Here is a 57671-nt window from a genome sequence, read left to right on the forward strand (position 1 = left end):
AAAGGTAACATCATATATATACATTCCCATACAAGGTCCCATTTCAGCACACTGACCAACAATACTGATGTTGAATATATGTGATCTTAGAACATTAGCAACCATTGATCGAAATCCAGATGATCCTGATAACCGATCACGTAATTCGATAGCAAGAAAAACAAATAGGATAGAACAAGCAGTGAACAAAAAAAAAACGGAACTAAAACAAAAGAGAGAAGACGCATCTGCCATCCCAACCCAAGCAGAAGTGGAAGCTTTAGCCTCCAGATCATATTGTTTGGATATGCTAAAAAGCCCCGGCCGAAACCAGGGCTTTCCTTTTGTTCTCACAATAGAATTAAATGGAATCGATGATCCCATTCAAGGTCGCACTAGGTCTCATGGCATGGGATCTCAACTCCTCGTCTGGAGCGTAGTATCCTTTGAGATCCACAGCTTTGCCCTGAGCATCTAACAACTCATTGGCGATCTTCTCTTCATTTTCCATCAAAGCTTTAGCTACAGGTTCAAAAATTGCTTTTAATTCGCTATCTTTCTCCTGATCGGCCAGAGCCTGAGCCCAATACATTGCCAGATAAAAATGAGATCCTCTGTTATCGATCTCATTCACTTTTCGGGAAGGAGATCTTCCGTTATCCAGAACCAGCTCTGTCGCTTTATCCAGTGTTTCTGCTAGAACCAGAGCTTTCGGATTATCATAACTGTTGCCCAGATGCTCCAGAGAAGCAGCTAAGGCTAGGAATTCTCCCAGGGAGTCCCAACGCAGGTGACCTTCCGATTCAAATTGCTGTACATGTTTGGGTGCCGAACCGCCAGCGCCTGTCTCGAAAAGTCCACCACCATTCATAAGAGGAACGATCGATAGCATTTTCGCACTGGTTCCCAATTCCAGAATGGGGAAGAGATCTGTCAGATAATCTCTCAAAACATTTCCAGTCACAGAGATCGTATCTTTGCCCTCGATAATTCTCTCCAATGAGAAACGGGTCGCTTCAACAGGGGATTTGATCAATAGTTCCAGACCATCAGTATCGTGATCTTTCAAGTATTTGTTCACTTTTTTAATGAGCTGTAAGTCGTGAGCCCTGTTCTCATCGAGCCAGAAGACTGCTGGATCACCTGTGGCTTTGGCTCGCTTGACAGCCAGCTTGATCCAGTCCTGAACAGGTGCATCTTTCACCTGACACATGCGGAAGATATCCCCTTCCTCTACCGGCTGTTCAATGAGTACACTATCGTTGTCATCGATAACCTGAACCTTTCCTGCACCAGTCATCTCAAAGGTCTTGTCATGTGAACCATATTCTTCAGCTTTTTGCGCCATAAGCCCCACATTGGAAACGCTTCCCATTTTTGATGGATCAAAAGCACCGTGTTTTTGACAGAACTCAATAGTTTCCTGATACACTCCCGAATAAGAGCGGTCTGGAATTATGGCTTTCATATCTTTCAGTTTACCGTCTGGTCCCCACATGCCGCCGGATGAGCGGATCGCTGCAGGCATGGAAGCGTCGACGATAACATCACTGGGAACATGGAGATTGGTAATTCCCTTATCGGAGTTGACCATAGCCAATGCCGGTCTTTTGGCATACACAGCTTCTATATCTGCTTTGATCTCAGCCTGTTTGTCTTCAGGCAGATCCTGGATCTTTGTATAGAGATCCCCCAGTCCGTTGTTGGGATCTACACCCAATTCTGAAAGCAGATCACCATATTTATCAAATATATCTTTAAAGAAGACCTTAACCACATGACCGAAGATAATAGGGTCGGAAACTTTCATCATTGTCGCTTTCAAATGAACCGAGAATAAGACATCCTTAGCTTTGGCATCTTCTATCTGTTCAGCCAGAAATGCCTGAAGCGCTTTTTTGTTCATAACAGATGCATCAATGATCTCTCCGGCCTGAAGAGGAGCTTTGTCTTTTAATAGTGTCTTATTACCAGCGTCATCTGTAAAGAGAATTCTGTAATTGGTAGCCTCTTCAATTTCAACAGATCTCTCACTACCGTAAAAATCTCCGCTGGTCATGCTGGCTACATGGGATCTGGAATCGGACTTCCATTCACCCATGGAATGAGGATGTTTTTTCGCATAATTCTTTACAGCTTTAGGAGCTCTGCGGTCAGAATTCCCTTCTCTGAGTACTGGGTTAACAGCACTGCCCTTGACAATATCGAATTTTGCTTTTATCGCCTTTTCTTCATCATTAGAAGGATCTTCGGGATAATCGGGCAGATCATACCCTTTAGCCTGGAGTTCTGCGACTGTCGCTTTGATCTGAGGAACTGAAGCGCTGATATTGGGTAGTTTGATAATGTTAGCTTCCGGAGTTAAGACCATCTCTCCCAATTCGGAAAGGGCATCAGAGATCTTCTGGTCCCCTGTCAGTCTTTCGGGAAACTGGGCAATGATCCTTCCCGCCAGGGAGATATCCTTCGTTTCCATAGTGATCCCGGCGTTTTTCACATAAGCCTGTACTATAGGCAGGAACGAACTGGTTGCCAAAGCCGGAGCTTCATCGGTTTTAGTGTAAATGATCGTAGATTTCTGTGACATGTTGATCCCTTTATCTGTAAATTAATATTGCTCAAAATCAATACGCATTTTAACAAATTGTAATTTGGCAGTCAGGGACTACTCAATCACCCTTGATCACTGCTGCTGATTTTGTCAAATTTCAACCTTCTGATAATTTTATATTATAAAATGCAAGCTAAGTACAAATTGCTTTATTGACGACAGCATCATATATATGTCATACCCAAAATGGAAACATAGGGCTAAAGTTACTCCAAAAGAGGATCAGGCATTTCCGAAAAGACCACTGAACTTTGCCAGGTCCAAAAGCCTTAGAAGGGTCACAACGACAACGAAAGTGAAACCAATTATCACAAGCACAAGAACAATAGCCCTTTGCAGAGAGACATCAGTATAGAGCAACATTGCAGAAGCAATGGATATAATGATCATCTGACCCAGTAATGACAGCAGACTAAGCCATACTGCCTTTTTCTTCAAAAAAAGACTCACATTCATAACTGGTATTGATGTTAAGGCAATTTATAGATATTTATCCATTATTGTGAACTTTCCATCCAATACCGGACATCTCTTGATCACGATATAAAAAAGGATGACGGAGGTCCTCTATCATTTCAACCAGCTTTTTCACAGTATATAGAGCAAGTAATGAGAAGAAAGCCAGATTGAGTGTCATGACTTTGATCCTGATAGGAGACACGTCATCAAATACAAGAGAGTTGAATGCAAAGAAGATCATGAAAAATTGCCCAAACAGGGACACATAGTAGCGCCTTACATCTCTATGTTCCAAAAATAACTCAGGATGCATATAATACAAATATACATTATAAGTATTTATAAATTACCACATAATTATTTTTATAATTTTTAACAGTAGAATTTTAGATAATAATAACATATGAAAGAACATGACACAAAGTTTCCCTATTACCGATGAACACATGCACATAGACCCAAGGGCCAAGGGTCTCAAAGCTGTAAAAGAATTCCAGAATAATGGCGGCACACACATATTCCTTGTGATGAAACCAAGCTGGACCCTTGGAATAAAGGTCACAAGACCTGAAGACCAGATCGCAGTCTTTGATGAAACGGTAGATATCTCACGTCAGATAAACGAAACAGGTGTAACATCCTTCCCTGTACTGGGAGTACATCCGGCTGAGATCACAAAGCTCACCGAATACATGGAACTTGAAAAAGCAGTGGAGACAATGAAAGGCGGTCTTGACATCGCAGCAGGATATGTGGAAAGAGGACTTGCAGTTGGCCTAAAGAGTGGAAGACCACACTACCCAGTTACCCCGGAAGTCTGGGATGCTTCCAACGAGATAATGGAATACGGATTCACGCTTGCCTCTGACCTTGATTGCGCAATACAGCTCCATACAGAGAGCGTAGGGGAGCCTGAACTTATAGATATAACTGAACGTGCCAAAAAGACAGGCATTAAACTCCACAGAGTTGTGAAGCATTATGCACCTCCACTGGTAGACGTATGTGAGCGTCTTGGAATATTCCCAGGCGTCCTGGCAGGAAAAGGAGCTATTGAAGAAGCACTTGAGCAGGGAACCCGTTTCATGATGGAGACCGACTACATCGATGACCCTGACAGACCCGGTGCCGTACTTGGTCCAAAGACCATACCCCGCAGAACCCTCAAACTTGCAGAGGAGTTCGGTGAAGAACCATTCTGGAAGATCCACAAAGAAAATCCCGAATATGTCTACGATGTGGATATAGAGATCTAAGTACGAAGACTGGAAAGCATACCTAGAAGCGGTCGACCAGAACTATGTAGATATCCATTACATTGGTCCCCGTTGGACCGGTCACTATAAGGTCCCCCGTTTCCTCGAAAAAGTAATGGGAATTATTGGCATATAGCTCCCGCCTCGCATCCAGTTGGAGGTCCTTTCCGCGTTGAAGTGTCATACCGTCGGCAAATGCTCCTGCACTGTCAGTGGTCCCGTCATTACCATCGGTCCCTGCGGCCAGCATAAGAACACCTTCAAGATCAGATACCTCGATGCCAAAGGACAAAGCCATTTCCTGGCATCTGCCACCATTGCCTTTTCCTTTCATTGTAACAGTTATCTCGCCACCCGCCAGGATACATGCCGGAAGAGGCAAAGGATCCTCCCTTAATCTTTCCTCACGTGCAATTGAAGCAAATACCTTCGCAACCTCCTTTGCCTCACCTATTACGGAAGAACTGAGAAGCATTGTATTATACCCTAGCTCACATGCTTTTGTTCTGGCCTCCTGAAGAGCCAGAGCATTATTCCCAACAAGATAATGGGAAGCCTTTTCAAATACAGGAGCACCAGCTTTTGGAGTCTCCTCTATAACACCCTCCAGACCATCCTCAAGTAATCCGGCAATTGCAGGGGACAAAGTAATATTGTACCTTGCAACGATCTCACTGAAATCAGAATAAGTGGAAGTGTCAGGTACGGTTGGCCCCGATGCGATCACATCAAGAGGATCACCTACAACATCCGAAAGGATAAGGCTTACAGATGCTGAAGGATAGGCCATCTTTGCAAGCCCACCTCCTTTAATAGAACAAATATGTTTTCTCACGGTGTTGAGCTCATCGATCGTGGCACCCCCGCGTATCAGACCATCTGTCAGTTTTACGACATCTGCTATCGATACACCCTTACGAGGAAGTGACACAAGTGCAGACCCACCGCCGGATATCAGGAAAAAAATAAGGTCATTCTCACCTGTACCCTCAAGGAAGTCATGTACGATCCTGCCGGCAGCCATACTACTTTCATCAGGAATAGGATGACCTGATTCATAGACCTCCATCTTACGAAGAGGGCTTCCAAATCCATGTTTTGTGATCGCAATACCTTTTGTCAAAGAGTCACCAAGGATATCCTCAACGGCCTTTGACATCGACACCGCAGCTTTCCCAAAGGCTATGCAATAGATATTATCATAATTAGAAAGATCATAGAATGTGTCGTTTATGACAACATTCCCATCCTCTTTTCTCATAGCCCTGTAAACACACAAAGAAGGATCTACAGCAGAGATAGCCTCAGACATTATTGCATACGCATCATTTCTCATATTACCGGCCATATGAACCACACATATAAAGGGAGAATTACCAGAGCTTTATGAACGACTGTAAAGACCCACCAGTTCACCATATGCCACTACATGTCCATCCATGGCATCTTCCACCAGGGACCGCTCAGAACCACTTTCAATATCGATCTCAGTATCGAGAGCATAGAATTTAAAGAAATACCTGTGAGTACCGGACGGAGGGCATGGACCTGTATATGATGCCTTACCCGCACCATTAGCACCCTCAACACCTGGAACGCTGTCCTCATCTATCTGCTCATCAGGACGTATGTTCCAGACGACCCAATGCGTGAATGTACCCATTGGAGCATCAGGATCATCCATTATCAACAACAATGAACCCACCCCATCAGGAATGTCAGATACTTCCAGTGCAGGATTGATATTCTCACTATCACAAGTATATAGTTCCGGTATCGTACTTCCATTTTCAAAAGCAGAGCTTGTTACCTTTAACTCAGCAACATGGGCATCATTGATCAACTCCTGAGGGACAGAAGGTTCATCCGGAGTAATGTTCACATCGTATGGATCAGGCACATCATCCGGTTCTTCAACAGCAGGTTCAACGCACCCCGACATAGGCAGCATGAAAAGAAATAGAATGATAACAGCAGTTATCCCAATAGAACTTTGAATGGACACGATGTTCTTTAACAGATGTGTCCCTGGACTATTGACCCCGGACATATTTCCCACAAGTAATACACTAATTGCACGCTATTTATTTTTTGTGGAGTGAAGGATCAGCAATAAGAAAAGATAGTGATAATAATTTATAGATAAGAAGTTACGGAAAGGTATTGAATACCTATTCCTCAGGGATAACGATCCATGCGATAAGATACACAAGAAGACCGGTACCCAGACTGAAAACAGTCCCAACCGCCCAGATCAGCCTGATAACTACCGGGTCAATATCAAGATAATTACCAAGACCGCTACAAACACCTGCGACCATCCTGTCGCCCATTGGACGTCTTAATTGTTTATCCATGCTTACCTCAATATATGATACATAGCTATTGGATAAAAATATTGAAGTTAACATATATGGCATTTACGAGACACAGTAAATACATGAGCAATTACAACTCACAGGTCTTGCAGTTGGTCCCGCCACAATCAGGGTTCTCGAACTGCCACTTAAGACCCCATTGCTTGATGTTCTGGAGAACGTGAAGGAATTCCTCGCCACTTTCAGTAAGAGTATATTCTGATCTGATAGGGAAGACCGAATCGTCAATGTTCTTGTCGACAAGACCATGCTCTTCCAATTCTTTCAGCCTGGTAGAAAGGGTCTTAGGGGTTACATCCTGTAGTTTATTCTTAAGCTCATTGAATCTCTTCTGCCTGTTCTCACCTTTGTACAGCTCATGAAGGATACACAGGGACCATTTTTTCCCAATGATATCCACCGTTTTATAGATAGTACAATCTTTCATAGTATCTTATAAGAAACCACCCAATATATAAGTGAGTATCCATAATATACCATTGTCCAGAAGAGAATTTTGGAAGAAGGAGTGAACAATAATGGCAAAAGATCTACTTGAAAAGGGAGCGATACTGCAGAGAGACCAGGAAACATACGCAATTGCACCACATTTGCCTGGTGGGGTTGTCTCAGCAGAACAGCTACGCAAGATCGCAGATGTCGCTGCAAAGTATGAGGCTGCAACATTGAAAGTAACCTCATCCCAGAGAGTTGCTATCGTAGGATTGAAAGAAGAGGATATCGATAAGGCCTGGGAAGACCTTGGAATTAAACCAGGTGCTGCCATTGGACTTTGTGTAAGAAGTATTAAGATATGTCCAGGTACCACATTCTGTAAGCGTGGACAGCAGGACGCCGTTGGTCTTGGGCTCAAGCTCGATGAGAAATATCACGGAATGCCACTTCCATCAAAGTTCAAGATGGCAGTTTCAGGATGTATGAACTCATGCTCAGAGCCAGCTATCAAAGATGTAGGCATCATGGGAACACCAAAGGGCTACACGGTCATGGTTGGTGGAAATGCAGCTATCAAACCAAGGCTTGCTGACATCATTGCAGACGAACTTTCAGAGGACGAAGTTCTCGAGCTTGTAGAAAAGATCGTTAGCTTCACCAAGACAAATGGTTCAAAGCACCGTCTTGGAAGAGTTATCGACGAGATAGGACTTGACAAGTTCAAGGCAGAGATCGGACTATAAGTTAAGATCAGAGGATCTTTCTTCAGGGGATGATACCCCTGTTTTTTCTTATTTTCAACATTCATTAAAAAACGGAGCTGGTATTATCGTAGATGTTGAACCTGTAACAAAGGTCGCAGTGATCAGATGCGACATAGTCTCGGAGGCATGCCCGGGCGTGGGATGTTTTATGGCATTCAATAAAAGGAGCATGCACTTCAAAGATTATGATGAGAACACTGAGATGGTTGCTTTTTTCACATGCGGAGGATGCTCAGGCCGCAGAATATACCGTCTGTTGAAGTCATTGAAGAAACGAGGTGTGGATGTTATTCACCTTAGCTCCTGTATGCAGATGGAGAACTATCCGAAATGTCCTCACATAGACGAGATCAAGAAAACAGTTGAAGATGCAGGAATTAAACTTGTAGAAGGAACACATCATTAATACACAGAACAAACAGGAGACGAAAGAATGGGCAAGAGACTGATAGTTAAGATCGATGAAGAAAAGTGTACAGGATGTGGAAAATGTGTTTCACCCTGTGCTGAAGGTGCCATACAGATAATCAATGGGAAAGCAAAGGTAGTCGCAGAAGAACTCTGTGACGGAATGGGATTCTGTATCGGAGTCTGTCCTGAAGATGCTATCACCATAGAGGAAAGGGAAGCTGTACCCTTTGACCTTAGAAAGGCCGAGGCACAGAAAAAGAAGACAGATGTTTCTATCCAGTGTTTCAGCTGTGGCTGTGGAGAACAGGGCAACTACCTGATGCCAGTCAGACATAATATGGAAAGCCTCTGGGTCTGCACAAGATGCCTGCCAAAACTTATCCACGGATGAGATAATGACCATCGAGATCGAGCTTGTCAAAGAGGTAGACCACCTCTGCGACTACACTTTCAATTTCCATTGGCATAATGAGGAACTTGATCCTGATTCAACGATACCAGACCAGAATGGTACTGAGTTCACTTACAGGGACCTTGTCAATGAACTGAAAGCTGACGGTGAGATCTACATAACAGGTGATGCAGGAAAGAACTTTGCCTACAGCATGGGTGCTGACATCAAGCACTTCGGAGGAAGCGGAGAGGCAGAGAGGACAGGAAGGATATTCATCACAGGGAATGTCGGAGCTGAGACCGGAATGGGCATGGTGGCCGGGACCCTGTATATCAAAGGCAATATCGAACAGCCTTTTGGCAACATCGTAGAACTTGTGTCTGATGCCGAAGGATTCCGGAAATTCCGTTCGACCACAGATATCCTGTGCAATGGTATCGGAAAGGATGAGCTCATAGATAATGAGTTCGACAAAGAACAGAACACACTTGTCCTTAAAGACAACATTCCCAGAGGAACGGTTGCTGCAAGATGCACCTGTGATGCAAAGGTGATCATCGAAGGTGATGCCTACAACGGAACCGGGCTGCTTGCAAAGAAGGCTACCATCATAGTGAATGGGAATGCAGGAATGAACACCGGTTCACACCTTAATGGAGGGACCGTTATCGTCCATGGTGATGTAGGCGAGTTTGCCGGTGCATACATGAAAGATGGAAAGCTCGTATTCATGAACGCCAAAGGATTCATCGGGGCGGAAATGGAAGGAGGAGCGATCTATTCCAGGAGCAGATCGAAGACAGGCCCACCTGCTGAAAAGTTCAGAATGAGCAGGGATGACAGCGTATTTATCAGAAAAGCCATGGATACGGGCAGGGTTGAATCAATGCTCTACAACAAATATGAAAAGGGCGAAGAAAAGCAGAAATATGCGGAGGTCAAAATGCGTGACGGGTCGATTGTCATGCGAAAGATAGACTGAACCTATGCTTTTTTGAGCATCACCCAGAATACAGAACCAGATCCTGACGGATTATCCTCGATACCAAGAGAACCATTGTGGATCTCAACTATCCTTTTTGCGATAGCAAGACCAAGACCACTGCCCTTGATACCCTTTTTATCAGCCCTTTTGAATCTCTCGAAAACATGTGGTTTGATGCCGTCAGGTATTCCATCACCCTCGTCAGTTACCATTATTTTCCAGGAATCACCTTCATCAAGAACTTCTATTTTGACAGTACTGCCCCGTGGACTGTATTTCAGAGCATTGGATATGAGATTAGAGAATACATCCTCGATTATATTGTTGACATGTGAAGGATATTCACCACATGACCTAAAGTCGAGTTTCATATCTTTTTCAGCAAATGCCAGGGAAAAACTATCAGCAACCATCCAGAGTATATTCCCAATATCCTGCACCTCGAATTCCACATCTGTATTAGATTCAAGCTTTGCAAGCTTTGAAGCAGAACCTATCATTGCTATCAAGTGATCGGTCTGCTCAATTATTATCTTCAGGGATTCTTTTTTCTCGATATCTGTTTCTTTTGAATATAATACATCACTGAATCCTTTAATGACATGGACCGGATTCATCAGATCATGCCTCATGATATCTGTGAAAAGGTCCTTGAGATCGTTCGATTCCTCAAGTCGTGCCTTTTTAGCTTTTTCCAGCTTCAGCCTTGAGTGCACTTCTACAATAACAAATAGCATGATTACAAGAACTAAGATATACCAGTACTGAACGAGCAACTGCGCAGGAGGTACTTTTCCATAATCGACATACAGACTGACCCTGAGATCTTTCATCAGATTGTCTGCGGGACTATAACTTGCCGGAACTGACCATCCAGTTGAATCAAGGGCAATAGCAGCATTACTATCAGGAGGCATGCTTAAAAGAGCTATAGATACTTTATTGGAGATAGTCTCAGGAGTTGAAGCAACCTTTCCAAACATCCAGTCAGGATAAAGGTCTGTGCTGACAAGTAGAGGATAGTCCACATACTCATTCTGATCAAGGACCTTGATATCTTTAATATCTATACTACCCTCAAGAACCATTTTTTCCAGAGCACCTGTTCTGACCGATCCTGCATCCACATCTCCATTGATCACAGAAAGGACCACTTTGTCATGGGTCTGGCCAAATGTCAGCTCACCGAGATCTTTTTTGTGATCAATGCCACTGTTCTTTAATTCACCCATTGGAACAAGGAATCCACCGAATGAATTTTCGCTGACAGCCATGAATGATGCCCCTTTGAGATCCTGCAAAGAATTTATATCATCCCGGTCAGACCTTGTGAAGATCACGCCACCAAGACCAGTATAAGAAGAATTGTTCCACGTTGGCTGAAAAGTTGCGATCCTGCCTGCTCCATGGAGCCGCGCCATTTCAACGTATACCATAGGATTCACATAGAAGAACTCGATATCTTCATTGGCTATAGCAAGAGTGACCTCATCATAATCAAGAGGAATTACTTCAAATGTAGTATTTGGAATATTGGTTGAGAGATATTCCGCAGTGGGGAGCCATTGATTCATAGTATCGTTCTTTTCGCCGTGGACAGAAAGGACACCTATTCTGTAAACGTCCGGTGCACAATCTGCCACTGGTAAAAAAATAGAATTAAAGATGATAAGAAATAGAACTAACCTTATAGGCGAGTACCCAAACCACATGTATTAAAGCCTCATGCAATACATGCAAATGTTACGTGTATGCAAATATTGCACAAATACTATCACATACACAATATAAAAAAGTTCCTAAAACATTCTCCTCATTTCACCTCTATGAACTTCAAAAGATTTGTACCACCTGGTTTACCATGGCCTGATACCTGACCCTGGGTCAATATCAGAAGGTCCCCTGACTCTATCATATTAGAAGTTTCAAGGAGATCCATTGTCATTTCTTCCCAGTCATCCACCTTTTCACTGGCCAGGACCGGATGAACAGCATATTGCATTGCCAGTTGTTCACATGTCAGCGGATAACGGCTGAATGCAAGTACCCAAACATCGGGTCTGAACCTTGAGATATGCCGGGGCGTCTCACCCGATACAGTAGGCGTTATCACAAAATGGACAGGGAGACTTCGAAGAGCATCATTGACCTGTATGGATATCATATCCTCCACAGTAGGATGCATCCGTTGGATAGCCTTCTTCATCATCTCAAGACCGATCGTGGTGTGGTCCCTCCACTTTTCAGTAGAATGAGCTATCATGGCCATCATCTGAACAGTCTCAACAGGGTATTTTCCCACCGCAGTCTCTGCTGACAACATTACTGCATCGGTCCCATCGATTATCGCATTTGCAACATCTGTTGCCTCTGCCCTTGTGGGTCTGATATTACCTGTCATCGACTCGAGCATCTGGGTAGCTGTTATAACCGGTGTGCTCATGAGGTTGGCCTTGTGTATGATATCTTTCTGTACTATCGGAACGTGCTGTATAGGTATCTCCACACCGAGATCACCCCTCGCGATCATTATAGCATCACTTTCCTTGAGGATCTCGTTGATGTTCTTCACAGCATTATCCCTTTCGATCTTTGAAACTATGAACACGTCCTTTCCCTGACTTGCTGCATAGTTACGTACCTGTATGACATCTTCCCGGGATTCGATAAATGAAAGACAGAATATACTAAGGCCTTCCTGAAGTCCGAAATCAACGATCTCCAGATCCCTCCCGGTTATTGGATTGACAAGTATCTTTGAGCCTGGCAGGTTGAGACCTTTCTTGGAAAATAGAGGCCCTCCAACAACAACATCACAATGGATATCTTCATCCACAACTGATTTGCAATCAAGCTGGATGAAGCCATCATTCAGATAGATAGGACTCCCTTCTGTAACACTCTCTGTTATCTGTTTATACTGAACTGGAATTACAGAGTCCGCGCCCTTAACATCCCGAGTGGTCAATACGACATGGGAACCCCTCTCAAGCATCATTGGTTCATTCTCAATTATTCCCACCCTGATCTTAGGTCCTGGAAGATCTGCCATGATAGCTACAACCTTGTTGAGCTCTTTCGCTATTTTCCTTATCCTTTTGATCATAATACGATGATCATCAAGATCCCCATGAGAGAAGTTAAGCCGGGCAACATCCATACCCGCCAGAATAAGTCTGCGCAACACATCCTCTGAGGATGAAGCAGGTCCGATAGTGCATACGATCTTTGTTTTGTGATCTGGTAGATCCATAATTGTTTCCCACCTATAATAATCAATGACAATTGGTCCTTAATAATCTATGGAACTGATTAAATTAAGACTTATTCAGAAGTATTCAAGTCAATATATATAGGATACATAGTTAAAAATATTTAAACTAATAAGATCCATTTACAATGGGGTTTACTATGACAGCATCAAAGTATGAACTAACTGAACAACAAAAGAAAGAACTCTCCGGGATATTCGGGAGAGGTGTCAATTTCAAGGATAAAGAAAGACACTTTTACACACATGATGTGGGAGCATTACCATCAATGATCAAAACGATGGTAGGCAAAACAAAACCTGCCGCCATTGTAAAGGTAAGGAACGAAGAAAAAGCTGTCGAACTCATCAATTTTGCACGTAAATATAAGATACCTGTCGTACCAAGAGCAGGAGCTTCTTCGGGATATGGAGGCATCATTCCGACAAAGGGAGGTATCGTTGCCGATGTAACTCCTATGAGAGATATTATCAGCCTGGATAAGGACGATCTCAGAGTTACTGTCGGCGCAGGTGCTGTCTGGCATGACCTCGAGGCAAAGCTCAATGAGGAAGAGCTTGCTGTTCAGGCAGTTCCATCAAGCGCAATGTCCGCAACTGTTGGCGGATGGCTTGCGCAGAACGGAGTTGGTTATGGAAGTTATGAATACGGCTGGTCACAGGACACAATGGGATCAGCAAGAGTGGTACTGCCGAATGGAGAGGTAAAGGAGTTCTCCGGCGACGAACTTGGAAAGATAATCGGAACCATGGGTACCACCGGAATTATCACTCAGGTCACACTGAAGCTGAGAAAATACGAGAAGAACGCAGCCATCTCAGCAAAGTTCCCTGATGCTGCCAGCATGAAGGAAGCTATCAAGAAGGTTGGTGAAAAGAAGATCCCTATATGGGCGATCTCTTTCCTGAATCCGCAGTGGGCCGAGATGAAGAACAAGTCGCCGTATAAGACACATTACGGAGAAACGGTCGATGAACACAGACCGGAACTACCACTTTCCTACATATGCAACTTCGCCTATCCTGAATCAAGAGATGTAAGTGGCCTTGAAGAAGTGATCAAGGAAGCTGGTGGAGAGATCCTGCCAGATGAGATCGCCGAGCATGAGACACAGGAATGGTTCAGATCAATGAAGGTCAAAAGACTTGGTCCTTCATTCATCCCGGCAGAGGTTGTTGTGCCTGTGGATAAGATCGATGTCATGTTCAATGAGATCGAGAAGAAGATCGGACTTCCTGTCCTTGTAGAGGGTATGGTGACAAAGGGTGACGAAGCGATCATGCTCTGTTTCATGCCACACTCGGAAAGGTCATTCAAGTATAATCTTGCATTCCCTCTTGCGCTGAGCATTGTGAAGATAGCAGAGGAGAATGGAGGAAGGATATATGCTTCAGGTCTCTACTTCGCGAGCCAGGCAGAGAAAGTGTATAAAGACCGCTTTAAATCCATTCAGAGTTTTAAGAAGCAGGTAGACCCTGATGACATAATGAACCCTGAGACAATGACAGGAAAGTCAATGATCAATACAGGGCTTTCCCTTGCAAAGACATTCGAGCCAATGGCACGTATGGTGGGTAATATGTCAGGTGTTGGCAACCAGGAGTTCAAAGATGAGAAGAACATCCCAGGAGACATCATATCACATGCTTACACCTGCGCACAGTGTGGCTACTGTGTCAATGAGTGTGACCAGTACTACGGTCGTGGCTGGGAATCACAGTCACCACGTGGCAAGTGGTTCTTCATAAAGGAGTACCTTGCCGGGAAGATGCCTCTTGACCAGGAACAGGTGGATACTTTCCTTGCATGTACCACATGTGAGATGTGTGACCACAACTGCCAGCTTGACCTGCCGATCGAGCGTTCATGGATGACACTCAGGGAGAACTTCGTCCAGAAGAGAGGCATGATGACAATTCCTCCGTTCGAGATCATGGCACAGAGCCTGGACAACCAGAGGAATATCTGGGCCAGCTATCGTGAGGACAGGGACAAGTGGCTGCCTGATGACCTCAGGGCAAAGATAAAGGACAAGGCAGAGATCGCATACTTTGCCGGTTGTACCGCATCCTTTGTGGAAAAGGATGTTGCCATAGGAACCGCACGTCTGCTGGATGATGCGGGAATTGAGTTCACATACCTTGGCGACAAGGAAGCATGTTGTGGAATACCAATGCTTGTTGCAGGAAAATGGGATGTTTTCGAGAGGATCTTGAAAATGAACATTGCCAACATGCAGAAGGCAGGCGCCAAGACCGTTGTCACTTCATGTCCTGCATGTCTGCTTATGTGGAGAACGATATATCCACAGTGGGCTGAGAAACTGGGAATGAGCTTTGACATCGAGGCAAAGCACTATTCTGAAGTGCTCATGGATAAGCTGGATGTGCTTAAGCCTAAGTTCAAGGTACCTTTGAACAAGACCATTGCATGGCATGACTCATGTCACCTCGGCAGAGCCGGTGCAGGTGTCTATGAGCCTCCACGAGAACTGCTGAAAGCGATCCCAGGTGTCAAGTTCAAAGAGATGGAGCATAATCGTGAAAATGCTCTTTGCTGTGGTTCTGTTGTGACACTTATCGATGAGCCGAAAGTTGCCAGTAAGATCGGAAATGTCCGTCTGCAGGAAGCTGTGGACCAGGATGCTGATATCATGGCTGCACTCTGCCCATGCTGTATGGTGCAGTTCAGGATAGCTGCTAAAGAGAACAATGTGAACATGGAGATACAGGACCTTGGAGCTCTTGCAGCCCGCAGTCTTGGATATGATATCCCAGATTCCACGAATGAAGCACTTGTTGCATGGTCAACCTTCGACAAGATGATCGAACTCATGGAACCTGAGAACATGACAGAGATGATGGTCGAGCTACTGCCTGATATGATCGGAGCCATGCCTTCATACCTACAAGCTATGATGAAGATGGTAAAGTACGTACCCGGCATGGATGTAGCCATGAAACCAATGATGCCGGTAATGATGCCACTGCTTATGCCATCCCTTATGCCAAAGGTCATGCCAAAGATGCTCAAGGCGGTCGAGAAGAGAGTACCGATGCCAGATCACATGAAGGAACAAATGCCTGACCTCATGCCTGCTGCAATGGGTAATCTTCTGCCTAACATGCTTCCGCAGATCATACCTCTGCTGACACCGAAGATGATAGCGTACATTAAGGCGCACTGAAGAATTAGAGTTGTTTGACATTGCTTTAGAGCAGTGTCAATTTTTCATTTTATTATCTTTTTTGTAATTGGCTCAAAGTGCGATTCTCAGGTTTTGGCTTTTTGAGTATTGTCAATTTGCTGGCACAATAGGAAAAACTTCCTTCGCCTTCGCAAGATGTTAGTAAAATTGAGATTGTATATTATAAAAAAGAGCTGTTTGGAAAGTTATTGGAAACTTTTCCATTATATGGTGTTTAGGCAGATTCTATAATAGCTACCATCAAAAGAAATAACAATGCAGCGACTAAAACCAGACCACCAAGAGATATTTTTGTCCAATTGTAATCAGACTTTAACGATTCAATATATGATTCCGGATTTTCGTCAAGACAATCAGGTTTTTCAGCATCCTTTATCATATATTGCAAGGTCACATATTTACTACCAATAATTCCAAAAGCGCCACCTACGATAATACCGCCAAAAAAAAGAAGACCTGCTTCAGCATCAATCATGTTTTTATCACAATACTATGACATTTTTAATAGGTGTTACTTTGTTTTGATGCTTTTTAAAGGTGTCTATTGTTCCATCTTTTGTGGATAAACTTCCTTTTATTGGCGAAATTGGAAGTAAAATCAATCAAAATCCCGCACTCCTATGTAACTATTAAAGAAGTTTTAGATAAAACCAGAAATTCAAATATGAACAAAACATACATATCTTAATAAATTGAACTATAGCAAAGTAAATATATAAAGTAGAGGAGTGGGTTAATATCAAAAAATTATTGATACATGTTGTGTTAATAGTCTGTTTACTCTTTTCAGGCTGCATTAGTTACGAAGATGGTAATACATCAGAAGCATCATATTCTTCGGAAACAGACTCAGGATCTATTCAGATCCCTGATATAATAGTTGATCAGGACGATATACCAGGACGTACTTTAAACAGTTATTTCTTCTATGCAGTCCCTGAAAATGATATTTACACCAGGGAACTAGATAACGTGAGTAAATATACAGACGCTTTACCGTTGGGTGCTCGCAATGTTGGAGAAAAATCCTATTGGATGGACGTATCAGGGCAGCGTGCAGTAGCTGTTGAGATCGAAAGATATGATTCTGACGAAGGAATGGAATACATATTCAATAACTGGCAAGAATGGACAGAAATTCTCAAAGAGGCAGAACAGCATGATGCAAACTTGCCGTGGGAAGAATATGAAACTGATACTTGCGACTTTGGTACCAATGGATATTATGAATCAGAGTCCCCGTTAAATGATCCGGATATCTCACATACCACCCTAATATTCATGACCTCCAATAATGAATTGGTAACTATACATGTCAGAGATGAAAGAGGAAATGATCTGGATGAAGCCATGAGAATTGCAGAAATGGTCGAAGACAGGCTCTGAAGCAAACAAAATTAATTTAAAAATTAGGAAAACAGAGAAGGAGATGGATCATAAAGACCCATCCCTGATTCATTTTAATTAAAAACTTACTTTTGAATTGGCTTGTCAGGCGTTACGCCATAGTATTCTGTTCTTGCCTTGCCCCATGGACAACCATTCTTGCCGAATATCTTGAGTTCAAGGTTCTGAATAGCCTTGAAAAATCCATTTCCGGCACGTGCGCCTTTGCATACAAGACAGTAGTTCTCACAGAATACTGGAGCCTTCTTTTGGTCTGCCACTAATTATCCCCTCCGTTTGTTTCTCAATGTTCGAATATTTATTCGTTTTTTCAGATAAAGATAAGCTGGACAGGTAATTATAATTTAGCCTGGATTTCCTTTGCGAATTCCTTTGCCTTCTGGACACGGGATTCATCAGGCTGTCCCTTTGTTGCCGGACCCATCTCACCGAATGCTTTCATCTGTGGGTCATCTGCCTGGAGAAGCATGTCGATAACTGGCTGTGCGAGTTCCCCCTGACAGTCGAATGAACCGAGGAAGTTTGCACCTGATGCTGCTTCCTTGCATGAGCCTGTCCATGAGTGGATCGCCTCAAAGCCTTCAGGAACAGCGTGGGTCATGAATACAGCAATGTTCTTGCCTGCGGTCTTGTCGGTTATGAATGACTTTACCTTTGGAGGAATGTCGAACTGCATAACAGGGAAGCCGATGAAAGCAAGGTCATAGCCTTCAAGGTCTGCAACGTCATTAATTGGTTTAATGTCTTTTTCGCCTTCAAGTTCACCATAAATGGCTTCAGCGATCTTCTGTGTGTTTCCGGTCTGGGTCAGGTATGTTACAAGTGTTTTCATTTTAGATACCTCTATATTTGAATAAAGAGTGTATCTGCTATAGATTTATATAGATAAGCGTCAGGAAACTGTAGTGAAATTGATACACAAAAATAACCTTCATCAATACTTTCACACCGCTCACATCACCAATATATACCCGGAATACAATCATAGTATCCAATGACAGAGTTCGAGAAGAAAGTAAAAATGATGACCCTTCTCAGAAGCATTCAGAAAAAGAATGCATCGGAAAGGGAAAAAGCAAAACGGCAAACTCTTTTTTAAACGCTTGCAGTTCACCGCAAACTATACCTATTAGCCACCTCAAGAGAATAAACAATGTCTTTGAGCAGCATCAGGATAAAAGGTGCTAAGGAGCACAACCTCAAGAATATTGACCTCACCCTTCCCCGTGACAAGCTTATAGTCATCACCGGGCTTAGCGGGTCAGGTAAATCATCACTTGCTTTTGACACCATCTATGCCGAAGGACAGCGCAGGTATGTGGAATCACTATCCGCATATGCCAGACAGTTCCTTGGTCTTATGGAAAAGCCGGATGTGGAGTACATCGAAGGGCTGTCCCCTGCCATATCCATCGAGCAGAAGACCACAAGCAAGAATCCTCGTTCCACCGTAGGTACCGTTACTGAAGTTTATGACTACCTCAGACTGCTCTTTGCCCGCATAGGCATCAGGCACTGTCCTGACTGTGGAAGGATAATCGAGACCCAGAGCGTCGACCAGATAGTTGACAGCATCATGAACCTCCAGGAAGGCACAAAGATACACGTACTCGCCCCTCTTGTAAGAGAAAGAAAAGGAGAGTACAAGAAGCTCCTGCTGGACCTGCGCACAGAAGGATTCACACGTGTGCGCGTGGATGGAGAGGTACACTCACTTGATGAAGCCGAGGATATCGAACTGGGACGTTACTTCAAACATAATATTGACATCGTAGTGGACAGGCTCGTTATCAAAGAGGGTATCGGGGAAAGACTTTCCGACTCCGTGGAAACAGCACTTGAGAAGAGCGGAGGTACGCTCACGGTCCAGGTGCTTGACGGAGAAGAACTTACATTCAGCGAGAAGCTAGCATGTCCCGAATGTGGGATCGGGTTCGAGGAAATGGAACCTGCAGCATTCTCATTCAATAGCCCACAAGGTGCATGTCCCGAATGCCACGGACTTGGGACCACAATGGAATTCGACCCTGAACTGATAGTTCCCGACAGGACGCTCTCCCTGAACCAGGGAGCTGTAGAACCCTGGTATAGCAAGAAAGCTGACGGATACTACATGCAGTCACTTCAATCACTTGCGAACTATAAAGGATTCTCAATGGATACACCTTTTGAGGAACTGGACCCCGAAGTACAACATGTCATATTCCATGGTAGCGAAGAACTCATTCCTTTCGTGCATGTAGGAAAGAATGGTGGAATGTGGAAACACAAAGGACGCTTCAAGGGAGTTATCGCTAACCTCTCAAGGATATACGAAGGCACTGAATCCGAGAACAGCAAGGAAAGGATGAGCAGGTACATCAGTACAAAGCCATGTCTCACATGCCACGGAAAAAGGCTCAAACCTGTAACACTTGCAGTTACCATCGACGGAAGGAACATCATTGATGCAACCGAGATGTCCGTGGAGGAAGCACTCGGATTCTTCAAGGAACTTGAACCAAAGCTCAACGACAGGGAATATACCATCGCACGCCTGATACTCAAAGAGATCAAAGCAAGGCTTGGTTTCCTTGTAGATGTGGGACTGGACTATCTGACACTTAGCAGGTCTGCTGCCACACTTTCAGGAGGAGAGGCACAGCGTATCAGACTTGCAACCCAGATAGGATCAAGTCTTATGGGTGTGCTCTACATTCTTGACGAACCAAGTATCGGACTTCACCAGAGAGATAATCTCAGGCTTATCACGACCTTGAAACACCTCAAGGATATCGGCAACACAGTAATTGTAGTGGAGCATGATGAAGAGACCATCTCCAACGCAGACTATGTTGTGGATATGGGACCGGGGGCAGGCATCCATGGAGGAGAGATAGTTGCCGAAGGTACCCCGAAGGAGATAATGAAGAACAAGAGTTCCACAACAGGAAAATACCTCAGTGGAAAGCTCAGTATAGAGATCCCGGAAACAAGAAGGGAACCTACGGGCACCATAAAACTCTATGGCGCAAGCCAGAACAACCTGAAGTCTGTTGATGTTGAATTCCCATTGGGCATACTTGTATGTGTGACCGGGGTCTCCGGATCAGGAAAAAGTACACTCATCAATGAGACCCTCAATAAAGTGCTTGCAAAAGAACTGAACAGGGCAAGGGAAAGACCCGGTAAATTCAAGTCGATCGATGGTCTGGACAATGTGGACAAGGTCATAACCATAGACCAGTCACCCATAGGACGTACCCCCAGGTCCAATCCTGCAACTTACACTAACCTATTCACCCCCATCAGGGAACTCTTCGCGCAGACAAAGATGGCACGTGCAAGAGGCTACAAACCCGGACGTTTCAGCTTCAATGTCCGTGGCGGGAGATGTGAAGCATGCTCAGGTGACGGTATAATCACTATAGAGATGCATTTCCTCCCTGATGTCTATGTGCCCTGTGAAGTATGCCATGGAAAACGCTACAACAGGGAAACACTGGAAGTTAATTACAAGGACAAGAATATCGCTGAAGTCCTTGACATGACCGTGGAAGAAGCACTTGATTTCTTCGAGAACGTGCCAAAGATCAGCCGCAAGCTCCAGACACTCAATGATGTCGGACTTGGTTACATAAAATTAGGGCAGTCATCTACCACACTTTCGGGAGGAGAGGCACAGAGAGTAAAGCTTGCAACCGAACTTAGTAAGCGCTCCACCGGCAAGACCGTGTATATACTTGATGAACCTACCACCGGCCTTCACTTCGACGATGTGAAGAAGCTCCTGGAAGTACTACAAAGACTGGTCGATGCCGGAAACACAGTCATAGTCATCGAGCACAACCTTGATGTGATAAAGACCGCTGACTGGCTCATTGACCTTGGACCTGAAGGCGGAGACCGTGGTGGAGAGATAATTGCACAGGGAACTCCCGAGGAAGTTGCAAAGAGCGACATCTCCTATACCGGAAAGTTCCTCAAAAAGATGCTTGGATAATGTGATATTAACACATATCCACCATTGTTAGATCCATACATTCTTTTTTGAAATATTGTGTCACAGATACACCTATTTACAGAAGTATTATATACTACATTAGTATATTTATTTATCAGATGTTGTTTTTGTCAAACCTGTGCAAATGTTGACTCACAATTGACACAGGAAAGTCAAGATCAATTCTATTGGATAGGGTACATTGTGTAGAAGAATAGAGACCGACCGCTCAGAAAGGTACGTGAGAGTATCTAAATTCTGAAATAAAGTGTGGGCATCTAGAGAAATTGATCATTCAGCACAATTAATGTTGAGATGCTGGCCGTAAGAAGAAATGAATATGTACCTGAACTATTATTCTCTCCCGTTAGCAATTATGCTATTGATCATGAGTGTACTCATACTTCAGATCAGGAAACATAAAGATGCAGTAGGCACCACCTGCTTCACCTTTTTGCTGGGCGCAGCTATAATCTATTCATTCTTTTACGCGCTTGAGATATCTTCAACAACAATGAAAACAGCCCTGATATTCTATAAACTGGAATACATAGGCATTCCATTCATACCTACTTTTTTTCTTACATTCGCGATCAAATATTCAGGAAAGAAACACTGGCTTACTACACCCTCGATAATAGGATTATTTACTATTCCATTTGTCACCATGATACTGGTGTTCACAACCGAACAGCATACACTCTACCATAAGGAGATATTACTTAGCACAGGGACAATTTTTCCCTCATTGATATTCAAACCCGGCATATGGTATGCTGTCCAGGAATTCTATAATGTCCTCTGCATGATGTTCGGCATAATGCTCCTTCTTAATATGTGGATGGAGATCGCACCTGTATTCCGTAAACAGGTAAGCATTGTAACAATTGGCGCACTTATACCGTTCCTCACATTGCTTCTGTACATAGCCGACATATTCCCTGAAGGGCTTGACCCGATCCCATATTCCATCCCATTATGTGCCTTAGTGATCTACATAGGGATCACCCGCTTCAAATTGCTGGATGTTGCACCAATGGCACGTAGTCTTCTTTTTGAGAAACTGCCAGATGGAGTAATAGTTCTGGATGGAACAAAAAGAATAGTTGACTATAATACATCAGCAGCCAGCTACCTTGGAATAACATCAGACCTCATAGGAAAGAATGCATCAGAGCTCATGAACAGCTGGCCTGAGCTAGTTACCTGTGAACTTGAGAAAAAGAAAAGCAACAACCTTGAGGTTAAGAAGGACATTAATGGAACTACTTACTGGTTGAAAATAACTTTCCAGCCACTTTTCAATGAGAACCAAAGCCTGATAGGAGAAATGATAGTTATCAGGGACATCACTGAGAGCAAAGAGGCAGAAGAGATGTTGCTTAGAACTAACAGGCATCTCGAAGAAGCAACTGCCAAAGCACAATACATGACAGCCCAGGCAGAGATGGCAAACCGTGCAAAGAGCGAGTTCATTGCCAACATGAGCCATGAGATCCGCACACCACTTAACGGAATAATCGGTTTCTCTGATATCCTGATGGGAACTAAAATGACCGACCAACAGTCCCATTATATGAGAACGGTACATACATCGGCAAATACATTGCTTGACCTTATCAACGACATACTCGATTATTCAAAAATGGAAACCGGAAAGCTGGAACTGGACCCTGAAATGATCGACCTCTCACATATGATAGAGCATATCATTGATATCGTTGAGCCCAATGCACACGAAAAAGGACTGGATCTCAAGTTGAATATAATAGGAAATATTCCTGAATGGACCATCGTTGACCAGTCAAGATTAAGACAGGTATTGATGAACCTTCTAAGTAACGCTATCAAATTCACTGAAGATGGAGAGATAGAACTAAAAATAGAAATGTCTGAGATCCAGGATGAAACACACAAGACGGGATTCAGATTCTCGGTCATTGATACAGGGATAGGTATTGCAGAAGAGGACATGGAACGGATATTCGATCTGTTCTCACAGGCAGACGGTTCGATCACCCGCAAATATGGAGGTACCGGACTGGGACTTACAATATCCAGCAGGCTTCTGGAAATGATGGACTCCAGACTGGAGCTTGAAAGTGAAGTTGGAAAAGGAAGCATCTTTTACTTCATACTCCGGCTTCCTACAGCAAATTAAGTATATTCAAAAGAACAGGACTTAAAATGTTGAATATGCCAGGATATTAATAATGCAGAAAAAAGACCATACAAATGGTCAAAATAAATAAAATTAAAAATGAAGGGAACCTCAGTTCCTCTTCAGTTTAGCAACTACCATATCGACCTGTTCAACGGCTGTGCCGATGTACTTGTCAGGGTCAACAAGGTTGCTTACATCATCTTCGCTCAGGTAGTTCGCAACATCAGGATTTGCCAGCAGGACATCCTTGAAGTGTGCACCTGTCTCATGAGCTTCCATTGCACTGGAACGTACAAGTTCGTGAGCTTCCTGACGACCGACACCACGCATTGCAAGTTCTATCATCACTGCTTCACCCATATTCAGACCTTTGAGAAGGTCAAGGTTGCGGCGGATGTTCTCAGGGTAGAACCTGAGGTTCTCGATAACGCCTATTGCCAGCTTTATAATATGATCTGTGAGCACACATGCCTCAGGGAAAACAACCCTTTCACATGAGGAGTTGGTAAGGTCCCTTTCATCCCAGAGCGTGTTGTTCTGAAGTTCAGGTTCGATCATTGCACGAACGATCCTTGCAAGACCACATATCTGTTCGGACTTGATAGGGTTACGCTTGTGTGGCATTGTAGAAGATCCGACCTGCTTTTTCCTGAAGCTCTCTTCCACTTCAGCGATCTCGCTTCTCTGAAGGGAACGGATCTCAACAGCTACCTTATCAAGAGTGGTTACGGTATTTGCCATCCACATGACGAACTCCGCATGCCGGTCTCTCTGGATGATCTGATTTGAAACATCAACTGAACCGATCTCAAGATACTTCATAACACGTTTCTGGATCTCGATACCATCCTTACCGAATGCAGCCTGGGTACCTACGGCACCTGTCATCTGACCTACGATAAGACGTGGTTTTAGCTGTTCAAGACGCTCGATATGTCTTGCGACCTCGGACGCCCAGATAGCGAACCTGAGACCATAGGTAGTAGGAACACCGATCTGCCCGTGTGTCCTGCCGGCACACACAAGGTTCTTGTGAGTATCTGCCTGAACAAGAAGTACATCAAGCAACTTGTGAATTTTCTCTTCAAGGATCAGAACAGCTTCCTTTAACTGAAGACCTGTTGCAGTGTCAAGCATATCATTGGATGTTGCACCGAAGTGGACCCACTTGTCTGCATTCTCCTCACACTTCTCTGAAATGGCAAGTACTACTGCCATCATGTCGTGGTGGATCTCATCTTCTATTGCCTTTACCCTTTCAAGCTCTACAGAACCGATACTGTTCTCTATGATATCTGCAGCTTCCTTAGGGATAAGTCCTATATCTGCCTCGGCCCTGGCAAGTGCAGCCTCAGCTTTCATTATCTTTTCCAGGCGGTTTGCCTCGCTCCAGACAAACTTCATTTCGTCTGTTCCATAACGGTATTCTATAGGATGGATTGCCATTTATTGAATCTCCATGATCTTGATCTCGGTAGATATAATATATCACTATATTATAGAGATCATTCAAATTAACGATATGCCTCTGGTATAGTTGATCTACCAATAAATAGGCTTTGTATGGACTAAAAAAGAGAATAGAGAAGTATCAGTTCTTCTCATCCTTAAAGCCGATCTCAATATGAGAACCATCACAAAAAGGTTTGTTCTTTGATGAGCCGCACCTGCAGAGCGCTATAGAAGGCTGTACTTCCAGCTTTTCACCTTTTGAGTTCACAAGAACATTCAGACCATTTACAATGTAAGGTCCGTCTTTACTTACTTCAATAGAGCATTCTTTATCTGTCATGATCTAACCCCAGACATATTATGTTTTTTTAGTAAATAAACATGACTGAGTTCTACCAAAGATATAATTGGCAGACAAAAGCAAAAGTATTAAATAATACCACATAGGAACAGAGAAGGACACTGCAGACATCCGATTAATATTATATAAAATAGGTGGAACTATGGAAAATATTATCGAATTAGATCGAATAGGAAGGGTGATGTAAATGCCTCTCGACACAGGAGATACAGCATTTATTATCATCTGTACCGCCCTTGTCATGTTAATGACACCCGGAGTCGGGCTTTTTTACGGCGGAATGGTACGTAGCAAAAATGTAATTTCAATGATCGCAATGGCATTCATATCATTTGCCATTGTAAGTATACAGTGGGTCACAGTAGGTTATACCCTCTCCTTTGGATCAGATATATCAGGATTTATTGGTGGACTTGATTATCTTTGCCTTACCGGAGTAGGTCTTGATGGTGACGGTATCCCTGATATGCTGTTCATGGTATTCCAGCTTGTTTTCGCAGGGATCACACTGGCGATCCTCACATCAGGAGTGGCTGGACGTATAAAGTTGAGCTCATTCATGGTCTTTGGAGTTATCTGGACAACGATCGTCTACGACCCACTTGCTCACTGGGCATGGGGAGGCGGCTGGGCTGGTGAACTGGGAGCACTTGATTTTGCAGGTGGTACCGTAGTACACATCAGTTCAGGGTTCGGTGCACTGGCACTGGCACTTGTGATCGGCAACCGTTCAGGATTTGGCAAATACAGCATGGAAGCTGAGAACATCACTATGACACTGCTTGGTGGAGCACTCCTCTGGTTCGGATGGTTCGGTTTCAATGCAGGAAGCGCACTTGCAGCAGACGGACTTGCTGTCAATGCCCTTGTGGTCACCAACATCTCAGCAGCAGCCGGAGCCCTGACATGGATGGCAGCATCATGGATAAAGGGAAAACCAAGTTCCCTGGGTCTTATCAGTGGAGCTGTTGCAGGTCTTGTGGCTATCACCCCAGCATCTGGTTTTGTCGGACCTATGTCCGCAATAGTCATTGGAGGATTCGCCGGTATACTCTGTTATAGTGCCCTTCTCTTCCGTGTACGCAAAGGACTTGATGAGAGTCTTGATGCCTGGGCTGTACATGGAATGGGGGGATTCTGGGGAGCTATCGCAACCGGGATCTTCGCAAGTGCTGCTGTTGGTGGGGTCGATGGACTTATCTACGGAAACACACACCAGTTCCTTGTACAATTGATCGACGCATCTGCTGCGATGATCTACGCATTCGTAATGACATACGTACTTGCCACTGTCATCGACAAGGTAATGGGATTGCGTGTGACAGACGAAGAGGAATATGTTGGACTTGATATCTCCCAGCATGGAGAATCTACAACAGCCTGAGGTGATATGAATGAAGACAGTAAAAGCAGTTATTCGCCCGGAAAAGCTGGAAGATGTAAAGGCAGCACTGGAAGAGAAAGGATATTTTGCTATGACAGTGACCCAGGTCAAAGGCCGTGGCGCACAGAAAGGTATCTGCCTCCAGTACAGAGGTACACAGATCAAAGTAGATATGATCCCTAAGACAGAGATCGAGATGGTTGTCGGAGATGAGGATGTAAGACCTATAATCGAGATAATCAGAACAAGTGCCAGAACCGGTAAGTTCGGTGACGGAAAGATCTTCGTGTCCCCGGTAGAGATCATAGCCGCTATCAGGAATGATGACGAGATAGTATCCGAATGATGTGGGGAACTTCCCCATATCCTATTTCTTTTTTAAAATTATCCTATCAGCTATTTCTTACTATATAGTAAGGTAGAACAATATACTTTATGTAGATTAATTATATATTTCCAAGTCCCAATGTGCAAACACGGCATAATGAAGGTGGGAACAATAAACATCATTGGGAATATGACAGATCTGCACACACATACATGTTATTCTGACGGAGACCTTTCACCAGAGGAGGTAGTGGAACTTGCCAGAAGAAAGGGACTTCGGGCTTTAAGTATAACAGACCATGATACCATCGATGGACTGGAACCTGCAAGAAAAGCATGCAACGAGCAGAAGATCACATTCATCCCGGGAATAGAGTTCACAACCGAGACAGAATACGCAGGTATAGAGGTCCATATACTCGGTTATAATATAGACCCTGATAACCACAGACTGCTCAAGCTCACAGACCATGCCAAAGAGAATGCAAAGGAGTATTCCCGAAAGGTATGTTCAGCACTAGAGGCATATGGCTGGGAGATCGACCATTCCATACTTGAAAGTGTGAAAGGAATTATCACAAAACACGACATCACCATGTCAGTAACGAACAATGATATGAACAACTATGATTTCCACAACCAGTGGTTATCCGATGGTTCACCGCTAAATATAGAGATGCAGAAGTTCCCCGCCAGAAAAGTCATCGATATTATACACAGGTCGGGAGGTAAAGCTGTTTGCGCACATATGATCAGAACACTTGAACAGACAGGCAACATGCCACTTCTGCCATACATCACCGGATCACTTGTACGACACGGACTTGATGGATTCGAAGTATTCTATGCCAACAGCAACAAAGAGCAGGTGCGTACTATGTATGAGCTCTGTTCAAAGCAGAGCCTGATCATGACAGGCGGTTCAGACTTCCATGGACCGAACAGGACAGGACGATGTCAGCTTGGAGAGTATAACACATATTCCAGATACGAACATCATGACATGATCAGGAAGCTATGCTATTCAAGTAACTGTACCATGCCAAAGATCCTTGCCTGAAGCACAATATATCATTGGACAAAAAAAACACATTATCTGAGATACCATTCCAGAGGAACGACTATCTCATCACCATTCTTGCATATACCGAAAAGTGGTATCTCAACATTCACATCCTCAAGAAGGATCACGGAAAGACCACATCCACCACCACGGGGAATACAATACATAACCTTTGCTTTGAAAGAAGTATCATTGGCATTTCCCCAGGATGGAACACTTATGGTGATCACATCACCGATATTGGCAGGAAGCCTGTCCAGAAAAGGGGAGATCTTCTTTTTATCGAGTGGAAAGCCCGTACCTTTCAGATCATTCTCAATATCTCTTATCCCCAGATCAAGAGCATCAGCAATATCCTCTACGGAATATCCTGCCTTATGAAGGAACATGGCAGAACCCTTTTTGAGATGGTCCAGGTCTGAATACTCTAATGGCCTGGTCTCACATAGTTTCCTCATCTGTTCCAGCTGCCTATTCCTTTTGTCCCCTACATCCATAATTAAGAACTCCTTTAAGCATCATTGCTCGCTTTGGCCTTGATATTCTCCTCGAACCAGTCCAGTATTGTGAACATAAGGTCAGAAGATGAAGCTAACAAGTCATCCCTTCCACGGATCTCCTGCTCGGACTGGATGTATCTGCCCTTCACAAGGTCAGAAGCACATTCAGTTACAAGACTGTCCACACAACTCTCATCTGTCTCGGGATGGAACTGGACAGCCAGTACATTATCCCTGTAAATAAAACCCTGTTCAGGGCATGCTTCACTCTCAAAGAGTCTTCTGGCTCCTTTAGGAAGAGTAAAGGTGTCACCATGCCACTGGAAGACCGTTAATTCAGGGGGCATATTGAAAAGAGAATCATCTTCCCTGAAAGCATCCAGTGTTTGTATAATGTGCCAGCCGATCTCACGGTACATGTTCTGTGATACCTGACCACCAAGGATCTCAGAAAGCATCTGGGCACCGAAACATATCCCGTAGACTGATTTACCTGACTCGATAACATTTTTTACGAACTCTTTTTCCTCTATAAGCCACGGATACTCATCTTCCTGATAGACGCTCATGAGACCACCCATGATCACAAGAAGATCGAATTCATCGGGATGCGGATAATTCGAATTCATATAGGGCATAGTAACAGATATTGAATGTCCATTATTACATGCCCATTCTTTGATGTTACCAAGCGTTTCAAATTCCAGATGTACCAGACAATGTATTTTCATAGTGATGCAGATTCGAAAGTGATCTTTGTACATATACATCTTTGGGTATCACCCTGAATAATATTTGTAAGACATTTGTAAAAATAAAACATAGTGTTCTAAAAAAACAAAAGTGGTGCGCAAAATCACATATTATTATAGAAGTATTTATATATAATATTTTATAATAAATTCTCATATTCATTGAAACAAGGTATGGATAAGAGTATGAGATATCAAGACATTCCCATTGGAAAAAAATTAATAATATTTACTTTGATAGCAGCGATAATACCTGCTCTGCTGATAGGTACCTATGCATATGAACAGGCAGAAGCAAGCATTTCAGACGAGATACAACATAAACTCGAAGAGCAGGTGCACATAGAGAAGGATTACATCGACTCCACCTTATCCCTTGCTCAGGATAAGGTCATCAGTGATCTGGGAGTGGCAAGGTCTACATTCTATTCAAAAGGTGACCCATCTATTGTTAACGATCAGATGGTACTTGGAGAGGACTATATTGTCAATAATGATTTTGAGATAGTGGATAATATCAAGAACATGGTAGGAGGGACAGCTACCATATTCCAGGTACAGAATGGAGAAGCTGTAAGGATATCCACCAATGTGATCAACAATGAAGGTAAAAGAGCCGTCGGAACTACGGTCTCACAACCAGTCTATGAGGCAGTTGTCAAGAATGGAGAAACATTTTACGGACGCGCATGGGTCGTCAATGCCTGGTACCTCACCGCATACGAGCCGATCAAAGACAATACAGGAAAGACCATCGGGATCCTTTATGTCGGTATACTGGAAGAACCGTTCATTAACACCATAAAGACACACATAGATGATCTTGTCGTGGGTGAGACAGGATACATGTACATAATGAATTCCGAAGGAGACCTCATACTGCATCCTGATATCGAAGGGGAGAGTGTCTACGAGCAGGACTTCGCCAAAGAGATGATCGCGAACAAGGAAGGTTTTATCCATTACAACTGGAATGGACGTGATAAGGCGACAGCCTATACATATTATGAGGACAGGGATTGGATCATAGCATCCGGAAGCTACTTTGATGAGTTCACAGAAGGTATTGACTCCATCAGACACACAATGATGGCAGCGATTCTTTTTCTGATAATTGTTGGTTCACTGGCAGCTACCAGGTTCTCAAGGTCCATCACCAGACCACTTGAAGGCATGGTAAATGCTGCCAACAGCATTGCAGATGGAGACCTGACGGTTAAACTGGAAAGTGATTCTAAAGATGAGGTGGGACAATTAGCCTTTGCGATCGACCAGATGGCAGGAAATCTAAAAGACCTGGTATTGGAGATCGAACAAAGTGCAACCAGAGTCACCGGAACATCTGGCAACATGCTGGCATCATCCGAGGAGATGGAAGCAGTATCCAGCCAGATAGCACAGACCATCAGCGAGATAGCCACAGGTGCACATGGACAATCCATGAAGACTGAAGAGACCTCACGTGCAATGACAGAGATGACATACAATGTACAGGAAATAGCTTCAGGTGCACAGGTAGCTGCTGAAACTGCCACTACTGCAAGTGAACTTATCCAGCAAGTCGGCCTTCAGTCCGAAACACTTCTTTCCCAGATGGATGAGATACAGAGGTCTGCAGGGGAATCTGCAAATGTCATCAAGGAACTGGATATAAAATCAAGGGAAATAGGAGAGATAGTAGAACTGATAACCAATATTGCAGACCAGACCAACCTGCTAGCATTGAATGCCGCTATCGAGGCAGCACGTGCAGGAGAACATGGAAGAGGATTTGCAGTAGTTGCAGATGAGGTGAGAAAACTTGCAGAGAACTCTGGAGCAGCAGCACAGCAGATATCAAAGCTTATCCTCGATATCCAGCATGGAACTGAAGAAGCTGTACTGACAGTGGAGAAAGGAACAGGAACTATTGCCACCGGTGCAAAAGCCCTTCAGGAAACGGTCGATGCCGTCAAGATGATAGTTGAAGGTGGCGGTAAAGTTGCAGGCATGGCACAGAACATTGCAGCTTCAGCACAAGAGCAGTCAGCATCTATACAAGAAGTTACTGCATCTATCGAGGATATTTCCTCCATATCAGAAGCATCAGCCGCCGGAACTCAGGAAGTTTCTGCTGCCGTGGAAGAACAGACGTCGTCCATGACCGAGTTCACAGCATCTGCAAGGGAACTGGCAGAACTGGCCGATGGATTGAGATCAAAACTGGAAATGTTCAAATTTGAAAGTGAGGAAAGGATCAGATGATCCACCTTAACTTTCATCCATTTCGTCATGATAATCAAGTGTACACTTGAATTCCTTTTCAGATGCAGTTACAAGATAATATGTAGCAGCAAGTGCGATTATCAGGATACCCATTCCCATCAGGAATAGTGGGTCAGTGTTCTTGATATCTATTATCATTACTTTCCTTACTACTGCTGTAACACCTACCAGAATGATCACATCAACATTCATAGAAGATTCTACTATGATCATCTTAACGGTCTCAAGCAGCTCTATGCCTATTATGACAAGGAAGAACAGGCCGAAAACATCAAGTATCTGCTCTACACCGATCAGCAAGTAAGGAGGTGTGACCATGTCCACCAGAACTATCCATGCGATCTCTATTGTTGCGCTCAGAATAACTAATGCCATCATGACAATAATGGCCTTGATAACTAAAGTCTGAAAGATGTTTATATATTTTATGATCAGATCGATCACCACCATGATCGTGGTCCTAACGTCCCCGATCAATGAACTTATGTACCTGCACTTGTATGTTCAACAAGCCCCGGATAAAGTACTTTTTTTTGGTTCAAATAATTATTGCTATGCATATGGAAAAACATATATTTTACACAGAACATATATAGACATTGTAGCTGGGCAAACATAGGTGGATGTAAGGGGAGATAAATACATGATAGTTACTAAGTACCATGCTTTTGCAGGTATGATATTTTTAATATTTATGGCATCCATTGCCATGATGCCATCGGACATGTCCGATAATGGGAACCTTGAGAATACAACAGATGAGATAATAGAACCTGTTCAGGAGATGGAACGGGAACAAACACCATTGATGTCGACAATTGATGATACGCCGGACGAGGAAGAAAAAGATGGATGGTGGAAGCATGACGGACATAGTTCTATCAGCTACACGACCAGTTCACCGGTCAATAGCAGCAATAGTGAACAAGTACCGGAAAACGAGGATGAAGGAAAAGGAACCCAGGTTCCGGAGGAAATACCTGAATTCCCTGTAATAGCGGTACCCATGATGACCATAATTGGTATTTCCCTGCTTTTCAGCAGGAAATAACACTTATTTTTTAAATGACAACGAAACAGGCATATCAAAGACCCTGGTCTCTTTGTTCCTGTTGATGGTATATGGATAAGTTCCGGATAGTTTCATAAATATGGAACTGACATCCTTTGGGTCGATAAGAAGGATAAAAGCACCCAGAATGATGAATGAACATCCCTGTAACGTATTCATGAATATAGGCTCATTCAGGAACAGGAACCCAAAGATGATACCACTTACAGGTTCAAGCAGTGCCAATACACTTACAGTCTGAGCTTTTATCTTTGCAGCACTGTTGAGGTAGAGGACCGAAGCAAAGGCTGTTGTTATGAGACCAAAGAGAAACAGAGTTCTCAGGTTCATGAATAATACATCTGCTGGAACCTTGCTCCCAAAAGGCAGTAGTATTACCAGACTAAGGAACGTTGACCAGAACAACTGTGTCAGACCTGAGTACTCGTCCTTCAAATAACTTACAGTCATTATCGTGCCACTATAGGACAGACCGGAAAGTATCCCAAGTACGATACCAATGAGAAGACGGGAATCATACCCATTTGTACTGTTACCCGGCAATATGACCAACAGGATACCGGCAATAGACACCATCAGAGAGAACACGCCACGCTTTGTTATCCTTTCTTTTAGAAAGAGAGGTGATAATAATGTCACATAGACCGGTGCTGTGTAAAGCAGCAATACTGCGATAGAGATGCCTGCATACTGAATTGAACTAAAGTATGTATAAAGAGTAAGAACGTTGAAGATCGCAATTAACAGAATGAATCTCTTTTTTTTGTTCAATATAAGCATTTTATGCCTTTTAGTTACTATACAGTACACTAACAACAGTAAAAATCCAAAAACAAGCCTGTAGAAGATAATTGAACTTGTTTGCATGTTGTATACATGCTTAATAAAGATTCCACTTGCCCCAAATATAGTACAAGATATTATAAGCTCTATATAGGAGTAATTAGTACTTTTACTGTTGAATATCATGGCTTTGCTGAAACAATGATATATTATATAAAGCAATCTGAAATTAAAAATCATTAAAGTACTGTATACTAAAATAAGCAGATATAGTAGAGTATAACAATGATAAATCTAAGAATAATAGGCCATACTAGAATTGATCGAGTATTCAAGGTGCAATAAAGATAGACATCTAAATATCAAAAGCCTGAAGCTAAAAATGATATTAAAAAATAGAAAAAGAAATTGACAATAACCCCATTGACAATTTTAAAGATCCCGTTGACAATAACCCCGCAGCCATTCTACCACCAATAGAATGACCACCCCGATATCAGCTCATACTCCATTTGCCCACTTAGGCACTTTTAACCCCACTCCCAAAGCCACTCATACTCTTTTGTTGTTCCCGATGGGTGGAAATGCGTACATATTCGTTTTTATGTGCAGAGGGGAAAGGCACAATGCTCGCATTTCCGTGCAATCCAATTCACGTTTTTTACCGGGGAATGTTGGGAGGAAAACCATATTTTAACACCTATGGCATGTTTCATTTGAAGCAATCACCGCCTTAGCAGTTCGTGCTACAATTGATAATATATTTTTCTACTATATTAATATATCTATATTTTAATATCTAATAATTATCATAATGATGAGGCGATATTTTTGAAAAATACAGTATCATCCAACACAAGAACATATTATGTAGAGCAAAAATAATTGCCTTCAAGACCAAATTTCCCGTGGATCATACACTCAGAACACATACAACCTTTTTTCTGCACATCGGGACGTGGACCTTTGGAACAGAACATAAATGATCCATCCTCAGGATAAGAAGGGCACTTTTGGCAATTACACCCTTTGGAATGATGATATGACGTACATATTCCAAAATATTTGCCACGTCCTTCAGATAAACAGGAATTTTCAGCAGCCATATTTGACCATAGGTCAGGAGAGATAATAAAGAGAACGACATTGCGAAAATACTGCGATCAACAGACCAAAATAGAAGAAAAAAAGGAAAGGAAAACTCAGTTGAGCTTTTCCTGAAGATATTTCTTGAAACCTGCGTAATCTGTTCCAAGATAATCCATGAACTCTTCCTTTGACTCTACCTTCTTCAGGCTTTCCGGAAGGTTAGGTTCGACACCAGTCTCAGCCTTCACATGCTCAGGGAACTTTGCAGGATCTGCGGTTTCCAGTGTTACAGCCAGTGTGTTATCACCGGTCTGTGCCCTGAAGTCAAGAAGACCTCTGATACCTACAGCTCCGTGTGGTTCTATGAGGATCCCATACTTCTCGTAGATCTCCCTGATAGTTGCCTTGGTCTCTGCATCAGTGACTGAACTTGAGTGTATATCATTCCTGAGGTTTTCCATATCAGGCTCTTTGCTGATATTGCCTTTCTCATCCATTACTCCGCCATAGACAGCGATGAGCCTTGAAAGGTTGCTTGGATGTCCCACATTCATTGCATTGGAGAGACAGTTCTTTGAAGGTTCTATCTTCTTGTAGCCACCGGTTCCTAAGAATGTTGGAACCTCATCGTTCTCATTGACTGAAGCTATTATCTTTTTGATAGGAACTCCCATGGTCCTTGCCAGGACACAGCCCATCATGTTTCCGAAGTTTCCTGATGGGATGGAGTATATGATATCTTCAGGGTAGTTCCTGAGCTTTGCATAAGCGTAGATGTAGTAGATAGATTGCGGAACAAGACGACCGATGTTTATGGAGTTGGCTGATGAGAGGTTCATATGTTTGAGGTCCTCATCTGCAAATGCCTGTTTTACCATTGCCTGGCAGTCATCGAACTTACCATCTACTGAGATGGCTGTGATGTTCTTACCCAATGTGGTCATCTGTTTGCGCTGGCGGTCAGATACTTCGTCCGTTGGGAAGAGCACAATGACCTTGATGTTGTCAAGACCATAGAACGCATCTGCAACAGCACTGCCGGTATCACCGGATGTAGCTGTAAGAATGGTAAGACTTCTGTTCTCCTTGCTGAGATAGTACTGCATGAGCCTTGCCATCATACGGGCTGCGAAGTCCTTAAAGGATGCAGTTGGTCCCCTGTCAAGCCTCATGATATAGGTCTGTGGGTCCACTTCTTCCAGAGGAACATCATAGTTGTAAGCGTCATAGGTGAGAGCTTTCAGTGACTCGTCGTCCACCTCACCTTCGAGTACCTTGCTAAGTACTCTGTAGGCTATCTCAGGATACGGTGCATCTTTGAAGGAATCGATCTCCTCCTTTGAGAATGTCGGAAGGCTCTCTGGCATGTAAAGCCCTCTGTCCGGTGCAAGTCCGGTGATAAGGGCTTCCTGAAAGCTCACTTCCGGTGCGTTAAGATTTGTGCTGTAGAGTTTCATTTTGATCAGGAATTCAAGTTGATATGGATTAGTGTAATAGATAGATAATGACCTTTAAAGGATAAATAAGTATGAATACCTTGCCATTCGCATAATGGAACGATCAGGAAATTTAAGTACGAGATGTGAGGGCACAGATATTCAAAGGAACTGTGTTCTGTATTATTGTTATGCAATGTTGTTCTGAAATATTCTTTCGGAATTTAATTATGCATTTTAGTTCAGTAATAATGTTCCAAAATATTGCTCTGAAACATTGTTTCAATAAATTTTTGCTGTATTATGTCAAAGTACTTTTTTATCACGCATTATCGGCAGGACCCTGATAACAGCTTTTCCTGCGGCGAAATATAAAGGGGGCAACTCATGTCAATTATAGCCGTTTCAGATGTCCATCTGGGAATGGATGGAGCAAGAAAGGATGATTTTACAGAATTCATCCATCGAGTAAAGGATATGGGGGCAGACCATCTTGTTCTGCTGGGAGATATTATAGATATATGGAGAAGGGATTTTACAAAAGCGGTCATCGAATGTTCGGAACCATTGAACGCATTGAACGACATACTGGATGATACTCAGGTCCATTATGTGGTCGGTAACCATGATTACTACATGCTTCGCCTCAGTGAGAAACTAAAGGAGAATTTCCCATTTGAAGTGGAGAAAACAACGGTTATCAAGAGCATGAATAAGGAGTTCTTCTTCTTCCATGGATATCAATTGGAGGTGCTGTGTAACCCACACTACAAATCCATGCAGACATACGAGAAGTTCAGTGAGCAAATGTGTCTTGCCGGAGATGACGAGGGAGATATAGCAGATGCTGCCTGGAAGATATATCAAGCAGGCAGGGCGTACATAGACAAACTGAAAAGACTACCGGAGAACATCTATGCAGCATTCGACTCTATGGGAAATCCGCCTGAGAAGAGACTGAGAGGTAAGCACGATGCCCTCGGCAGCATAAAGGATCTTGCAGGTGCAAGCACCAGACATTATCTATTAAGCATACGTCCGGAACAATACATGATATACGGCCATACCCACGAAGCATACGTGGACAAAAGGAACATGGTCGCAAATACCGGTAGCTGGGGATTTGGAAAGGATGAAAAACTGGAATATATCGAGATAGCTAATGACGAGGTCGAACTGAAGGAATTTGTGCCATAGGCACAAAGACCTCTCCGTTTTTTATTTACTCAGAGTTTATCTTCTTCAACAACCATGCCATGTTAGATGCAAGGTTGGTCATGGTCTGCATTCCTTCTGCATCTTCATTGACATCCCCGGGATTTAGACCAATACCAAGATTCCAGTAAGTTGAACCCACAGTGAACATGTTAGTGATCCCGAACAACTGATTGATGGAATTATAAGCACGTACTGCGCCTGCCCTGCGAACTGCCACTACAGCAGCACCGGCCTTCCTTGAAAAGAAGCCACCGTTTGCGATAGAGACAAAACCTGCACGGTCGATAAGTGCCTTGGTCTCTGTGTTGACATCAGCGAAGTATGTTGGAGAACCTATAACAATCCCATCAGCATCCTTCATTTTAGCGATGCATTCATTGATGACATCATCATCAAAGACACACTTGTCGTCTTTATTCTCAAAGCATTTCATACATGCAGTACACCCACGAACCTTTTTCCCACCAATATTGATGGTCTCGGTCTCGATACCTTCAGCTTCGAGCTTTGTGGTGAGTGCTTTCAGGAGGTGGGCTGTGTTCCCTTCTTTACGTGGACTTCCGTTTATTGCGATTACTTTCATGGTGGTTTCCTCTTTTTGTGATTTTAAATTAATTATCCAGAGATGAATATAGCAAGTTGTTATAAGTGATTTAGTATTAGGTGCTCTTAGTTGTAGTCATCCTTACTCTCCATGATGCGCCGGACCTCTCTGTCAAAATCGGAGATGTAATTATTATCCTGTGTTACCCGGTATTCTTCATATTCCTGTTCAGCTTTCAGTTTTGCTTCCAGTGCGCTGACCCTGCCCTTGTCTTTCAATATCGGATAACTGGACAGTTCCAGGAAGTTATGCAGGAATTCACTCCAGTCCTGCATTTTCATGAGTATCTGGCGCTGTGCACGATTTTCTGCGAGGTCGAGATAGGCAGAGACCAGCCGGTTCAGTTCCCTGATATGAGCGTCACCGAGGTAGTTCTTGGCAACTGTTACATCAGATCTCAGTATCTTCCCATCAGGTGCCTGCTTCCAGTTTGTCAGGCCCATGTGCAATTTTGTTGCGTCAGCGGAGTCATAAATGATCTCTGCGGCTGTTTTCCCGGTAATAGCCCAGTGAAGCTTATTCTGTACTGTGGCAAAGAATTCCTTTGTTTGCGGGGCATTTTTGTTATAATCCGCAGACAGGGCATATATGTCGGTGATCTTCTGGTAGAACCGCCTCTCGCTTGCACGAATTTCCCTGATACGCTCAAGAAGTTCCTCGAAATAGTCCTTTCCAAAAACCTGCTTCCCCTGTTTGAGCCGTTCATCATCCATTACGAACCCTTTGATGATGTACTCCTTCAAGGCCTGTGTTGCCCATATTCGAAACTGGGTTGCCTGTACACTATTTATGCGATACCCCACCGAAATTATCGCGTCAAGGTTGTAGAATTCCATTTTCCGCTGAACCTGGCGCTCCCCTTCTGTTTGAACTGTTTCCAAAATGGAAATTGTTGACTCTTTCACCAGTTCTCCGGATTCATAGATGTTTGCCAGGTGTTTGCTAATGGCAGGTACCTTCACCCCGAACAAGCCAGCCATAGCCTTCTGGGTAAGCCAAACGTTTTCATCCTTCAGTACTACGTCTACCTTCACTTTTCCATCATTTGAAGTGTAGAGAATGAAATCTGACTGGTTGCCGGAAAGGTTGTTCTCATTCATGGGTTTTAACTCCGCACTGCTGCTGTGTTTCCTTTTTTACGTGGGATTCTGTTTATTGAGGCTACTTTCATGGTGGTTTCCTCTTTTGTGAATTGTTATTGTAGGTTAAATCTGAAAAAGAATGTGGTGTGAGTTGTTGTAATAAGTGCAACGAAATTAGAAAATAGATAATGCCTCTGATTACTTCCAGTGTAAAATTTATTTTTGCAAAAATGTATTTAAAGATAAATAAAACATAGTAAGAATATTATGCAACGTGAAAATGAATATGCAGAATATATATCTAAACTAATAGATAGAAATATAAAAAAAGAACAAGCAAGTGGTTTTACGTCATGGGCTATGCTTGGTGTTTTTTTCTATTTTCTATTCGAACTATTTGATAATATCCCTGTTGCTTTAATCTGGCCACATTTTAAAATGTATCCTTTTATTCTAATTGTCCTTACAATTGACTTTTTTTTGTTTTTATTATTGTTTGTAATAAGCTTAGCTAATTTAGCGCATGTTGAGAAAAAAAGAAAAATATTAACCAAATTAAATGAAGACATATCTCTGCATTATTATATAGGAATGCTGTTTTTTATTCTAAGTTATTCAAATATTAAAACTGGTTTAATCCTCAATAACAAAAATGTTTTGGAATTCCCCTTCTATGTTTGGGGATTATTTTTATTTACGAACGGTTTGGCCCCATACATACAAAATATTGCAAACTTATGGAAAAAATATCAATTGAAGAAAACAATTATAAAATTCAACTCCGGTTCTCAAATCGAAAACAAAATAACTACAATTACAATATTAATTGGTTCATTCGTATCTATTTTAATCTTGTTGTATTATGCATTAACAATAGAATTTAATTTAACAACACACGAAATTTTATATTACATCAAGATTGGAATTGAAATTTGCACCCTTTTTACCTTATCCTTTTTATTATTGGCTCAATTTGTTTTCAAAAAAAGAAATACTTGGCTAGAAAATTTAGAACAAGAGATTTACATGTATGAGTTAAATGATACAGAAATAAAAGAACGATTTGAGAATGAATATATTGGCCAAAGTATTGAAAAATGGTTTTCTAAAGAACGTCGTGAATTAGAACTTATCCATACTGTATTTGAAGAAAGCTATCAAAAACTCAATTTACACATCGAAAAAATGTCTCTAATTCAGCAGATAATTCTAGATAAAAATTTTGAAGATATCTTGTATGAACTTAAGAAATTAGAAAATGAAATAAAATGGTTTGAAGAAGAACGCAAAGCTATAATGAAAACTGTAAAACATAGCATGAAAAGCTATGTAGGTCTTATTAGCGAGATTAACTTAAAACTTGATAGTATCGGAAACAAATCATTAAATCCGCAAGAAAGGAAGGAAATTGTGCAAATCGGCAAATATTACATTGAGGTTCAAGAATCAATTGAGAAACAAACTAACCTATTATTTGAAAGAGTGGAAATATGCCTAGAATCTAGTGAAAATTTTTGGGGCGAAATAAAAGAGAAAACAAATACATAAGAATGAGTCTGCATAAATATAGTTATATGGTACAATATGTTAGATATACTTAAAGTGACTCATAATAAAAAAGTAATCTGGTGCGGGAGATGCGATTCGAACGCATGAACTCCTACGAGACTAGGCTCTGAACCTAGCGCCTTTGGCCAGGCTGGGCAACTCCCGCATTGTGAATGTTGGTAGTAGCGGCTTTTTCTAATTAAACTTTGTGTTTGAAAAAGCCTGAAGGAAACTGGTTGGCTTATGCCAGCAGTTTCAACAAAAGTGCTTTCTGGGCGTGCAGGCGGTTCTCTGCCTGGTCGAATACCACAGAGTGTGGACCGTCCATAACCTCTGCGCTGATCTCCTCGCCGCGGTGTGCAGGGAGACAATGCATCACGATAACATCTGGTTTTGCCTGCTCCACCAGTTCAGAGTTGATCTGGTATGGTGCAAGGTCCTTCAGGCGCTTCTCGCGTTCATCCTCGTCGCCCATGGAAACCCATACATCAGCATAAATGATATCGGCATCCTTTGCAGCCTCAGCAGGGTCATTGGTGATAGTGATGTTACCGCCAAGTTCTCTGGCAAGCTCCACAATATCCTCATCCGGCTCATATCCCGGAGGACATGCCACTGCAGCTTCCATATCCATGAGAGCACAGCCTATTATAGCCGAATTACACACATTGTTACCGTCGCCCACCCATGCATACTTCAGACCGGAGAGCTTTGTCTTGTACTCACGGATCGTAAGCAGATCAGCAAGGATCTGACATGGATGTTCCTTATCCGAAAGTGCATTTATCACAGGGATAGAGGAATGCTCAGCAAGCTGCTTCACTGTCTCATGGCTGTAAACCCTGGCAATGATACCATAAAGATACCTGGAGAGTACCTCGGAAGTGTCTGATACGGTCTCGCCTCTGCCAAGCTGCATATCTCTGGGATTCAGGTAGAGACCATGTCCTCCAAGGTCACACATAGCAACCTCGAACGACACACGTGTACGTGTGGATGACTTCTCGAAGATCATACCCAGACTCTTATTCTTCAACAGGTCTGTGACCTTGCCCCTCAGGCGCTTTTCCTTAAGATCCTCCGCCATATCGAGTAACTCGACTACCTCATCATGAGTAAGGTCAGCCATGGAGATCAGGTGTTTCATACTATCAACCTTCGCTATTTTATCTAATTAATATTATTGTCCGCGTATCTGCTTCATATGGTCGATACGCCTCTGGATAAGATCTGCTTTACCAATGTCACTCCTGTAATGCAGGTCACCGGAAAGGTTCTCCAGAGCGATCTGAGCGATCTCTTCTGCCTTTGCGATAGAATCTGCAACACCTACAACAGCAACAGCCCTTGAACCGGTGGTGTAGACCTTACCATCCTTCTCGTAAACACTTGAATAGAAAAGCACAGCATCACCAATATCACCAACAACGACCTCACGGTCCTTTGTAGGATGATCAGGGTATCCTGCAGGAACAGCATACTTACATACAGTCGCCTTGTTGCTGAACTTGACCTCAAGCTTGTCAAGTGTACCGCTTGCCATTGCAGCCAGCACATCGACATAGTCGCTCTCAAGTAAAGGCAGAACATTCATTGCCTCAGGATCACCGAAACGCGCATTGAACTCAATGACCCTTGGGCCATCCTTTGTTATCATGAACTGACCGTACAGTGTACCCTTGTACTCCTGACCGGTCTCCTTGTGAAGTGCCTTTATGGTATCCTTCATAATCTGCTTTGAGCTCTCGACATCCTCAGCCGTAAGGAACGGAAGGATCTCACCTGCTTCATTATAGGAACCCATACCACCTGTATTAGGTCCGAGATCGTTCTCAAAAGCCCTCTTGTGGTCCTGTACTGTTGGCATGAAAGCAAGGTTCTTACCATCCACGAAAGCCTGAAGGGTGAACTCCTCACCAACGAGGTTCTCCTCTACAACAACACTTCCCATGTCCAGCAGACCTGCTGCATATTCCTTTGCTGCTTCAACATCAGGAAGCTGGTCGCCCATTACCTTGACACCCTTTCCGCCTGTAAGACCGGATGGTTTGATAGCAACGTTTCCAAGCTCATCGATGAAAGCATCCATAGCATCCTTTTCAGTGAATACATCGAATACAGGACAACCTGCAATGTTGTTGTTCCTCATGAAATTACGTGCCCATGCCTTGTCGAACTCAAGCTGTGCGACCTTCCTCTTTGGACTTGCCACGCTGATGCCTGCATCTTCAAGGGCATCTGCAAGACCTACTGCAAGAGGTGCTTCAGGACCAACTACAACGAGCTCGATGTTCTTTGAAACTGCGAACTCAACGACCTTTTCCACATCTGTCTCTTTCTCAAGGAGAAAATCTTCACATAATGCTGCAATGCCCGGATTCTTCTTTGACATCACTGCATAGATGGACGGATCTTTCCTGCTGCGTGCTATTGCTGCTGTCATAGCATGCTCTCTTCCGCCGCCACCAACTACTAGAATATTCATATATCAAACCTCATTATCAGAAAACTTGTGCGATATGCAGATAATTCCTATCTAACATTCATCTACAATCTTTTTTTGTAATTTTATCAGGAATCAGAGTATGAAAATTCTAATTCCTGTAATAAATAACTTACCTTAATGATCTGTATCTTTAAGATCATTTATATGAGGTCGCTTGCCCTGACAAGAGGAACAAGTTTCACACCCATATCAGCCAGACCTTTTTCTGCACCAGACTCACGGTCAACCACTGTGATGACACGGTCAACGACAGCACCTGCTTCACGTATAGCTTTGATCGCATCCATTACAGATCCACCGCTCGTAGTAACATCCTCAAGAAGAAGGATCCTTGAGCCTTCACTGAAGTCACCTACAAAACGTCCGCCAGTACCATAATCCTTTTCGGATTTACGGATCAGTACAAGTGGCAGGTCGGTTTCCAGTGAAACAGCCGTTGCAAGTGGAACACCACCAAGCACAACGCCGCCAACAGCATCCAGATCAAGGCTGCTTATGACCTTTCCAGCTTCCCTGGCTATCACTTTGAGAGTAGCAGGGTCCGTGCTGGCTTTCTTAATATCAATATAATATGTGCTTTTCTTCCCGGAAGCAAGTGTGAAATCACCGAACTTAACAGCGCCACATGCTTTCAGGGCATCTATCAATGCAAGTTTACCATTCCCTTCAGACATAATATCACCAGATAATAGTTAATGATCAATTATTAGATCTTCAAATTGAAATAACTCACCAGGGTTCATTCTTTACCCCGATGAAATAACCAACAACATTCGTCACAAAATGCAATAGCGGTGTGACGATAAGTAAAGTAAGGACAATAGGGAGAGTGAAGTTTCCCAGGAACCAGGCAGGTGAAGTAACCAATGTCAACAGCCATGCGCCCATGACAAAATCAAGCTGGTCAACGCCGGGCAGGGCGGCACCTCTCTTGTATCCCATCCTGCGTTTAAAGAAACTCATTGACATATCACCCAGAAGCGAACCGAAAGCAAGAGTGAATATCACAAGCATGGCACCCATACCATCTCCAAAGGATGGCAATTCAACGCCAAATATGCTGCTGCTCTTTGTAAGATAGTACATCTGCGAAAGACCCAGTAGCATCCCACACAGCGTCCCTGCAAAAAGCCCGCGCCAGGTCTTACCATCTCCAAGCATACGCCTTCCATCGGACATTGTCCTGCCACCATCTATAGAAGGACCTCCACCGAAAACGGCAGCCATCGAATTAGGCAGGTAAGCAGGAAGCATAAGCCATACGGCAGTTATCAGTATCTCTATCGTAAGTATCAATCCTCTGTAGTAACTTTCTTTAGCAACTTATTCCTGCAATACTATACTCTCATCCGTTGCTCTGTCCTGATATGCAACATCATTATTTAATATATCGAAATAGGATGGATAAATAAAAGTACATAGTATAAACGGCTTTGCCCCGATGTCTAATTATAAATATGTTGTATACATAGAATCTCTTTCCAAGATGAAAAACAAAATACCGCAACTGACGGCAAGCAACACCATGCTTGCGACTGTTGTCACTTTTCTTCTGCTGGCAACTATCATCACAATGGGGATGCTGACCCCCCTTATCGCAAAACTCACAAGCGGGGTCGAACTAAGTCTCGAGCCATCATATTTCAATAACAGGACCGCGATCCCTGTAGCTATCCTTATGCTGCTTCTGAGTACATGTATGCTTGTGGGCTACACAGAAAGAAAATATATCCTGCCCATAGTTGGAGCTTCTGCCCTTGTATCTATTCTTTTCGCAGTGATCTCCCCATTTGGGAACACACCAATGGACATAGCTCTACCCATACTCATTGTAACACTGCTTGCCACCCTTTACAGGATATTAGGCATATATGCAAAGAACAAGGACACAAGTACCAGAGCAAAGATAAGAAAGCTCAGCGCACACGTGATCCACATAGGAATAATACTCATACTGCTTGGAATTGTTCTCAGCTCTAATATGAAAATGGAAAGTTCTGCTGTGCTTGGGACAAATGAGATGGTCGCCTTCGATGGACAGCATTACCAATTGGTGGTCAACAGCATGAGCTCATACTACAGCGGCGAGGCTTACCGCACATACCAGGGTTCATCCTACACAACAGAAGTGGTCTTTGATATCTACAAGAACGGGAATTATTTCAAGGAAGGACAGGTCAATTACATCACCGACTTCAAGTGGGGACAGACCTACACTACCACTTATATCAACCGGGGACTGACCGAGGAACTTTTCATAGCACCAAGGGCGATAAGTGAATCTGACGGACAGATCGACCTGTATATGAGAACAGTACCTTTCATCAACTGCCTCTGGGGAGGCATGTACCTCATGGTAATAGGCATCATTGCCCTGTTCTTCACCGACCGCAGACACGAAGTACCGGATAAGGATGCATCTGACAGGAACATTAGTGGCAGTTCCAACGTCGATGCCATATATGACCGGATGTTTGAACAGGAACTCAAAAAACGTACTGTAAAGAAGACAAAGGGTAAGAGGTGATGACTTGAACTTAGGTATGATACTCATATGGCTGGCCTTTGTCTTCGGATGGGGAGCCACATTCTATTCAATTCGCTATTACACTTCATCCGACCACATTGCAAGGATGCGGTCAAAGAAGTTCGAGATACTCTGTACTGCCAGCATCACACTCTCGGCACTCATACTCATAATACACCTGCTTAGCGTGAATGCTTCCTATGAATACGTTTACAATCACTCCAGTACGGACCTCTCATGGTTCTACCGTCTCTCAGCATTCTGGGCCGGGCAGGAAGGATCACTTTTGCTCTGGACATGGGCAACACTCGCCATGCTAATGCTTGTCCGCTACACAGGACACACCAGAGAGCTTTCAGAGACAAAGCTCATGGACATTACAACGATGATAACAATGGCAATTGTATCCGTGTTCCTGATACTCCTTGTTATCGACAGCCCATTCTCTGCGTTCCGCATACTTCCGTCGGGCACTGTTGAGCCCACGAACTGGAATCCCTTTGCGGTGCTCTATAACGTACCATACGGACAGGGCATGAACCCGCTCCTGCGTAACCCATGGATGGCGGTCCATCCCCCTATACTGTTCCTCGGATATGCCGCCTTTACAATACCCTTTGCAGCAGCGATCGGAAATCTGATAACAAAGGATGGACGCTGGACACTTGTTGCAAGGGACTGGATGAGACTTGCATGGCTTTTCCTGACACTTGGAATAGGTCTGGGAGGATTCTGGGCATACGAAGTCCTTGGATGGGGAGCATGGTACTGGACATGGGATCCTGTGGAAACGTCCTCACTTATACCATGGATCACTTCTACCGCTTACCTGCATGCTCAGACACGCACCAGACATGGAGAGTATGGATTCCTGGCACCACTGCTTGCAGTTGCCTCTTTCATACTTGTGATATTCGCAACATTTGTCACAAGAAGTGGAATATGGGCTTCAGTACACTCATGGCAGGATTTTACAACAGAAGGAGCTGTCATTGCAATATTCCTTGTGATACTCACAGGGATCAGCACATTCCTGCTGGGTAAAAGATATCTTGAAGATGAAAAAGAAGATAGTGGACAGGGATCAGGTTCTGCGTGAACCTCCAACCTGTTCTACACATTATTTTTTGACTGCATATACATTCAGCCTTCTGAAATACTCGAAGTATGTACCGTCGGGCTGAGCAGCTAGTTTTTTAGCATCCTCAACTACAGTATCCCTGAAAAGCTTAGTTCTCTCTTTCCTGAGATAAGGCAGAAAAGGAACCAGACCAGGTTGTTCTATCCATCCTACAAAGGATCCCTCATCCGGGAAATTGCGGTCGGCATTCTCCATCCAGACCCTTGTTTGTTCAAAGCCTGCTGATGACAGGAGTTCTTCATATTCTGAAGTACCCGGCATGTACCATGGCCATTCCAGTGAACTGAACTCATTTTCAAATTCAGGAGAAGATATGACCTTCATGAGCACATCATACAGATTCTGGCAATTGCCTTCACCTGCAAACTGAACCCTCATGAACCCACCAGGATTCAGACAGTTATAGATGATATCCAGAAGACGGGAATGACCTTTCACCCAATGAAGAGCTGCATTAGAGAAAACAACATCGAACTTATCCTCAAGGACAATATCTTCCATATCCAGCAGTCTGAACTCCATATTTTCAGCCCGGTGGTTCTCTGCCTGCTCCAGCATGGAAGACGAACTGTCAACACCTACAACCTTTCCATTGGGCACTCTCTCAGCCAGCCTGGCAGTGAGAAGACCGTTACCACAACCAAGGTCAAGGATATGTTCATCACCCCTGAGTTCAAGCTCATCCATTACTTTGCTTCCCCAGTCCCTCTGTGGCTGGGAGAACTTTTCGTATTTCTTACCATCAAAATCCTTTTCCATTCATACCTACCTTCACTTCAAAAGAGACTTACTCATCTATAAATTTTTCAGTTTTCAACTTCCCATTCTCTTCGATAAGTATCTCGATCTTCCTTTCAGCTTTTGAGAGTTTCTGGTTGCATACACGGGCAAGCCCCATTCCACGTTCGAACAGTCCAAGACTCTCATCGAGGGTTAGCTGACCCCTCTCAAGCTTCTCCACAAGGCTCTCCAGTTCCTCAAGAGAGACCTCAAAGCTCATATCATCAACTCCTTCGATCATTTCCGACATATTCTTCCATTCTTTCATGATTTTAACTTCCCTTCTTATCAGCATCCCTTTTATCAGGCCGGACACCTGTAACCCTGCATTCTACTGTCCCATCGATCACCCTGACATCCAGAGGGTCATCTGTATCCACATCCCCTATAGTTCGTACAACACTATTATCCGAAGCCTTCAGAGTGATACTATAACCCCTTTCAAGTGTGTTCAGCGGACTCACGGCATTCAGGCGACCTGCCAGTCCTGAAAGAGAGGAGGACTTCGAATCTATGACCTTTCTTAGTCCGAGTTCCATCCTGGTACTCAGTTCATCCACCCGCTGCATATCACGTCGCAGGATCTCAGCGAACCTCTCGGGCTCGATCCTTGAGGAAAGATAGTCGAGTTGTCTTCTGTTATCGGATATTATGTGTATTGCAGCCTGTTCCATACGAGATGAAAGAGCAGAGACTTGCTTTTTAAGATCCGATCTCTCCGGCACAGCAATTTCTGCGGCTGCCGATGGTGTCGGAGCTCTCACATCAGCTACGAAGTCCGCAATGGTATGGTCGGTCTCATGTCCCACTGCAGATATGACCGGTATCTTTGAGTTGAATATAGCTCTTGCAACTATCTCTTCATTAAAGGACCAGAGATCCTCAAGTGAACCACCGCCCCTGCCAACGATGATCACATCCACATCCATCCCATTGAGATGTTCTATGGCCCTGACAATGCTCTCTGCGGAATTCTCACCCTGAACCACAGCAGGGCTCAAAAGTACATCCACAGGGAACCTGCGTTCAATGACATGAAGTATGTCATGTATCGCCGCACCCGTTGGAGATGTGACAACGCCGACCTTTGAAGGAAAACGCGGGATCCTTTTCTTATGGACCACCTCGAACAGACCTTCTTCCTGCAATCTGTTCCTTAACTGCTCATATGCTTTGTAGAGTTCACCGATACCATCAGGACGCATATCAAGGACCCTGAGCTGATACTGCCCCCGCACAGTATAGACATCCACGGTCCCAAAGACAAGCACCTTCATAGAGGTCTCCGGTTCGAACTTGAGCGTGCGGTTGGTCATCCTGAAGCTCACACAACTTATCTGGGCACCTTTGTCCTTAAGTGTGAAATAATAATGGCCGGAGCTATGTTTGGTCAGGTTCGAGATCTCACCTCTGACCCATACCTGACCAAGCTGTGGATCATTTACCAGAACCTGCCTGATATGATCATTCAATTGTGAAACAGTGTATATACCCATGTAGGAACTCCGGCCTTTGAAAAGATTATGATCGGATAGTATAAGATCCAAAGGGAAGTTATGTGAAAGTATTATATTAACGGTTGTTGCCGGTAAAGATCAACAGGAAGTTACAGTCTAAAAAATAACATCCTAAAAAAAGAAATCTTTTAAATTTTATTTAGAAAACTTTTAATAGACCACGCCTTCAGTAAAAAGAAATTAACTGGTTGGATAAAAACGTGGAACACATTAATAGAACGGACTGCAGAACTGCTGTTGCTGAACATTCCAAAAGCAGTGAGGCTATCAAAGCTACCCATTACAGGGAAATGCAACTCATCCTTTCAGACAAGCATCCGATAAGCTCTGAAATACTGATAGATGACCGGGAGAAGATCAGTATGATACTGGGAAAGATCCAGTCATGCATTTCCTTATTAACAGGGAAAAAAGATGGAGAGAACGATATATGCCCTTACAGATCAAGAGTATCAAAGAACAGCAGGACCATAACCATCGATTGCAAGGACTGTGACCTTGCATCCAGTTTTGATGATGAACAGTGCAGGAAGAATATATTCACCATTCTTCAAAAGGAGCCTGTTGCCGAAAGGCTCACCCTCTCGAAGCTCTATGAGCGGGACTACGAAAGCAGGTCACTTGAAGCGATATATCTGATGGCAGGTCTCAAGGACAAACTTATCCCTTACAGGAATGCAAAACCTGTTCAAGTTACATGCAGCGATTCTTCAAGATGCAGCGAAGAACATGCAGGAATAATGAGAACTATAATGGATTCCTCAGGAGCAGATCCTCTGAAGACCTGCTACATGATCGATAAACTGATAGAATATAATGAGAAAAAAGACCTTCATCAGGATATCCAACCCGAGTGCATGGATTGCAGAGGCAGATTTTCAGAGACACTCTATGAAATGAACTCCATCTCAAAAAAAGTCTCAGATAGTACCTGCCTCCATACCCATGGACACAATAGAGGAACATATGAAGCAAACTATCCTGATGGAGCAGACAACAACTACGAAAAATATCTCCGTTCATACGTCAGACCACCTTTTTCAACATCCAGGATATACACCGAACCTCCTGATAATACGCTCTTCCTTGAATGCTACGACATAAGTTACCAGGATGAAAGAAAGCTCCCTGTGAATATCTACCAGCTCACTGACCGGCCTGAGAAAATGTATGTTATCAACCCTGTAGAATACTCTCTTGAAGAAAAGGAACTCAAGATACTGGAAAGGGTAAGAAGGAAGATGATAATGCACCGGCCTGCAGACCTGCAATTCTCGGACCCGGTGAATTCAAGAGAATACTTCCGAAGACTCAGTAAACAACTCCTGTTCGAAGAAACTGCTGCTGAAGATATCACCTCTGACCCTGCAAAAGTAAAACTCTGCTGTGACCTGCTCACCAAGTATACCACAGGACTGGGAATACTTGAGGACCTGATGTCAGATGAGAGGGTCACTGATGTCTATGTGAATGCTCCTGCTGATCAGAATCCGGTTCACGTGGTAATGGACGGGGAGGAATGCATTACCAACATCTTCCTGTCACAGGAGGATATGGAATCAATGGTCTCAAGACTTCGTTCCATCAGTGGCCGCCCGTTCGGGGAAGCTACACCAGTACTTGAAATGTTCCTGAGGGAATACGGAGTGCGTGTATCAGTGATCGGTGATCCCCTGAGTGCTAAAGGAATTGCCTACGCATTCAGGAAACATGCAAAGGACCCATGGTCATTGCCAAAGCTCATCAATAACGGTTCCATCTCACCACTTACAGCAGGTCTTCTGAGTTTCATAATGGATGGACAGGCATCAGTTCTTGTTGCCGGAGGAGTGGGAGCCGGAAAGACATCACTCATGTGTGCTCTGCTTCTTGAGATACCTCAAAAGTGTCGCATGATAACCATAGAAGATACATCTGAGATACCCATCGAGGAATTGCAGGAAATGGGATGGAAGGTCCAGGGACTTAACTCACAATCTGCGATCATGAAATATGGGGTTGAGATAGAACCTTCCGTGGCACTGCGGGCATCCCTGAGACTTGGAAGTTCATCTTTGATAATGGGAGAGGTCAGAGGTCCCGAAGTAGCCGTGCTATATGAAGCAATGCAGGTAGGAGCAGCCGGAAACTCAGTTATCGGCACGATACATGGCTCATCCACCGATGCGGTCTATGAGAGGGTCGTGAACACACTTGGAGTACCACCGGCATCATTCAAGGCAACCGATGCTGTCATCGTATGCGCGAATACAAGACTTTCGGGAAGTATGACAATGAAACGGCGTGTCATGCAAGTTGCCGAGGTCAACGAGAAATGGGATGAGAGTTCTGGAAAGGTCTTCTCTGACATACTAAGTTATGATGCTTCAGAGGACTGCCTTAAACCCTCTGACATCATGGACAGAGGACAGTCAGCCCTGATAGGAAAGATAGCAGACAAGTGGGGCATTTCCATGGATGAGGCATCAAGCAATATCCGTATGAGAGCAATGATCAAGGCAAAGATAGCAGAGTACGGCAAGGATGACGAGCATCTGCTGGAAGCAAGGAACGTTGCTGTGGCAAATAACATGTTCTGGCTGCTGATGGACAGAGAGATCACAGAACCTGATGGAACGAATTACCAGAGAGTATGTGACAGATGGATGGATTGGTTCGAAGGGTTTGCAGGCAAAAATGAAAGTGCTCCTGTGATCAGAGAAGGACAGCCTGGCACCGGACATAACGAACAGTATATCTGCGCAGGTGGTCAGACTGTACAATGAGAACTGGTATTACACCGGCTGCAAGTTCACATCTGCTAATTTAAGGTGGCTCATTAGGGACCATGATTCATTCAGGCAGCAAGCAGACAGATCCATCAGCGAGAATTACCGCAATGCAATGGTCTATACAGGATTCTCATTGGAACCTCATGAGACCGTGCTTTTCTCCTATGTAGTTGCATCACTTGCACTGATAGGCATACTTGCTTTTGATATCATCCTATTCAGGCTCATCACTTTTGAAGGGGCGACCATTGGAGCCGTTATAGTGTTAAGCCTCATGTTCCCACTTGCAGTGTTGCTCTACCTGAGCGAGTATATCAAGATACATGCAAAATGGATGAAGGTCAGCTCCCTTGGAGATATTCCTGAGATTATCAGTTACATTGTGATGTCAATGAAACTGGTGCCAAATATGGAAGTTGCTATCCGTTTCGCTGCAGGGAACTCCACCAGGCCACTTGCAAAGGACCTGAAAAAGATGATATGGAACCTGCATATGAGAGAGTACAAAGGTATTGATGATGCAATACTTGAATTCTCCAACCTCTGGGGCAAGGACAGCGAGTACTTCAAAAGAGCATTGCACCTTATTAAAAGTTCTACAAGCGAACCTGATGAAGCGCAAAGAGTGATCACCCTGAACAGATCACTGGACCTTGTGCTTGAAAGTACGCGCAACCTGATGGATAACTTTGCATCAAAACTGAAAACACCCACATATGTACTTTATTCCATATTCATTCTGATACCCCTTGCCCTTGTTGCATTGATGCCTGCAATAACCGTTGTAGGCATACGTTTTGGAATTGGTACGTTAGTCATAATCTATGATGTGGTGCTTCCATTACTGACATTTGCATACGCCGAATACATACTGACGCAGCGACCTGCGGCATTCATTCCACAGGACATACCTGAAAGCCATCCTGAACTTGAGGGCATAAGAAAAAGAAAACAACAGTCACTTTTGCTATCTTCGGCCATTGGTATATTCATATCGTCATTGGGATACATACTGATATACAAAGGAAATCCGTGGAACATAGTGTCAACAGCAACACTTGATGGAATAATACCGCCAACGCTATTCATTATATGGGGGATCGTATTTGCCATTGCGATCTACCTGAATATCAGCTATGCCCCTTACAAGAAAATAAGGGATGAGATACGCAAGATGGAGAACGAGTTCTCAGATGCATTGTTCGTTCTGGGTAGAAGGATATCTGAGGGCAGGTCTGCGGAGGAGGCATTCATTCACACTGCAAGGACCATGGAAGGTTCTGATATATCAAGTGCCTTTGAAAGAATATCGCTCAACCTAATGAATATGAGAACAGATATCCGTTCCGCAATATTCGATGAGGATTTTGGGGCTTTCAAGGATATATACTCAGAAAGGATCAGGACAACGATGCTCCTCCTTGTAGAAAGTGTGAATAAGAGCCATCTGGTTGCAGGGGTTGCCATAGTCAAGCTTGCAGACCACCTTAAAGAACTACAGGACGTTGAGATCAAGATCAAGCAGTCACTCTATGACATGACATCGACCATGCGCTCAACTGCTGCAGTCTTTGCGCCACTTATCGCAGGTGTCACTATTGCTCTCTCAGAGGTCATAGCAAAGATACTTCAGAACATATCAGATAGCATCGAACGCCTCCCGGAAAACGCGTTTCCCGGACCGGCACAGATATCCCCAGGGAATCTGAACCAATCGATCCCTTCCGACCTTTTCATGTTCGCCATCGGAATTTACATCATTTTGATAACAGTGATACTTATCCGCTTCTCCGGCACGATAGAATACGGAGGTGACAGGGCACAACTACGGTATGAGATAGGCCAGACACTACCAATTACGATCATAGTGTTCACTGTTTCAACGATATTCTCAAGAATTATATTCAGAGGAATGATATAAACCGGAAACAGAAAGATACTCCCACTGCCGCAAGATTAAAGCTTCCTTAATTCCTTTTTTACAGAGGTGCTTTTATGAAAAGATCGATCGGAGCCAGATCCTTAGCATACCCGACGCCAGCATGGCTTGTCGGAACCTATGACATGTTCGGAAAAGCAAACGCTATGACTGCAGCCTGGGGAGGTATCTGCTGCTCAGATCCCCCGTGCATCAGTGTTTCCCTGAGAAAGGCAACCTATAGTTATGCCAATATAATGGAAAAGGAAGCTTTTACGATCAGCATACCCTCTGAGGACTATGTGAAGGAAACAGATTATTTTGGTATTGAAAGCGGAAAGAATGTAGACAAATTCGAAAAGATGGGACTTACTGCTGTGAAAAGTGACCTTGTGTACGCACCATATGTAGAAGAGTTCCCCATCGTCCTTGAATGCAAACTGATACACAGCTTTGAGCTGGGCCTTCACACACAGTTCATTGGAGAGATCGTTGACATCAAAGCAGAGGAATCCGTGCTTGATGAGAAAGGTAACCCTGACATAAAGAAGATAAGACCGATAATCTACTCGCCTGAAAGGAATTATTACGGACTTGGGAAATTGCTTGGAAAGGCATTCTCAATTGGAATAGAGAAGTAGAACTGTAATTGATACGGGGCCTTGGTCACTCCATATATACCAGGGCCTTGTTAGGACAGATCTTTACACATTTCATGCAAAGGTCACACTTCTCATGATCCACATTAGCGAAACCATTGACCCTGTAAAGTGCACCATTTGGACAGACATTCTCGCATCTGCCGCATTTCCTGCATCCCAGTGACACAATGAAGCCTTCACGCTCTTCCATCGAGGAGGAGTATTGTATGAATGCTACATAAGCCTTAGGACCTCTGTCAAAAATACCCTTATATACCTGCAGGTTATAGGATGCCACGATGAGTAATATCACCCAGGGAGAGGCAGGTTCTTTCCACTCTTTTCTTTCAGAAGGCTGCAAGCTCTGTAAACAGGGAGCTAAGATGGTCCTTTTCATAACGGGCATATGCCCAAAGGATTGTTTTTATTGTCCAGTGTCACATGAGAGACGCACTGATGATACCTATGCCAATGAAAGAAAGGTGAGCTGTGACTGTGATGTTATTGATGAAGCGAGACAGATGGATGCCCTTGGTACCGGGATCACTGGAGGAGAGCCACTTATCAGGCAGGAGAAGGTCCTCCACTACATAAGGCTACTCAAGAAGGAGTTCGGGCACGAACATCACATCCATATGTACACATCTATGACCCCTGACAGGAAATTGATGGCAGAACTTGCGGAAGCAGGACTCGATGAGATCAGGTTCCATCCACCTGTAAGACTCTGGGACTCTCTGAAAGAGAGTGGTTATACAGACTCTATACGTTCTGCGAAGGAACTTGGACTTGAAACTGGGTTTGAGATTCCTTCCATCAAAGGTGCAAATAAAGTAGCTATTTTTGCAGAGGAGAATGATTGCTTCATTAATCTGAATGAACTGGAGTTCTCAGACACTAATGCAGATGCAATGAAAGAGCTTGGTTATCAACTAATAGATGATATCTCCAATGCAGTAGTGGGATCTGAAGAATATGCAGCTGAGGTTGCCTCTGACTGTCAGAGGATACATTTCTGCTCATCCAGCTACAAGGATGCTGTACAGCTTCGAAAAAGGCTCATACGTATCGCTGAAAGGACATCCAGGACCTTTGACGAGATCAGTGAGGACGGGACCATATTCTATGGACATATTGAATGCGATGAAATAAGTGATATTGAAACTTTGAACGATGAACTTTCAGAGATGGAAGTACCGGCTGATATGCTGGAAATAACAGAGAGTGGGATAGACATTGCATGGTGGATCCTGGAGGATATAGCAGGATCTGTGAGTGATGATAAAAGAAAATTGTATATCATTGAAAGATATCCATTTAAAGAAGGGCTAATTGTTGAGAAGATACCCCTTTAAATGCTAAATTATATATGTTAGAATGATATAGATGGTACAATTTTCATATCCAATACGGGTTTTAGAACTATTTCAAATAAATAGTTTTATAAGATAAAATAACATATTGAGGAAAGAGGTGTTTGTACTGGAAACGATTGAAGAGCGAGTAAGAGAAAGACTAATTAAATATCTTAGTCGCGATGATACTGGTATACGCAAAGTTGTACTGAAATTGTTCCTTAACGGTAGTAAATTCACTACAGGAGACGTGTACGAGCATCTACATAATACGGATTTTGATGTGAGCTACAGAGGAGTATCAGCCATGGTAGGTCTTATGAATACAAGACTTGGCATCCTTAGCATTGATGTTACAGGTGATCACAATATATACCTGCTTAAAGAAGATTACAGGGAGATCGTAAGGTCCGTCCTTGACAACTACTGACCCCCTAACTCTTCATTTTAGATACTTTAAAGATACACAATTCTAACTTAAATTACGGGAGTGTCACTTATATTCAGAAGTATACCCCGAATAGTCTACAAAGGATACGAACGCCTGCTAACACAGGAAGTCCAGAGTGAAAAGGTTCCGCGACACGTTGCTATTATTATGGACGGGAACCGCAGGTATGCACGCAAACTTGGGCAAATGACATCATATGGCCACAGGCGCGGGGCAGATGTCACAGAGAGTGTTATGGAGTGGGCCTGCGAGATCGGAGTGGAATACCTGACCATATACGCATTTTCAACTGAGAATTTTAATCGGTCAGATGACGAAAAGGATAAGCTTTTCGACCTTATCAAATTGAAGTTCGATGATATAGTCGTTGACGAACGGACCCATGAGAGAAAGATGAGGGTCCATGCGATCGGCGATATTGATAAATTGCCGGAAAGTCTCCGTGAATCGATCGATAATGTAGAACTTGTTACATCAGTATACGATAAATTCAATCTGAATGTTGCAATAGCATACGGCGGAAGACAGGAGATAGTCCAGGCAGTGAAAGAGATCGCCTACAAGGTGGAGACAGGAGAGATCGACCCCGACACCATCGATGAAGAAACTATATCCGATCATCTTTATCCATCAAAAAGTGCTGCACTCCCTGATGTGGACCTTATTATACGCACAGGAGGAGACGAAAGAGTATCCAATTTCCTCCCGTGGCAGGCCAATGGAAGTGAATGTGCAGCGTATTTCTGTGCACCCTTCTGGCCAGAGTTCCGCAAGATAGATTTTCTGCGCTCTATACGTGTCTATCAGTCCCGTATGAGGGAAAAACATCAACGTGCAACCATCCGTGCAGCCCAGTTCCTCAAAGCCCTTGGAAAGGCGGAAATAGAGGAAGTCAGGCAGCATTCAAAGGTTAAGAATTAAAACCACTGTTCTTACAAGATCATTGTGTCACATCATAAAAGCAATATAGCCTTACCAGTGACCACTATTTAGAACTATATCAAAAGCTAGTCAGTTCATCTTAAAGCATCAAAAAAGAGATTGTGGTGCGGGAGGTGTGATTCGAACACACGAACTCCTACGAGACTAGGCCCTCAACCTAGCGCCTTTGGCCTGGCTGGGCAACCCCCGCACATGATCTGCGAAGAAAGTAATTTGGTTCGACCTGAAAGGTCCGAAATAATTCATCTATAAGAAGTATCTGGTGCGGGAGGTGTGATTCGAACACACGAACTCCTACGAGACTAGGCCCTCAACCTAGCGCCTTTGGCCTGGCTGGGCAACCCCCGCATCGAGATTGATTTCCTATAAATTTTAGGAGAGTAAATCTCCTAATCCACATCAGAGGGACTCTAAGATTTGCCCCATCTGGCTGGCTTTCTCCTTAATAGTTGTTCCTGCATTTATAATTAACTGTTGGACT

55 protein-coding genes and 3 tRNA genes (1 of these 58 running past the window's edge) are annotated in these 57671 nt (G+C 43.5%); 24 read left to right on the top strand and 34 right to left on the bottom strand.

Annotated features, from left to right (window positions below; genetic code table 11):
- Positions 1 to 340: 340 nt before the first annotated feature.
- From BM008_RS12235 to BM008_RS12245, 3 genes are all read right to left on the bottom strand, one after another.
- Positions 341 to 2566: an NADP-dependent isocitrate dehydrogenase gene (locus tag BM008_RS12235; RefSeq protein WP_091937453.1), complete on the bottom strand. Its 2226-nt coding sequence runs from the start codon at positions 2564 to 2566 to the stop codon at positions 341 to 343.
- Between the two features lie 246 nt (positions 2567 to 2812).
- Complete coding sequence (locus tag BM008_RS12240) at positions 2813 to 3046, bottom strand: hypothetical protein (RefSeq protein WP_143072352.1); 234 nt, start codon at positions 3044 to 3046, stop codon at positions 2813 to 2815.
- A gap of 34 nt (positions 3047 to 3080) precedes the next feature.
- Positions 3081 to 3344 carry a hypothetical protein gene (locus BM008_RS12245; protein ID WP_143072353.1) on the bottom strand — a complete coding sequence of 88 codons (264 nt, stop codon included), beginning with the start codon at positions 3342 to 3344 and terminating at the stop codon, positions 3081 to 3083.
- 118 nt (positions 3345 to 3462) lie between these two features.
- Between BM008_RS12245 and BM008_RS12250 the strand changes: the two genes are divergently transcribed.
- Positions 3463 to 4305: a TatD family hydrolase gene (locus BM008_RS12250; protein WP_091937459.1), complete on the top strand. Its 843-nt coding sequence runs from the start codon at positions 3463 to 3465 to the stop codon at positions 4303 to 4305.
- 22 nt (positions 4306 to 4327) lie between these two features.
- Here BM008_RS12250 and BM008_RS12255 read toward each other — a convergent pair whose 3' ends face one another.
- From BM008_RS12255 to BM008_RS12270, 4 genes are all read right to left on the bottom strand, one after another.
- Positions 4328 to 5641, bottom strand: coding sequence for a glycerate kinase type-2 family protein (locus BM008_RS12255; protein WP_245748034.1), 1314 nt, complete (start codon positions 5639 to 5641; stop codon positions 4328 to 4330).
- A 48-nt stretch (positions 5642 to 5689) separates the two neighbouring features.
- Positions 5690 to 6355 (bottom strand): YbhB/YbcL family Raf kinase inhibitor-like protein, encoded by a 666-nt coding sequence (locus tag BM008_RS12260; RefSeq protein WP_245748045.1) that lies wholly within the window; start codon positions 6353 to 6355, stop codon positions 5690 to 5692.
- Positions 6356 to 6476: 121 nt separating this feature from the next.
- On the bottom strand, positions 6477 to 6662 hold the full coding sequence (locus BM008_RS12265; protein WP_091937463.1) for a PspC domain-containing protein: 186 nt from the start codon (positions 6660 to 6662) through the stop codon (positions 6477 to 6479).
- A gap of 91 nt (positions 6663 to 6753) precedes the next feature.
- Positions 6754 to 7110, bottom strand: a complete 357-nt coding sequence (locus tag BM008_RS12270) for a winged helix-turn-helix transcriptional regulator (protein WP_091937465.1) — start codon at positions 7108 to 7110, stop codon at positions 6754 to 6756.
- A 91-nt stretch (positions 7111 to 7201) separates the two neighbouring features.
- Between BM008_RS12270 and BM008_RS12275 the strand changes: the two genes are divergently transcribed.
- The 4 genes from BM008_RS12275 to BM008_RS12290 are packed head-to-tail and all read left to right on the top strand — an operon-like array spanning position 7202 to position 9669.
- Positions 7202 to 7861, top strand: coding sequence for a nitrite/sulfite reductase domain-containing protein (locus BM008_RS12275; RefSeq protein WP_091937467.1), 660 nt, complete (start codon positions 7202 to 7204; stop codon positions 7859 to 7861).
- On the top strand, positions 7830 to 8288 hold the full coding sequence (locus BM008_RS12280; protein WP_342707582.1) for a CGGC domain-containing protein: 459 nt from the start codon (positions 7830 to 7832) through the stop codon (positions 8286 to 8288). Before BM008_RS12275 ends, BM008_RS12280 begins: the two co-directional genes overlap by 32 nt.
- Positions 8289 to 8315: 27 nt before the next feature.
- Entirely contained in the window at positions 8316 to 8684 is a 369-nt protein-coding gene (locus BM008_RS12285; protein WP_091937469.1) for an ATP-binding protein, read from the top strand.
- Positions 8685 to 8688: 4 nt separating this feature from the next.
- A complete protein-coding gene (locus BM008_RS12290; protein WP_091937471.1) occupies positions 8689 to 9669 on the top strand; it encodes a formylmethanofuran dehydrogenase in 981 nt (326 codons plus the stop codon).
- A 2-nt stretch (positions 9670 to 9671) separates the two neighbouring features.
- Here the strand turns inward: BM008_RS12290 and BM008_RS12295 are convergent, their stop codons facing one another.
- The gene (locus BM008_RS12295; RefSeq protein ID WP_177188061.1) at positions 9672 to 11315 is read right to left on the bottom strand and encodes a sensor histidine kinase; all 1644 of its coding nucleotides are present in this window, start codon (positions 11313 to 11315) and stop codon (positions 9672 to 9674) included.
- Positions 11316 to 11485: 170 nt separating this feature from the next.
- A complete protein-coding gene (gene pyk / locus BM008_RS12300) occupies positions 11486 to 12925 on the bottom strand; it encodes a pyruvate kinase (protein ID WP_091937475.1) in 1440 nt (479 codons plus the stop codon).
- A gap of 158 nt (positions 12926 to 13083) precedes the next feature.
- On the opposite strand from pyk, the gene BM008_RS12305 reads away from it, so the two are divergent.
- Positions 13084 to 16131 (top strand): FAD-binding and (Fe-S)-binding domain-containing protein, encoded by a 3048-nt coding sequence (locus BM008_RS12305; RefSeq protein ID WP_091937477.1) that lies wholly within the window; start codon positions 13084 to 13086, stop codon positions 16129 to 16131.
- Between the two features lie 235 nt (positions 16132 to 16366).
- On the opposite strand, the gene BM008_RS12310 is transcribed toward BM008_RS12305, so the two are convergent.
- Positions 16367 to 16627 carry a hypothetical protein gene (locus tag BM008_RS12310; protein ID WP_091937479.1) on the bottom strand — a complete coding sequence of 87 codons (261 nt, stop codon included), beginning with the start codon at positions 16625 to 16627 and terminating at the stop codon, positions 16367 to 16369.
- 275 nt (positions 16628 to 16902) lie between these two features.
- On the opposite strand from BM008_RS12310, the gene BM008_RS12315 reads away from it, so the two are divergent.
- On the top strand, positions 16903 to 17538 hold the full coding sequence (locus tag BM008_RS12315) for a hypothetical protein (RefSeq protein WP_091937481.1): 636 nt from the start codon (positions 16903 to 16905) through the stop codon (positions 17536 to 17538).
- Between the two features lie 86 nt (positions 17539 to 17624).
- Here BM008_RS12315 and BM008_RS12320 read toward each other — a convergent pair whose 3' ends face one another.
- Both BM008_RS12320 and BM008_RS12325 read right to left on the bottom strand, forming a co-directional pair.
- Positions 17625 to 17819 carry a hypothetical protein gene (locus BM008_RS12320; protein ID WP_091937483.1) on the bottom strand — a complete coding sequence of 65 codons (195 nt, stop codon included), beginning with the start codon at positions 17817 to 17819 and terminating at the stop codon, positions 17625 to 17627.
- A 77-nt stretch (positions 17820 to 17896) separates the two neighbouring features.
- A complete protein-coding gene (locus BM008_RS12325; RefSeq protein ID WP_091937485.1) occupies positions 17897 to 18391 on the bottom strand; it encodes a flavodoxin family protein in 495 nt (164 codons plus the stop codon).
- Between the two features lie 321 nt (positions 18392 to 18712).
- On the opposite strand from BM008_RS12325, the gene uvrA reads away from it, so the two are divergent.
- Together uvrA and BM008_RS12335 are read left to right on the top strand one after the other, a co-directional pair.
- Positions 18713 to 21541, top strand: a complete 2829-nt coding sequence (gene uvrA / locus BM008_RS12330; protein ID WP_091937487.1) for an excinuclease ABC subunit UvrA — start codon at positions 18713 to 18715, stop codon at positions 21539 to 21541.
- 376 nt (positions 21542 to 21917) lie between these two features.
- Positions 21918 to 23702 carry a histidine kinase N-terminal 7TM domain-containing protein gene (locus BM008_RS12335; protein ID WP_281246280.1) on the top strand — a complete coding sequence of 595 codons (1785 nt, stop codon included), beginning with the start codon at positions 21918 to 21920 and terminating at the stop codon, positions 23700 to 23702.
- A 111-nt stretch (positions 23703 to 23813) separates the two neighbouring features.
- On the opposite strand, the gene purB is transcribed toward BM008_RS12335, so the two are convergent.
- Both purB and BM008_RS12345 read right to left on the bottom strand, forming a co-directional pair.
- Positions 23814 to 25151: an adenylosuccinate lyase gene (purB, locus tag BM008_RS12340; protein WP_091937491.1), complete on the bottom strand. Its 1338-nt coding sequence runs from the start codon at positions 25149 to 25151 to the stop codon at positions 23814 to 23816.
- Positions 25152 to 25296: 145 nt separating this feature from the next.
- Positions 25297 to 25497 (bottom strand): CDGSH iron-sulfur domain-containing protein, encoded by a 201-nt coding sequence (locus BM008_RS12345; RefSeq protein WP_091937494.1) that lies wholly within the window; start codon positions 25495 to 25497, stop codon positions 25297 to 25299.
- Positions 25498 to 25705: 208 nt separating this feature from the next.
- Here BM008_RS12345 and BM008_RS12350 point away from each other — a divergent pair, with 208 nt between their 5' ends.
- From BM008_RS12350 to BM008_RS12360, 3 genes are all read left to right on the top strand, one after another.
- Entirely contained in the window at positions 25706 to 26902 is a 1197-nt protein-coding gene (locus tag BM008_RS12350) for an ammonium transporter (RefSeq protein ID WP_091937496.1), read from the top strand.
- A 10-nt stretch (positions 26903 to 26912) separates the two neighbouring features.
- A complete protein-coding gene (locus BM008_RS12355) occupies positions 26913 to 27248 on the top strand; it encodes a P-II family nitrogen regulator (RefSeq protein WP_091937498.1) in 336 nt (111 codons plus the stop codon).
- A 138-nt stretch (positions 27249 to 27386) separates the two neighbouring features.
- Complete coding sequence (locus BM008_RS12360; protein WP_177188063.1) at positions 27387 to 28289, top strand: PHP domain-containing protein; 903 nt, start codon at positions 27387 to 27389, stop codon at positions 28287 to 28289.
- 32 nt (positions 28290 to 28321) lie between these two features.
- Here BM008_RS12360 and BM008_RS12365 read toward each other — a convergent pair whose 3' ends face one another.
- Both BM008_RS12365 and BM008_RS12370 read right to left on the bottom strand, forming a co-directional pair.
- Entirely contained in the window at positions 28322 to 28789 is a 468-nt protein-coding gene (locus BM008_RS12365; protein WP_091937503.1) for a hypothetical protein, read from the bottom strand.
- Between the two features lie 14 nt (positions 28790 to 28803).
- The gene (locus BM008_RS12370; RefSeq protein WP_091937773.1) at positions 28804 to 29523 is read right to left on the bottom strand and encodes a type 1 glutamine amidotransferase; all 720 of its coding nucleotides are present in this window, start codon (positions 29521 to 29523) and stop codon (positions 28804 to 28806) included.
- Between the two features lie 255 nt (positions 29524 to 29778).
- Here BM008_RS12370 and BM008_RS12375 point away from each other — a divergent pair, with 255 nt between their 5' ends.
- Positions 29779 to 31788 (top strand): methyl-accepting chemotaxis protein, encoded by a 2010-nt coding sequence (locus BM008_RS12375; RefSeq protein ID WP_177188064.1) that lies wholly within the window; start codon positions 29779 to 29781, stop codon positions 31786 to 31788.
- A 6-nt stretch (positions 31789 to 31794) separates the two neighbouring features.
- Here BM008_RS12375 and BM008_RS12380 read toward each other — a convergent pair whose 3' ends face one another.
- On the bottom strand, positions 31795 to 32259 hold the full coding sequence (locus BM008_RS12380) for a phosphate-starvation-inducible PsiE family protein (protein ID WP_281246281.1): 465 nt from the start codon (positions 32257 to 32259) through the stop codon (positions 31795 to 31797).
- Between the two features lie 193 nt (positions 32260 to 32452).
- Between BM008_RS12380 and BM008_RS12385 the strand changes: the two genes are divergently transcribed.
- Positions 32453 to 32860: a hypothetical protein gene (locus tag BM008_RS12385; protein ID WP_091937507.1), complete on the top strand. Its 408-nt coding sequence runs from the start codon at positions 32453 to 32455 to the stop codon at positions 32858 to 32860.
- Between the two features lie 3 nt (positions 32861 to 32863).
- On the opposite strand, the gene BM008_RS12390 is transcribed toward BM008_RS12385, so the two are convergent.
- The 3 genes from BM008_RS12390 to thrC all read right to left on the bottom strand — a co-directional run bounded on the left by BM008_RS12390 (position 32864) and on the right by thrC (position 36210).
- Complete coding sequence (locus tag BM008_RS12390) at positions 32864 to 33850, bottom strand: DMT family transporter (RefSeq protein ID WP_091937777.1); 987 nt, start codon at positions 33848 to 33850, stop codon at positions 32864 to 32866.
- 680 nt (positions 33851 to 34530) lie between these two features.
- Positions 34531 to 34770 (bottom strand): DUF2769 domain-containing protein, encoded by a 240-nt coding sequence (locus BM008_RS15255; RefSeq protein WP_091937509.1) that lies wholly within the window; start codon positions 34768 to 34770, stop codon positions 34531 to 34533.
- 96 nt (positions 34771 to 34866) lie between these two features.
- On the bottom strand, positions 34867 to 36210 hold the full coding sequence (thrC, locus tag BM008_RS12400; protein ID WP_091937511.1) for a threonine synthase: 1344 nt from the start codon (positions 36208 to 36210) through the stop codon (positions 34867 to 34869).
- A 366-nt stretch (positions 36211 to 36576) separates the two neighbouring features.
- On the opposite strand from thrC, the gene BM008_RS12405 reads away from it, so the two are divergent.
- Positions 36577 to 37386: a UDP-2,3-diacylglucosamine diphosphatase gene (locus tag BM008_RS12405; RefSeq protein WP_091937513.1), complete on the top strand. Its 810-nt coding sequence runs from the start codon at positions 36577 to 36579 to the stop codon at positions 37384 to 37386.
- Positions 37387 to 37411: 25 nt separating this feature from the next.
- Here BM008_RS12405 and BM008_RS12410 read toward each other — a convergent pair whose 3' ends face one another.
- On the bottom strand, positions 37412 to 37990 hold the full coding sequence (locus tag BM008_RS12410; RefSeq protein WP_091937515.1) for a flavodoxin family protein: 579 nt from the start codon (positions 37988 to 37990) through the stop codon (positions 37412 to 37414).
- 86 nt (positions 37991 to 38076) lie between these two features.
- Entirely contained in the window at positions 38077 to 39111 is a 1035-nt protein-coding gene (locus BM008_RS12415) for a virulence RhuM family protein (protein ID WP_091937517.1), read from the bottom strand.
- Positions 39112 to 39360: 249 nt separating this feature from the next.
- Here BM008_RS12415 and BM008_RS12420 point away from each other — a divergent pair, with 249 nt between their 5' ends.
- Entirely contained in the window at positions 39361 to 40641 is a 1281-nt protein-coding gene (locus BM008_RS12420) for a hypothetical protein (RefSeq protein WP_091937519.1), read from the top strand.
- Between the two features lie 78 nt (positions 40642 to 40719).
- Here the strand turns inward: BM008_RS12420 and BM008_RS12425 are convergent.
- The 5 genes from BM008_RS12425 to BM008_RS12445 all read right to left on the bottom strand — a co-directional run bounded on the left by BM008_RS12425 (position 40720) and on the right by BM008_RS12445 (position 44419).
- Positions 40720 to 40807: transfer RNA gene (locus tag BM008_RS12425), tRNA-Leu, on the bottom strand.
- A 75-nt stretch (positions 40808 to 40882) separates the two neighbouring features.
- Positions 40883 to 41788 (bottom strand): ornithine carbamoyltransferase, encoded by a 906-nt coding sequence (argF, locus tag BM008_RS12430; RefSeq protein ID WP_091937521.1) that lies wholly within the window; start codon positions 41786 to 41788, stop codon positions 40883 to 40885.
- Between the two features lie 33 nt (positions 41789 to 41821).
- Positions 41822 to 43126 carry a phosphoribosylamine--glycine ligase gene (purD, locus tag BM008_RS12435; RefSeq protein WP_091937523.1) on the bottom strand — a complete coding sequence of 435 codons (1305 nt, stop codon included), beginning with the start codon at positions 43124 to 43126 and terminating at the stop codon, positions 41822 to 41824.
- A 161-nt stretch (positions 43127 to 43287) separates the two neighbouring features.
- A complete protein-coding gene (gene pyrE, locus BM008_RS12440; RefSeq protein WP_091937525.1) occupies positions 43288 to 43821 on the bottom strand; it encodes an orotate phosphoribosyltransferase in 534 nt (177 codons plus the stop codon).
- 55 nt (positions 43822 to 43876) lie between these two features.
- A complete protein-coding gene (locus BM008_RS12445; protein WP_281246282.1) occupies positions 43877 to 44419 on the bottom strand; it encodes a CDP-2,3-bis-(O-geranylgeranyl)-sn-glycerol synthase in 543 nt (180 codons plus the stop codon).
- Positions 44420 to 44633: 214 nt separating this feature from the next.
- On the opposite strand from BM008_RS12445, the gene BM008_RS12450 reads away from it, so the two are divergent.
- Positions 44634 to 45674, top strand: coding sequence for a cytochrome c-type biogenesis CcmF C-terminal domain-containing protein (locus tag BM008_RS12450; RefSeq protein ID WP_091937781.1), 1041 nt, complete (start codon positions 44634 to 44636; stop codon positions 45672 to 45674).
- Between the two features lie 4 nt (positions 45675 to 45678).
- Positions 45679 to 46773, top strand: a complete 1095-nt coding sequence (gene ccsA / locus BM008_RS12455; RefSeq protein WP_245748037.1) for a cytochrome c biogenesis protein CcsA — start codon at positions 45679 to 45681, stop codon at positions 46771 to 46773.
- A gap of 21 nt (positions 46774 to 46794) precedes the next feature.
- Here the strand turns inward: ccsA and BM008_RS12460 are convergent, their stop codons facing one another.
- From BM008_RS12460 to xseA, 3 genes are read right to left on the bottom strand one after another with little or no spacing between them, the layout of a single operon-like run.
- Entirely contained in the window at positions 46795 to 47574 is a 780-nt protein-coding gene (locus tag BM008_RS12460) for a class I SAM-dependent methyltransferase (protein WP_091937529.1), read from the bottom strand.
- A gap of 28 nt (positions 47575 to 47602) precedes the next feature.
- Complete coding sequence (locus BM008_RS12465; protein ID WP_245748038.1) at positions 47603 to 47863, bottom strand: exodeoxyribonuclease VII small subunit; 261 nt, start codon at positions 47861 to 47863, stop codon at positions 47603 to 47605.
- Between the two features lie 4 nt (positions 47864 to 47867).
- Positions 47868 to 49091, bottom strand: a complete 1224-nt coding sequence (xseA, locus tag BM008_RS12470; RefSeq protein ID WP_091937531.1) for an exodeoxyribonuclease VII large subunit — start codon at positions 49089 to 49091, stop codon at positions 47868 to 47870.
- 221 nt (positions 49092 to 49312) lie between these two features.
- Here xseA and BM008_RS12475 point away from each other — a divergent pair, with 221 nt between their 5' ends.
- The 3 genes from BM008_RS12475 to BM008_RS12485 all read left to right on the top strand — a co-directional run bounded on the left by BM008_RS12475 (position 49313) and on the right by BM008_RS12485 (position 54442).
- Positions 49313 to 51877 (top strand): type II/IV secretion system ATPase subunit, encoded by a 2565-nt coding sequence (locus BM008_RS12475; RefSeq protein WP_245748039.1) that lies wholly within the window; start codon positions 49313 to 49315, stop codon positions 51875 to 51877.
- Positions 51858 to 53804 carry a hypothetical protein gene (locus BM008_RS12480; protein ID WP_091937533.1) on the top strand — a complete coding sequence of 649 codons (1947 nt, stop codon included), beginning with the start codon at positions 51858 to 51860 and terminating at the stop codon, positions 53802 to 53804. The genes BM008_RS12475 and BM008_RS12480 overlap by 20 nt, the downstream gene beginning before the upstream one ends.
- A 74-nt stretch (positions 53805 to 53878) precedes the next feature.
- Positions 53879 to 54442, top strand: coding sequence for a flavin reductase family protein (locus BM008_RS12485; protein WP_091937535.1), 564 nt, complete (start codon positions 53879 to 53881; stop codon positions 54440 to 54442).
- Between the two features lie 25 nt (positions 54443 to 54467).
- Here BM008_RS12485 and BM008_RS12490 read toward each other — a convergent pair whose 3' ends face one another.
- Positions 54468 to 54740 (bottom strand): DUF362 domain-containing protein, encoded by a 273-nt coding sequence (locus BM008_RS12490; protein ID WP_245748040.1) that lies wholly within the window; start codon positions 54738 to 54740, stop codon positions 54468 to 54470.
- Between the two features lies 1 nt (position 54741).
- On the opposite strand from BM008_RS12490, the gene BM008_RS12495 reads away from it, so the two are divergent.
- From BM008_RS12495 to uppS, 3 genes are all read left to right on the top strand, one after another.
- Positions 54742 to 55797 carry a radical SAM protein gene (locus BM008_RS12495; RefSeq protein WP_091937537.1) on the top strand — a complete coding sequence of 352 codons (1056 nt, stop codon included), beginning with the start codon at positions 54742 to 54744 and terminating at the stop codon, positions 55795 to 55797.
- 106 nt (positions 55798 to 55903) lie between these two features.
- The gene (locus tag BM008_RS12500; RefSeq protein WP_245748041.1) at positions 55904 to 56227 is read left to right on the top strand and encodes a DUF2551 domain-containing protein; all 324 of its coding nucleotides are present in this window, start codon (positions 55904 to 55906) and stop codon (positions 56225 to 56227) included.
- Between the two features lie 60 nt (positions 56228 to 56287).
- Positions 56288 to 57169 carry a polyprenyl diphosphate synthase gene (gene uppS, locus BM008_RS12505; protein ID WP_394328926.1) on the top strand — a complete coding sequence of 294 codons (882 nt, stop codon included), beginning with the start codon at positions 56288 to 56290 and terminating at the stop codon, positions 57167 to 57169.
- Between the two features lie 123 nt (positions 57170 to 57292).
- Here the strand turns inward: uppS and BM008_RS12510 are convergent.
- The 3 genes from BM008_RS12510 to BM008_RS12520 form a co-directional block, all read right to left on the bottom strand.
- Positions 57293 to 57380, bottom strand: a tRNA-Leu gene (locus BM008_RS12510).
- Between the two features lie 70 nt (positions 57381 to 57450).
- Positions 57451 to 57538 (bottom strand) — tRNA-Leu (locus BM008_RS12515).
- A 51-nt stretch (positions 57539 to 57589) separates the two neighbouring features.
- A protein-coding gene (locus tag BM008_RS12520; protein WP_091937539.1) for a DNA-directed RNA polymerase subunit D crosses the window boundary here: on the bottom strand, positions 57590 to 57671 show its 3' portion. The gene runs 713 nt beyond the window's last position; only the last 82 of its 795 coding nucleotides appear in the window; its start codon lies off the right edge, out of view; it ends in the stop codon at positions 57590 to 57592.

It is taken from the genome of Methanolobus profundi (assembly GCF_900114835.1).
Lineage (GTDB): Archaea > Halobacteriota > Methanosarcinia > Methanosarcinales > Methanosarcinaceae > Methanolobus > Methanolobus profundi.

Bases quoted from the DNA above. Each gene is read 5' to 3' on its own strand.
- BM008_RS12235 (WP_091937453.1), bottom strand. From the start codon at position 2,566: ATGTCACAGAAATCTACGATCATTTACACTAAAACCGATGAAGCTCCG.
- BM008_RS12240 (WP_143072352.1), bottom strand. From the start codon at position 3,046: ATGAATGTGAGTCTTTTTTTGAAGAAAAAGGCAGTATGGCTTAGTCTG.
- BM008_RS12250 (WP_091937459.1), top strand. From the start codon at position 3,463: ATGACACAAAGTTTCCCTATTACCGATGAACACATGCACATAGACCCA.
- BM008_RS12255 (WP_245748034.1), bottom strand. From the start codon at position 5,641: ATGAGAAATGATGCGTATGCAATAATGTCTGAGGCTATCTCTGCTGTA.
- BM008_RS12260 (WP_245748045.1), bottom strand. From the start codon at position 6,355: ATGTCCGGGGTCAATAGTCCAGGGACACATCTGTTAAAGAACATCGTG.
- BM008_RS12265 (WP_091937463.1), bottom strand. From the start codon at position 6,662: ATGGATAAACAATTAAGACGTCCAATGGGCGACAGGATGGTCGCAGGT.
- BM008_RS12270 (WP_091937465.1), bottom strand. From the start codon at position 7,110: ATGAAAGATTGTACTATCTATAAAACGGTGGATATCATTGGGAAAAAA.
- BM008_RS12275 (WP_091937467.1), top strand. From the start codon at position 7,202: ATGGCAAAAGATCTACTTGAAAAGGGAGCGATACTGCAGAGAGACCAG.
- BM008_RS12285 (WP_091937469.1), top strand. From the start codon at position 8,316: ATGGGCAAGAGACTGATAGTTAAGATCGATGAAGAAAAGTGTACAGGA.
- BM008_RS12290 (WP_091937471.1), top strand. From the start codon at position 8,689: ATGACCATCGAGATCGAGCTTGTCAAAGAGGTAGACCACCTCTGCGAC.
- pyk (WP_091937475.1), bottom strand. From the start codon at position 12,925: ATGGATCTACCAGATCACAAAACAAAGATCGTATGCACTATCGGACCT.
- BM008_RS12305 (WP_091937477.1), top strand. From the start codon at position 13,084: ATGACAGCATCAAAGTATGAACTAACTGAACAACAAAAGAAAGAACTC.
- BM008_RS12310 (WP_091937479.1), bottom strand. From the start codon at position 16,627: ATGATTGATGCTGAAGCAGGTCTTCTTTTTTTTGGCGGTATTATCGTA.
- BM008_RS12325 (WP_091937485.1), bottom strand. From the start codon at position 18,391: ATGAAAACACTTGTAACATACCTGACCCAGACCGGAAACACACAGAAG.
- uvrA (WP_091937487.1), top strand. From the start codon at position 18,713: ATGTCTTTGAGCAGCATCAGGATAAAAGGTGCTAAGGAGCACAACCTC.
- BM008_RS12335 (WP_281246280.1), top strand. From the start codon at position 21,918: ATGCTATTGATCATGAGTGTACTCATACTTCAGATCAGGAAACATAAA.
- purB (WP_091937491.1), bottom strand. From the start codon at position 25,151: ATGGCAATCCATCCTATAGAATACCGTTATGGAACAGACGAAATGAAG.
- BM008_RS12345 (WP_091937494.1), bottom strand. From the start codon at position 25,497: ATGACAGATAAAGAATGCTCTATTGAAGTAAGTAAAGACGGACCTTAC.
- BM008_RS12350 (WP_091937496.1), top strand. From the start codon at position 25,706: ATGCCTCTCGACACAGGAGATACAGCATTTATTATCATCTGTACCGCC.
- BM008_RS12355 (WP_091937498.1), top strand. From the start codon at position 26,913: ATGAAGACAGTAAAAGCAGTTATTCGCCCGGAAAAGCTGGAAGATGTA.
- BM008_RS12360 (WP_177188063.1), top strand. From the start codon at position 27,387: ATGAAGGTGGGAACAATAAACATCATTGGGAATATGACAGATCTGCAC.
- BM008_RS12365 (WP_091937503.1), bottom strand. From the start codon at position 28,789: ATGGATGTAGGGGACAAAAGGAATAGGCAGCTGGAACAGATGAGGAAA.
- BM008_RS12370 (WP_091937773.1), bottom strand. From the start codon at position 29,523: ATGAAAATACATTGTCTGGTACATCTGGAATTTGAAACGCTTGGTAAC.
- BM008_RS12380 (WP_281246281.1), bottom strand. From the start codon at position 32,259: ATGGTGGTGATCGATCTGATCATAAAATATATAAACATCTTTCAGACT.
- BM008_RS12385 (WP_091937507.1), top strand. From the start codon at position 32,453: ATGATAGTTACTAAGTACCATGCTTTTGCAGGTATGATATTTTTAATA.
- BM008_RS12390 (WP_091937777.1), bottom strand. From the start codon at position 33,850: ATGATATTCAACAGTAAAAGTACTAATTACTCCTATATAGAGCTTATA.
- BM008_RS15255 (WP_091937509.1), bottom strand. From the start codon at position 34,770: ATGGCTGCTGAAAATTCCTGTTTATCTGAAGGACGTGGCAAATATTTT.
- thrC (WP_091937511.1), bottom strand. From the start codon at position 36,210: ATGAAACTCTACAGCACAAATCTTAACGCACCGGAAGTGAGCTTTCAG.
- BM008_RS12405 (WP_091937513.1), top strand. From the start codon at position 36,577: ATGTCAATTATAGCCGTTTCAGATGTCCATCTGGGAATGGATGGAGCA.
- BM008_RS12410 (WP_091937515.1), bottom strand. From the start codon at position 37,990: ATGAAAGTAATCGCAATAAACGGAAGTCCACGTAAAGAAGGGAACACA.
- BM008_RS12415 (WP_091937517.1), bottom strand. From the start codon at position 39,111: ATGAATGAGAACAACCTTTCCGGCAACCAGTCAGATTTCATTCTCTAC.
- BM008_RS12420 (WP_091937519.1), top strand. From the start codon at position 39,361: ATGCAACGTGAAAATGAATATGCAGAATATATATCTAAACTAATAGAT.
- argF (WP_091937521.1), bottom strand. From the start codon at position 41,788: ATGAAACACCTGATCTCCATGGCTGACCTTACTCATGATGAGGTAGTC.
- purD (WP_091937523.1), bottom strand. From the start codon at position 43,126: ATGAATATTCTAGTAGTTGGTGGCGGCGGAAGAGAGCATGCTATGACA.
- pyrE (WP_091937525.1), bottom strand. From the start codon at position 43,821: ATGTCTGAAGGGAATGGTAAACTTGCATTGATAGATGCCCTGAAAGCA.
- BM008_RS12450 (WP_091937781.1), top strand. From the start codon at position 44,634: ATGAAAAACAAAATACCGCAACTGACGGCAAGCAACACCATGCTTGCG.
- BM008_RS12460 (WP_091937529.1), bottom strand. From the start codon at position 47,574: ATGGAAAAGGATTTTGATGGTAAGAAATACGAAAAGTTCTCCCAGCCA.
- BM008_RS12465 (WP_245748038.1), bottom strand. From the start codon at position 47,863: ATGAAAGAATGGAAGAATATGTCGGAAATGATCGAAGGAGTTGATGAT.
- xseA (WP_091937531.1), bottom strand. From the start codon at position 49,091: ATGGGTATATACACTGTTTCACAATTGAATGATCATATCAGGCAGGTT.
- BM008_RS12485 (WP_091937535.1), top strand. From the start codon at position 53,879: ATGAAAAGATCGATCGGAGCCAGATCCTTAGCATACCCGACGCCAGCA.
- BM008_RS12495 (WP_091937537.1), top strand. From the start codon at position 54,742: ATGAGTAATATCACCCAGGGAGAGGCAGGTTCTTTCCACTCTTTTCTT.